A 46,349-nucleotide genomic window follows, 5' to 3' on the forward strand; every position below is an offset into this window, starting at 1 on the left:
TCTGATATAAAGTACCGCTTTCATGTGGCATCTCAAAACTGATACATATTAAATCAGCATTAACTCTTGCCATTCTCTCTCTACTTATGATAATGAACTTTGTTGTATTTGTATCATTGAAATTAATTCCTCTATGTAATATTTCAAGTCCATAAATTTCTGCTGCATTAGCACTTGCTATACACGCTCTTGTCTTGTCATTCTGTTCTGAAATATATCTTGCACTAATTGCTGTATTAGCAAGATTTACTTTTCCAAAACCATGTTCCTCAATAAATTTATTACTTTGCATAAAAGCCTGTGGATGAGAATATACCTCATGAATATCCTCTATTCTTGAACCTTTTAAACCACAAAGACAATGCTCTATTTTTACATCGAATGTATCAACAATATAATTAGAGAATTCAACCAGCAAGTCATACACATCTGTTACAATTCCTGCAGATGAATTTTCCATTGGTAAAACTGCGTAATCAGCCTTGCCGTCTCTTACATACTTCATTGCCTCTCTAAAAGATGTTACATTTAAGTATTCAGCCTTATCTCCAAAGTATTCTGTAGCTGCCTGCTGGCTGTAGGCGCCCGGAATTCCCTGATATACGACTTTTGCACCATCCATTGGGATTTTATCAACAATATCAAATCCAATGTCGTTATTTACCCCTTCTTCTGTTAGAAGCTTATACTGCATCTTTCTGCTCATTGCCATTATCTGTTCAAACAATTCTTCCACACCATGAGCATAAAAATCACTTGAGGCTTTGTTTTTTAATGTTTTAATTTTGTCTAATTCTCTTTGTCTGTCAAGAACAGCCTTACCTGTTCTTAATTTGTATTCAGCAACGTCTTTACAGACTTCCATTCGTCTTTCAAATAAGCTTACAATCTCGCTATCAATTGAATCAATTTCTTTTCTACTTTCCTGTAAATCTTTCATGTATACGTTAAAGACCTTTCTTTCGTTGTTTAATTATCTGTCTCCTCTGAAATTTTTGGGCAGCCACCACAACCACTGCAACCGCCACAGCCACTATTAGGACTTAAGTCCTCTAACAACTGAGTTACTGTTTTATTTAAAATAGGATGTGTCCAATATGGTGCAATTTGTTTTAATGGTTCTAACACAAAAATTCTCTTGTGCATTTCCACATGTGGTATCTTTAATTCTGGTAAATCCACTATCTGGTTTTCGTAAAAAACAATGTCTATATCCAATGTTCTTGGGCCCCAGTGTATTTCCCTGGTCCTACCTTCAAAAGCTTCTATTTGGTTGACTTTTTTCAGTAATTCTTCAGGTGAATACAATGTTTCTATTTCAATACAGCCATTTAGGAAATTGTCCTGTTCAACAGGTCCATAAGGCTCAGTTTCTATATAATTTGATACTACATTAACTCTGCAGTTATCATCGTCATACAAACTGTCCACTGCACAATTTAGGTGTTCTTCCTTGTCGCCCATATTAGAGCCGATTGATAAAATTGCCTTGCTCCATTTTCTGTTGATGGAAATTGCAACATTTCCAAAAGGCAACGGTATAGGTGCCTGTGGTTTGTATATTGTAAAATCCACTTCTCTGATTTTCGGAAATGTTTTTAACAATTCTGTTGTACACTGCCATGCCGCAGCTTCTATTAAATCAAATCTGTTTTTTGTTAGAAATTTATTTATAAAGTCGCAAACCTCAGCATAATTAACAGTTTCATTTAAATCATCAGTATTGCCTGCAACACTTATGTCTGTATATAAGTTAGCATCAATATAAAATTTCTGACCATTTATTTTTTCATGTTCCTCACAGCCATGGTATGCAAATACTTCTAACTGCTTAATTTTAATACAATTTTTCATTTCTTATCGCCTTTGCCATCATTAATGCCTGATAGTTTTCTTTTACATCATGGACCCTGAAAATACTACAGCCTCTCTCATATCCCATAACAGTTGTTGCAACAGTTCCAGCCATTCTGTCATTCTTATCTACGTCCAGTGTAAGTCCGATAACTGACTTTCTGGATGTTCCAAGAAGCACAGGATAACCAAGTTCTTTTAGCCTGTCCACATGTTTAATAATCGATAAATTCTGTGCATAATCTTTTCCAAAACCAACGCCCGGATCTAATACAATCTGTGAATCCTTTACTCCTGCTTTGTGTGCAATGTCAATTGATTCCTTCATTTCCTTTAAAACATCTTCCACGTAGCTTTCATAGTTAGTATTATCCTTATTATGCATAACACATGCAGCAACTCCTGATTTTGCTACTAAATCAGCCATATCCTGCTTGTCCCACTTAAATCCCCACACATCATTAACCATGTCAATTCCGGCTTCAACTCCGGCTTTTGCCACATTAGTTTTGTATGTATCAAGGGATACGCATACATCAAATCTTTCTTTTATCGCATTAATAACCGGCACAACCCTTTCTATTTCTTCTTCATCACTAATTAAAGTATAGCCCGGTCTTGTTGACTCACCGCCAACATCAATAATTCTTGCACCGTCCTTGATCATTTCTTCAGTGTGCTTTAAAGCTGCGTCCATGTTGTTCCACTTACCACCGTCAGAAAATGAGTCAGGTGTTACATTTAAAATTCCCATAATAATAGGATCATTATCTAAGTCAAAATTATATTTTCCAATTTGCATTTATTTTTCCTTTACTCTCTATTAATTATTTTTGTTAAAAAAGAATATCACTTACGATACATTACACAAAAATGCGTGCCTATTAAGCAACTGTTTTTATCTTCTGCCATATGATCCATGATAAGAAGTCTAATTACTTCTCCATTAAATGAAGAATGTCTCTTCTTAAACTGCTGTCTTCTTCAAAAGCGCCTTTTGCTGAAAAAGTAATTGTTTTACTACCTGGTTTCTTAATTCCTCTTGCTGACATACACATATGCTCAGCCTCAACCATAACCAATACCCCCTTTGCATTTAAGCATTCTTCAATAGCATCGGCTATCTGATTTGTCATTTGTTCCTGAATCTGCAATCGTCTTGCAAAAACTTCCACTGTTCTTGCAAGCTTGCTTATTCCAACAACTTTTCCATTTGGAATATAAGCAATGTTTGCTTTACCATAAAAAGGCATCAAATGATGTTCGCAAGTTGAGTAAAATGTAATATCTTTTTCAATAACTACATTTCCATTATCACATGTAAAAGTCTTTGACAGATGCTCCATTGGATCTTTGTCCATACCTGCACATAACTCTTCATACATACGTGCAACTCTGTTTGGAGTATCCACTAAACCCTCTCTACTTGGATCTTCACCGATACCTTCTAATAATAATTTGATTCCCTGTTCTATTTTGTTTTTATCAAACATCAGTCAATCTCTCCTTCCGGCTTTAACTGCTTGATTAATATCATTTAGATGTGATAAAGAGCCAAAAGCTAATATCATATCTGATTTTTTACTGTTTACTAAATCAATTGCCTTCTCTACAGCCTGATCTATACTTTCTACATACTGAACATTTGGGTTGTATTTAGAAATTGTATTAGCCAACTTCTTTCCATCTAATGCTCTGGCATTATTTGGTGTAACAGTTAAAATATTTTCTCCTTTGTTTGCAATAAGACCTGCTTCCTTCTCAAAGTCTTTATCGGCCAACACTCCCATTATAAAGGTAATTCGTTTATTTGTAAAATACAAATCAATACATTTTACCAATTCCTCTATAGCTCCGGGATTATGTGCGCCATCAATTACAAATAATGGTTCCTTTGAAATTATTTCAAATCTTCCCTTCCAGACTGCATTTTCAATGCCATTTTTTATATATTTTTCTGTATTGTAACCCTTTTTTTCAAGAATTAATGCAACCTCAATTGCTGTTGCCACATTTTTTCCCTGATAAGTTCCAAGCATTTTTAGATTAGCTTTATATTCTTTTCCATTAGAGGCTCTGTAAGTTACAATATTTTCTCCATTACCCAAATCCAGCTGTGCTTCTTTAGCCATAACTATATGGGAATTCTTTTTTTCAGCTTCCTCCCTTATTACATCGCATATTTCTTTTTGCTGTTTTGCTACTACAACAGGGCAGTTTGCTTTTATTATGCCCGATTTTACCCTTGCTATTTCTTCAATTGTGTCACCTAAAAAAACTGTGTGGTCCAAGGAAATATTGGCAATAATACTACAAAGAACCTTATGGAAAACATTTGTGGCATCTGTTGCACCACCCATACCACATTCAACTAACACAATATCACAATTCTTTCTTTTGAAATATTCAAAAGCCAAAGCCGTTTCAATTTCAAAAGGTGTTGGATGAAATCCATAAGTTTTAGCAATGTAATCACATTTTTCCTTAATATGAGTGATTATTTCTCCTAAACTGTTTGGCTCTATGTTTTGGTTATTAATCTGAATAATCTCATCTTCTTCAAAAACTGCCGGAGAACTGTACCTACCTACTTTGTAGCCTGCCTCCATGAGAATACAGTTTAAAAAAGCCATTGTGGAACCTTTTCCATTTGTACCTGCTATGTGAACAACTTTCAGACTTTTTTCAGGATTACCCATTTCTTTTAAAAGTGTTGTGATGCTTTTCAGACCTAAGACACTGCCGTATTTATTTACTTCTTTTAAATATTGTTTTGCTTCGTTATAGTTCATTGTGTTTTCCTCGTTGTGCTTTTATGCTATATTGCCCTTCATGTTTTTTTATTACGAAATTGCTACGTGCTTTGCACTCCCGCAATTTCACCACATAATTCGCATATCGCACAACTTCGTTGTGCTTTTATGCTATTTTGCCCTTCATATTTTTTATTACGAAATTGCTACGTGCTTTGCACTCCCGCAATTTCACCACATAATTCGCATATCGCACAACTTCGCTGTGCTTTTATGCTCATTATGCGGGCGTGTCCTCAAAACATAAGCGTACTTTTGTGCAAGCACAAGTACGCTTATGTTTTGGTACACTGTAATAAAAAACGTACTTTATGGGAAGTATTAGTCTACCATAAAATACGTTTTTTGTTTATTTATAATTATTATTTTATGAATCTTGCTGATACATAACCTTCGATACCATTCCAGATTACATGGCACCAACCTTTGTCAGTGCTTAAGACTTCTAATTCGTCTCCCTTATTAACAATGTCTAAAACCTTTGAGCTTTCTTTTGGTTTTCTTCTTATGTTGACATCGTCCCTTGCATGTTTGATTTCGCCTGAAAGTCGTGTTGTTTCCTCTTCAGTTTGTTCCTCTGTAGGCGCCTGTGTTTCTTCTTTTGTTGTCTCTGGAACAGTTTTCTCAGTTGTTGTAGCTACAGTAGTTTCTGGTGTTGTCTGCTGAGCAACCTTCTGTGTTGTTGTTACAGCTTCTGTTGTCTCTGCTGTTGTTGCTCCTAATATTGATGTTTCCTTAGGAGCTGTTGTCTTCACTTCACTATCTTTCTTGGCTGAAACTGAAGCTACAACAATAATTAATACTACAATAACAACAATTGCTGCTGCTAAAATTCCTAATGTTATTTTTCTTTTCTTAATCTGCTGTTCTTTCTTTAACTCAGCATTTCTTTTTCTTGCTTCTATTCTCTGTCTAGTTTCATCTTCGTATGACATTTTTCCACCTTCTTAATGTATTTTCTTTTTGTTATGATTTTCAAATAACAATGTATTTCTAACATTATTATCTTAAAAATGCATTATCTTACAAATTCAAAAAACCACAAATTAATGTAAGTTTTCTTCTTCCTCAATAATTTCATCATATTCACCGTCTTCAACTAGCTGATCAAAAGCCTGTGATGCTAACATGAATTCAGCTTCTGTTTCAATATTGTCAAGTCCAGGTTCTCCGTCCTCGTCTTCAAAGTATCTGTATAAGAACACTTCTCCTTCTTCGTTTTCAGGTCCTTCAGTTGGAAGTAATGCAATGTAATCTCTTCCTTCTGCTTCAAATATACTTACAACAAGGCAATCAACCTCACTGTCATCTTCTAATGTTAAAGTTACAAATAAATCTTCATCTTCTTCTAATTGATTATTTCCCATATCATTTACCAAGTCTTTCAACAATACTCATACATTTCCCGTATGAATTTGAAAGACACAAACATAATATTTTTACTATGCCTGTATTTTCCTTTCTTATTTATTTTCACAATCTTACTATGCATTTGTAATAAACGCATTTTTTGTTATTTTAACTTTATCAAAAGTGTATTAAAATTGCAATATTATGCACCTTAATTTAATGTATTATCTACATAATTTTCAAAAAATATACATATTCTATGCCATTACTTCCTTCATAAAAATTGACGGTTCCACATAGCAGCCAAGATTTTCGCTTACACAATATATATTTAAATATTTTTTTGCCCTTGTTATTGCCACATAGAAAAGTCTTCTTTCCTCTGCGAAATCTCTTTCTCTTACTGCTTTAGATGTTGGTATTATGCCCTGATTAGCATCTAAAATAAAAACGCTGTCAAACTCAAGTCCCTTTGAGCCATGCATTGTAATAATATGAATCGGCTTTCTTACCTGCTTTTCTTTTGACTTTGTATTAGCACTGTTTTCTTCACTTTCCTGTAAAATCCAGCTTTCCAAAGTGTCATATTTTAAACTGTTTGTTTTTATTTCTTCAATTTCTTTTTCAAAAACAGAATAGTCTATCTTTCTCTCTCTTGATAGCTCTTTCAGGTAATTCTCATATCCTATACCTTTTAGAATATACATTAAAGCTGCCATGGGCTTTAATCTTAACAACATCTGCAAATCAAATTCCAGCTTTTCTATTTTTTTCACAATTTCACTGCTATGACTGTAAACATTTTTCAAACTATTAAAATCAATTCCATAATCACTTATCATTCCGTTACTAATAAGTCTGGCTGGTTTGTTTAATATATAAATTAGACTTTCATTATTTCGTATTTCAACTTTATTCAAATTAATGGCTGCCTTTATGTAATTGTAAATGTCCACTCCCACCTGAGTTTTGAAAACAGATTTCTTAGCGACTTTGCTTTCAGATATAATTTCCTGTTCTTCTAAAAATCTTTGGATAATATCAATCTGGCTGTTGTTTCTCACAAGTATTGCAATGTCATCTATCCCTCTACTTTGCAACTCTGTAATCTTAACTGCCGTATACTGCAATTGCTCCATTTGATTTCTGAAAATTCTAACATCAGTATCTTTACTTTTGTTATTATTCTTGTTCTTGGTATTGTTATTGTTCCTTTTCCTTGGGATTGAGCAACCATCTTTTATGTTCTCATTTTTATTATTGTTACCTTTCGGTGACATGATATTTTTTTCAAAACGTGAACTGTTGTTTTTAATTAGGTTCTTAGACATTTGGATAATTTCATCTGTAGACCTATAGTTTATATTTAATATAATTTTTCTACATGCCTGATAGTCCTTTTCAAATCTAAACATTAACTCAGGACACGCCCCGCGAAATCCATAAATGCTCTGGTCATCATCACCTACTATAAACAAATTGTTTTCAGGCGCCACAAGCATTTTTATGATTTCATACTGTATCTTGTTAATATCCTGAAATTCATCTATTAAAACATATTCAAAAACCTGCTGCCATTTTTGTAAAAGCACCGGTTCCTCTTTAAACAACGTATAACAGTCCAACAGCATATCATCAAAATCAATTTTATTCTGACTCTTCAATTCTTTTGCATATTCATCGAATATAAGCTTAAATTCCCTGTTTTTACAGCTTTTTGGTGCATAATCACTCAATGGAATCATATTTCCCTTAACATTGCTTATTTCGCCAATAATGTTTTGAATAAATTCATTAAGGGAAGTTGTATTTATTCTGTTTCTGATAATAATTTCACGCAAAATCTGACTTTTCTGATTTTCCGTTAAAATATTACGCCCACTGTAATTCTTGGATAATTTTAAAATTCTAAAATAGATTCCATGAAAAGTTCCAAAGGACACAGGATAACTGCTTTTTACCCAATGTTCTCCTTCCATTATCTGAAAAAATTTTCTCTGCATATGAACTGCGGCAGCTTTTGTAAAAGTTACTACTAATATTTTTTCAGGTGAAACGTCTTTTCTAATTAACTCTTTTATTCTGTGTGTTATAACTGTAGTTTTACCTGAGCCAGGTCCTGCAAGAACCATGGCTGCTCCTTTAAAATGATTAACAGCTTCTCTTTGTGCGTTATTAAATTCCATAAACACCTTTCCAATATGTCCCTTTATATATTATCACATATTGGATGTGTTTTAAATAGTGTTTTCAGTCCACGTATAGTAAAATTTAATTAAACCTACTCTTGAATTGGTATCTGTTTTTTTATTTATATTTGAAATATGTCTGTATAAAGCAGCTCTTGAAATATATAACCCGGCTGCAATATTCTGAACACTATCGTCAGAATTAAGTAAAGCTTCTAACACTTCCTTTTCTCTTTTGGTTAAAGAAAAATTCTCCGAAAACATTTGTAATTTGTCAGTTTCGTTTGTGCTGTTAGTTTCTTTTTCACTGTTTGTTAGATTGTCCCAGTTATTTTCTATTATTTCAGCTCTGTTGATTTGTATATTTTTCATTGTGTACAAAAATATTAATACACTAATTGCCACAAACAAAACTAACGATAATACGGTAATCAGTAAAACATTTTCTGTTGAATATAGTTTCAAAGACCAACTCCCCATTAGCACAGCCATCAAATTATTTACTGCTCTTCCCATACCTGCCCAAAGGCGTGTATTTTCCATTTTAAGAGATATTTTCACAAATGCTGTTGTAAAAAACACAGCAAAGAATCCAGCTGACAAATAGAAAACAACCAGGCCTGTTAAAAACGCCCCGCCGGATACAATTGTCAAAATACATATTGTTGACAAAAGAGTTATGCAATACATTATTATGTACATGAATCTGCCTTTTTTTATGTCGAAAAGTATACCAGCTGCAATTCCACTTACGGCTAAAAATAATCTCGGATATTGACCTACATCAAAAGTACCATCTGCATGGAATAAAGTCACAACATTATCAAGGGTTGTAAAAACATTTGCCATTAATACAACAATTGCAATTAAAAGAATTACCATTACATAATTGTTTTTTAAACCACCCTTTTCTTTGACTGCATTATCACATCTGTCATCACTATTACTTTTCCCTGAAATCTTTTGCACTATTATGATTGCTGCAACCCACAATACAACTATCAAAACACTTTCCAGATTATTTGATTTTATTAAATTATTGCTTACAAACTGTATCAAAAGTCCAAAACCGTAAGCAAAGCCTATTGTTTTTCCTAAATATTTGCTGTTACCGTAATTAATTGCCGTAAAATAAAAAACCGTGCTTCCAAAAGCTCCAAGTATAATAAAAAGAAGGCAGCCACACACTAATATAACATTATAAGAATCACTGTGTGAAAATTTCCAAACACAAAAGCAACCTAATACAATCGCTAAACTAACCGCCATATTTTTAGTGTTTTTAATACCTGTTTTATTATCTAATATTTTCTTTATTATTGGATACAAAACAAATCCCACTACGCTTGCACCTAAAACATAACTTTGTGCTATTACAACTTTACTTGGATTTGCCACTTTAGCAATCATGTTATCAAAAAGGTATTCACTTCCTAAAAACAAAAAATTAAAAAGCGATATTAATATTATGATTTCAATCCAATTTTTATTTATATTTTTCTTAGTAACTGTATTTTCCATATTTTAACCTGAACCTTTCAAAAGGATTTCTTATTACACAAAAAATCCGACTGACAAACAGCCGGACTTTTTATAATCATCCTTGAATTATTTTGATAATTATTCTGATAATAATTCAATACCTTTTTTAATTCTTTCTAATGACTCTTCTTTTCCAATTACTTCCATAATTTCGAAAGCTCCTGCCGGTGTCATCTGCTTACCTGATACTGCAGTACGAAGTGGCCATAAAGCCTGACCATTTTTAATTTCTTTTTTCTTAATGTATTCAAATACAGTGTCGTGTAATCCCTGTACTGAATAATCATCTGTTTCCTCTAATATTGGAAGTAATTCCTTTAAAATTTCTAAAGAGTTTTCAGAATTAGTCTTCATTTTCTTGTGTGTATACATTTCAGGACTATATTCAGGAAGTTCCTGGAAGAAGTCGATCATGTCTCCAATTTCAGGGAATGTTTCAATTCTTGTTTTGACCATATCCATTATTGTTTCAAGGTTCAAATCTTTCTTGATAACTTCCTTAACGTACGGTCTTGCCATTTCATAGAACTTCTCATTGTCCATAGCCTTAATGTATTCACCATTCATCCATTTTAACTTTGTAATATCGAAAACTGAAGGGCTCTTATTAACCTTGTGATAATCAAAATTCTTAATTAATTCATCAAGTGAAAATATTTCCTGATTGTCTTCCGGACTCCAACCTAAAAGTGCAATGTAGTTTACAATTGCTTCAGGTAAAAATCCCTGTTCAACTAAATCTTCGTATGATGAATGACCTGAACGTTTGCTTAATTTCTTATGATTTTCATCTGTAATAAGTGGCAAATGTACATATTTAGGTGCTTCCCAGCCAAATGCTTCATAAAGTCTCTGGTACTTTGGTGAAGATGAAATATATTCATTACCTCTTACTACATGAGTGATTTCCTGTAAATGATCATCTATAACATTTGCAAAATTGTATGTTGGATAGCCATCTGACTTAATTAAAATCATGTCATCCAACTCTTTGTTTTCTACTGTAATTTTTCCATACAATTCATCAACAAAAGTTGTTGTTCCTTCTGTTGGCATGTTCATTCTGATAACATAAGGTTTTCCAGCATCTAAATTAGCCTGTATTTCTTCTTGTGAAAGATGTAAACAATGCTTGTCGTACATTGTAATTTCTTTTCCGTCTTCCCCTACAGAAGTTTTAAGTGTAGCCAATCTGTCCTTATCACAGAAACAGTAATATGCATCTCCTGACTCAATTAATTTCTTTGCATATTTAAGATATAAACCTGAAGCCTGACGTTCACTCTGAATATAAGGTCCATATCCCTTGTCCTTGTCAGGACCTTCGTCATGTACAAGTCCTGTTGCTTCAAGTGTTCTGTATATAATATCCACAGCACCTTCCACATAACGTTCTCTATCTGTATCTTCTATTCTTAAAATAAAATCGCCACCTGCATGTTTTGCAATTAAAAATTCGTATAAAGCTGTCCTTAAATTTCCTACATGCATTCTACCTGTTGGACTAGGTGCAAATCTTGTTCTTACTTTTGACATTTTATTTCTCCTCTTTAACAATTATTGACATAAATCTAATTTATTATAATGCTTTTTTTGCCTATAAGCAAGTACATCAACTTATGGATTTTATAATAATCCATAACGCAATATTTTTTATGTAATAGAAAATCCTAAAAGATTTTCCTGTTACGAAAAAAGACTTTCCTTAACCGAATCACCTATTTATTGTCAGGTTTTAAAACCTAACTTTTTAGGAATAATTCAAGTTCCGTGAAAGTCTTTTTCTAAATATACTTAATATTTTTTATGCTTTATTTTAAATTTTTGAAATATTCAACAGCTTCATCTAATGACTTCTTGAATGAATCATCTGATGAATTATCGAATAAGAATAAATTCTTAATTCCTTCAGGAACTGTAAAGTTCTGTCTGCTAATATATTCATCCCAATGTTCAATCTTCCATGTATCTCTGTCAGAGTTACGTTTAATCATTCTTTCCTTACAAACTTCCTTGTCGCAATGAACCCAAACAACAACTAATTCAGCTCCAATCTTTAAAAGTTCGTTTCTAAGATTTTCCATATAACCGGGTGTTCTAACTTCTCTTGTGAATGGAGAATTAATGAATACCGTATCATTGTATTCTAAAGCTTCTCTTGCGATTTCCATGATTGCATCATATTCATAATTTCTGATGTTTGCTTCAAAGAAATCTGAGCTTCTATTGTATTCTTCATTTGCCACAACAAAAATCTGCTTTGATAAAACAATAAGTGAATCTTTATCAAGGTAAACACAGTTAGGCATAGCCTTTGCTAACTTCTTTGTTACAAATGTTTTTCCACATGCTGGTGGTGATGTTACTAAAATCATTTTCTTCATAATATATCTACCTCTTCTATATAAAAATATTAAATCGTTTCAAATAAACCCGAATTTCCCGTAATTATATCACTTTTTAATTCCTTTAGTCAATAAGATTGACCGTATTTTTTTGTTTTTTCGACTACTTTTTTAATTACAGTGTTCCAAGGTCCAACTCACCTGTGCTTGCACAAAGGTGAGCTGGACTTTGGAACACGCCCAAATATGAGCATAAAAGGGAAGCGTCAGCTTTCCGATATGCGAATATTTGTATGGATTGCGGGAGTGCTCGGCACGGAGCAATCCATGTAATTAAAAATACATTTCTCAAGGTCCACACCTGTGCTTGCACAAAGGTGAGCTGGACTTTGGAACACGCCCAAATATGAGCATAAAAGGGAAGCGTCAGCTTTCCGATATGCGAATATTTGTATGGATTGTGGGAGTGCTCTGCACGGAGCAATCCTTGTAATTAAAAATACATTTCTCAAGGTCCTCACCTGTGCTTGCACAAAGGTGAGTTGGACTTTGGAACACGCCCAAATATGAGCATAAAAGGGAAGCGTCAGCTTTCCGATATGCGAATATTTGTATGGATTGTGGGAGTGCTCTGCACGGAGCAATCCTTGTAATTAAAAATACATTTCTCAAGGTCCTCACCTGTGCTTGCACAAAGGTGAGTTGGACTTTGGAACACGCCCAAATATGAGCATAAAAGGAAAGCGTCAGCTTTCCGATATGCGAATATTTGTATGGATTGTGGGAGTGCTCTGCACGGAGCAATCCATGTAATTATTTGTTGAGTTTTATCTCTACGGGGTTATTTATTTTAAGTTCTTTTTCTGTTACCACACAGTCATACGCCATTATTTTAACTCCTTTACTTTCTGCCTTTACCAGTACTTCTGCAAAAGCCTTGTGAGTCTCTTTGTTAGGTGTAAAATATTTTACATTTTCCATTTGCACAACAAACATAATATAAGCGTCAAAGCCCTCTTCCTTGGCTTTGATTAAATGTTCTATATGCTTTACCGCTCTTTTGCTTGGTGCATCAGGAAATAAAACCACACCATCTTTTTCAAGGGTAACACCTTTTACTTCCATCCACGCTTTTTTATTATCTCCCTCAATATAAAAATCAAACCTTGATTCTCCATATTTTTTCTCAGGAGCAACAAGTTTTGTATTTTTATATAAGCCATTTTTATTTAGCCATTCCTGTACTACTTTGTTTGGTGCTTGGGAATCCATATTTATTATTCTTTCATTTTTCCTGACTACAACCAAATCATATTTTGTTTTTCGATTGGGATTGTCTGATTCCTCCAAATATACAGTTGCACCATTAACTAAAAGTTCTTTGCAACGTCCTGTATTTTTCACATGAACAACCTGGGGATTATTATCCATTCCTTCTACATCAACATACGCTATAAACCTGTTGGGTCTTTCCCTAAAAATTCCTTTTACAATCTTTTTATATTCCATAATACTTTCTTCTCTATAATTCAATCTTTTATCTTAATTCTTTTCTACTCTTTACACTTCAATCCTTTATCTTTCTTTTCTGTTCTTTGTAATTCAATCTCTTATATTAATTCGTTTCTGCTGTCTATAATTTATTGTCTGCCAAAACTAATATTAACACTTTTCATTATTAATTAACAGCTGTTTTCCTGCACATACTTTTTAATGCATAATTAATGATTGTAGAATTTTGATTATTAACCAAAGGATTAGTTCTTTTTATATTATGGAATTATTATTTCTAATTGTTCAGATATGATTTTATTTTGTATGTTTTGTCTATTAGATAAGCATTTAGAAAAATTGCTTCTCAAATCAGGAATGGCGTTTCAGAATTCTCCGAAACGCCACAAAATTGAAAGGGTTTAGATTATTATGTTACCTAAAAATCTAATACACTTATAGTTTAAAAATTAAAAACATTTTTAACTATAAATTTTATCTTCCTCTGAATTATCTTCTCCTGATACTTTAATGTTTGCATCGTCCATTTTTACCTTAGGAATTGCAATTGGTGGCAAACCTGAATTTACAAAAAATGTAATTACCATCGATCTTACATGTGGGAATATTTCATCGTATGCCTTCTTATGAATTTCCCTTTTGTCTGATAACTGATCACAGTCAAAAAATGCTACTGCACTTATTTTAAAATTAAAATCCATTGGCTGATTCTTATCCATCATATCAATAGTTAATGTAGCTGCACACTTCTTATCGTCCCTTGTATATTTAACATTAAAAGATGCTCTCTGGCTAATATCCAAAGAAACAGCTCCTTCTATCTTATTTGTTAAATCAAGTTCTTCTACTTTAATTCCATTAAAAACTAAATCTCCCATTTAATGCCTCCTTAATCTTTTCCTGTAATTATATCATTCTTTAATTATTAATAAAAGTGAAATGCAGACCGTTTTAATCTACATTCCTCTTTTATAAACTATATCCTGCTATGGGATATTATTTTTTTACTTTAACACTTTTAACTTTGCTCCATGCTCCATAGTATTTTTTCTTTCCAACTACTTTGTAAGCTCTAACCTGAACGAAGTATTTTTTGTTTTTAAGTTTCTTAATTACATAAGAATTCTTCTTAGCAACTTTAATCTTTGCTTTTTTAAGTTTGCCTTTGCTTAAAGCATAACGAACCTGGTAGCCCTTTACACCTTTAATCTTCTTCCATGACAACTTAATCTTCTTACCCTTAACATTCTTAGCCTTAGGTGAAACCTTTGCCACTTTAATCTTTGTTGTTGTTGGCTTCTCAGTTGGTCTGTTAGGGTTATCCTTAGCTGCAATTGTTTTAACAACTGTACCTTCACAATTTTCACCAATTCCTGTAATTGTAATTGTGATATTACCTGTTGCATCTGTAGCTACTGTATATTTATAATCCTTATCTTTTGTTAATGCACGTCCATTATCAGGTACCTGAACTAATACATTTAACTGCTTGTTAGCATCAAATGATGTCTTAATAGTTGTGTTAGCAAGTTTTCTCTTAGTAATAACGAATGTCTTTTCAATTGTTCCTGTATAGTTTCCAATACCCTTTATTGTCATTGTCACAGTACCAGGATTCATATTATCTGAATAAACAATTTCGTAATCCTTCATTGCTGATAAGTAAACATCACCCTGACTCATCTTAATCTGAGGCTGGATTTCTGCCACCTTATATTCATAGCTTTCTGCTAAGTTTGATAAGTCTTTCTTTACAATGTCATCTTCAATATTTGCCTGTGCAATAGTGAATTCTCCTTCAAGCTTGCCTTCATATAATCCTATACCATTAACGATAACTTTTGCAGTTCCCGCATTTACATTATCTTCAAATACAAGCTCATAATCTGTTCCTTCAACAAGTTGCTTGTCATCAGCGATAACTGAAACAGGTACTTTCTGTTCATTACCATTGTATATTACTGCAATATCAGCAATAGCAAGACTTGCCTTTGTAATGTCTTTTCCTACAACTGTAACTTCTTCTGCTACACCCTCTGATGATTTTTCACCACGTTTTGCAACAACTTTTAATTCTCTTGTTAAATAATTATAATCTTCAGGAGATTCATAAACTGTTTCAAATTCTTCTCCACTCTTTGGAGAAATGTATGTAGCATATGCTTCATGTTTTTCATTTGTAAAATCAATGTTGTTATAAACTGTACAATCGTCATAAGTTGTTACAGTTGCACCTTCTGAAGCATAACCGTTCAAGCTTGTTCTTGCTGTGTCATCTGCCTTTGCTATGTTTCTGTTGCTCATTCCATCAAACGCCATTAAACTAAATGTCATTGATAAACTAAGAGCTATACTCAAAGCTTTTTGTGCGTTTTTTCTCATAAAATCCTCCTTTTTATATTTTCTTTGTTAAGTTTAACCATGGTATTATTTTATCATATTTAATGTTTGACAACCATATATCCGATTCAAGAAACCATTTTTATTTTCATCCAAAAAAATAAGAAAAAGCCTATAAATAAAGGCTTTTTCTTATTGAATTGTTTTTATTTCATTTCAACATAGTCAATAATTAGCTTTGCTGCATTCTCTAATGAGATATTTGCTGTGCTTATGCACAAATCATAAGCTCTTGAATCACCCCATTTATTCTCACAGTAGAAGTTATGATATGTTTTTCTTACTTTGTCTCTTTTCTTCATCTTGGATAAAGCAGCTTTCTTATCAATGCCGTCTCTTTCCATAACTCTCTTAGCCTTACTTTCTGTATCTCCTAAAATAAATACTTTTGTAAGATTTGGATTATCTGCGAGAATTTCATCTGCACATCTGCCTACAACAACAAATGATTCATTTTCCTCATTTGCTCTCTTTCTAAGCATATTGAATTCCTTAATGGCAACATCCTGTTCTATTGACGTTGTTACACCACCTAATGGAATTGGCATAAAAGTAAGGTTAATAGGTTTTTCGTCGTACTTCTCAACTACTTCTCTACTGTACGCTCCTTCCTTTGCCACTTCATCTAATAATTGCTTGTGATATAAAGGTATATTGTAATGTTCTGCTACCATTTCTGCTACCTTTAAACCTCCGCTACCAAACTCTCTTCCTATAGCAATTACTATCTGCTTCATAGTACATCCCTCCAGTCTTTAAGATTAAAAATAATCCGTACTTAATTTTATGCTAATTATACCACATTTTTCATTTTTTTTAAACGAAAAAGAGGTTCAAATTCCATTAAACTTTATAATGTTTAACTTATATTTGAACCTCTAAAACTTCATTTTTTGCTTTTTCAAACTAGTATTAATTTACTATTTAAAACTAACATTGATTTTCTTTTCAAACTAACATTAATTTACTTTTCGAACAAACATTAATTTTCTTTTTAAAACAAACATTAATTTGCTGTTTTAATTATTTGTCTAAGAATTTGTAACTTCCCTTTACAATAGCCTTGTCAAAAACAACAAACATTGCCGGTAAAATACAAATTACACAAAGCATACTAATTACGGCACCTCTTGCCATAAGCAAGCAAAGTGAACTAATCATGTCAATACTTGAGTAAGCACCTACACCAAATGTTGCCCCAAAGAATGTACAAGCACTAACAATAATTGACTTCATTGTTGCTGTTAATGCGTCTTTTGCAGCAAGATGTTTTTCCTTGCCACTGCTACGCTCTAACTTATATCTGTTAGTCATTAAGATTGCGTAGTCAACTGTAGCACCTAACTGGATTGTTCCAATTACAACTGAAGCAATAAACGGTAATGTTGCTCCTGTATAGAATGGAATACCCATGTTGATGAAGATTGCGAGTTCAATTACTGCTACCAAAATTATAGGAAGTGTAATTGACTTAAATACAATTGCGATAATTGCAAAAATTGCAAATATTGAAACAAAACTTACTATTGCAAAGTCTTTGTTTGTTATCTTAATTAAGTCTCTTGTACATGCAGCTTCACCTACAAGCATTCCTGACTTGTCGTATTTCTTAATAATCTTTTCGATTTGATTACACTGTGCATTGGCTTCATCTGAACCTGTCTTATACTCAGACATAAAGATTAACATTTCATGTTTTTCACTCTTTAATGCACTTGTTAAATCTTCCGGTATAAATGAATCAGGAACTGAGCCGTCTAAGAAACTTTCAAGTCCCATTGCAACTTTTACACCTTTTACATCATTAACATCTGACAATAAATCTTTAACATCTTTCGTCTTTGTATCTGAACTTATTAAAATCATATTAGCCGAGCCTAAATCATAAGCATCTGCCACTTTATTCTGAGCTGTAACACTCTTTAAGCTTTCCGGCAAACTTAATGTTAAATCATAATATACATTTGTATTTGCCTGACCGTAAGCTGCAGGACCAATTAATAATAAGAACAATACAATAAATATTCTATAATGCTTTGTAATCCACGCAGGAATCTTTTTAAAATCAGGTAATAACTGTTTGTGCTTTGTTTTCTGAATGGCTTTGTTAAATACCAAAATGAAAGCCGGTAAAACAGTTACACATGAGATAACACCTAAAATTACACCTTTTGCCATTACAATACCAAGGTCAAGTCCCAATGTAAAACTCATAAAGCATAAAGCAATGAAACCTGCCACTGTTGTTATTGAACTACTTACAACAGAAGATATTGTAGCTGCAATAGCATTCGCCATAGCCGATTTACTGTCACCGTCATGTTTCTCCAGCTCTTCCTCAAAACTGTGCCACAGGAATATTGAATAGTCCATTGTAACACCAAGCTGAAGTACCGCCGCTAACGCCTTTGTAAGATAGGATATTTCTCCCACCACAAAGTTGCTGCCTAAGTTATATATAATAGCCATTCCAATACTTAACATAAAGAAAATTGAAATTAAGTATGAATCCATTAACAATGACAAAACAACAATTGAAACTAATGCTGCTATACAAACGTATATGAACATTTCCTGTTCAACTAACACTTTTGTATCTGTAACAATGGCTGAAATACCGCTAATATAACACTGTTTTTGTGTAAGATTTCTAAGTTGTGTTATTGCATCCATTGTTCCCTCACCGGAACTTGTGTCATCAAAAATAACCATCATAATTGTTGATGTACCTTTGTTAAAGGCTTTGTACACATCATCCGGTAGCATTGATTTTGGTACACCTGCTTTTTCAAAAGAGTCATACCATAAAACTTTACTTACATGGTCAACTTTTTTCATTTTGTCAATAAGCTTTGTGACATCTTTATCATCCATCTTATCAACCATAACAATACTAAATGCACCTGAATGGAATTCATCCATCATTATGTCCTGACCTGTCATTGTGTCAATTCCGTCCGGCAAATAGTATAATAAGTCGTAATTTACTTTTGTATTCATATAGCCAATGCCTGCTGGAATTAGTAGTAAAATACTAATTAGTAATATGACATATCTGGCTTTTACAACAAACTGTCCAAACTTCTTCATAACTTATTAGCTCCTTTACTTATCCGACTTGATTTCGGCTGTCTTAAATATGAATTTAACGTTACCTGACATATCACTCTTAATTCCTGAGAATGACTTGTATTCTTTTCCGTTATTTAATATATCTTCAATACTATTAACTGCATCCTTTGTATCATCGCCAAAGATTTCAGTAATCTTGCTTATACCTTCGTCATTTAATTTGACAACACCATCTTTTAATGTTTTTGTTCCATTAAATAATGTTACAACACCACTGCTTAATGAACCTGTACCATTTGCTAATGTTTTAGCACCATCACTAATCTGTCCTGCACCTGAATTAACAGTTGCAATACCATCTTTAACCTGTGAGCTTGCATCGCCTAACTTACTGTTCATCTTATCTGTTCCCTGGCTAAGTGACTTCATACCTAAGTTAAGAGTTTTTGCACCACTATTTAACTGGTTTGTTCCTGATGCTAATGTACTTGTTCCATCATATAAACTTTTTGTGCCTGCTGCTAAAGTACCGGCACCTGTATTTAACTTACTAATACCTGTGTATAATGTATTAATTCCTGTATTTAACGCTGATGCACCATCTGTTAAATCTCCCATGCCATCAACAAGAGCCTTAATGCTTGATGCCTGTGAAGTAATCTGAGTTTCAAATGTTGATTTAACCTGCTCTAATGTTTTAATTCCATAATATGCTTCTAATAACTGATAATAAGCTGTTGCATTTAAACCTGCGCCTGTTAAAACAGTAGTCATGTCTGCGCCCTGAGCAATGGCACCGTTAATCTTTTCAATAGTTGCGTTTAATGCTTTTTCAGAAGCAATTGCACCGCCTGTAGCTGCGCTTACTTTTTTAACAACACCATCAATTTGAGTCTGGATAGAACTTGGTGTTGACTGTAATGTACCAACTAACTGTTTTATGCCTGCTTCTGCTGTTTTTGTTCCTGTTGCTAAAGCCTTTGAGCCATTCTTTAAGCCCTGGCTCTTAACATTACCCTTGCTGTCCTTAACATCTTCAAAACCTGCTTTTGCACTGCTTAAACCTTTTGCAAGTTCCTGTGCACCTGAGTTAACCTTCTTAGCGCCGCTGTTTAATGTCTGGGCACCCGAATTCAACTGGTTAGATGCTGACTTAACACTCTTTGTTCCTTTGTATAATTTCTTAGCACCTTTGTTTGCACTCTTAACACCTGAAACAAGAGCACTGTCAAACTTCTTATAACTTGTTAATAATGTAGTTGTTCCTAAATATAAATCAGATGTATATTTAGCAATATCCTTTGCACCCTTATCAATCTTATCTGCACCTGAATTTAATTCGCTGGCACCTGATACTAAATCTCCAGCACCTTTTACTAACTGATTTGTACCGTCCTTTAACTCATCCATCTTATCTTCAATGTCTGAGAAATCTAAGCTCTTGTCTAAATCTAAATCAGCAATTTCAGATGTTGCCATTGTAAGTGACATGTTTAAGCTAAAGTCTTTTACATCAGCTTCAACTGTAAATGATTCAGGAATATCAATATCCTTTAAATAATCTTCAGCCTTGCTGACTGTTGATATAAGATTGTCCTTAAAGCCCGGTGCTCCATAACCGATTACAATGTTTGAACCATCATATTCAACTACTTTACCGTTATCAACTTTTACATTTGTGAAATTATCATCTAAAACCATACCTGTTAAAGTAATAAATGGAATGAATTTTCCCTCAGATGATGTTTCATTAACATAGTCATAAACAATTTTTACTTTTCCGCTTTTTCCTGCCAAATCATCTGGTGATATTTCTTCATCATCTAAATAATATTTAACATTTACTTTAATAGGTGTAGACTCTGTTGTTGTACCCTGATATGTAATGTCTTTTCCTTTATTCTCCCAAACAATATTGCCATTCTCATCTGTAGTATATTTTTCATCACCACTTAAATTTGTAATATTATCGAGATTTGATACATCACTAATGCTATCCTTATCAGAAACTTTCAAAGTATCACTTACTGTTGTCTTAGTAACTTCACCAGATGGATCCATTTCCACGAAAACTGTTTCTTTCTTTTCAGTATTGGCTGTGTCACCAATCTTACTGCTTAATAATGTTTGCAAATCTGACTGTTTAATTGTGTCAGAAGCTTCTGTTTGTTTTTTTTCTGTTTTCTTTGACTGTGTGTTTGTAGTTCCACATCCTGACAAACACCAGGTTGACATTGTCATAACCAACGCCAAACTTATTCCTTTTTGAACATACTTTCTCATTTCAACATACACTCCTTTTCTTTTCTATTGTACAGTATACATTTATATGTAAAAAAATCATTATACATTCTTATACACCAATGTATTTTTATGACATCTGTATAAAATTGTATAAGTCATTTACTTTCTGTATAATAAACAGATATTAGATTTCATTTGTACCTATTTATTGTAAAAATATAACTCTGTATATTTTCAAATAGACTAAAATCAATTTCCTGTTAAATTATTTTTTTAATTCTTTGTATTTCTTTTATACATGTAAATCTCATGTCCTAACTCTTCAGTCTGCAATGTCATTTTCTGCAACAAAATTGCCAGGTCATCTTCGTTTTCTTTCATGCCCTTTAATGCCCAGTCAACAATTACTCCTGTTAAGCCATAAGCGAAAAATCTTGCATATATATCCTGTTCTTTATCATCTAAATGCTGATATAAATCAAGTTCTGCTATTGCCTTCACAAACAACTCTGCGAAAATTTTATTACTATATTCAGCGAAGAAATTGTTGGATGACTTAATTGTGTTCATAAAAAACGCTTTCTGCTGTTTCATATATTTGAACAATCCAATTAATTTTTCAACCCAGTTTTCAAAAGTTAAATCCTGTGTTAATGGAATAAATAAATCCTGATTATATATCCAACTAAGCAATTCATACTTGTCATTAAAATGATAATAAAATGTCTGTCTATTAACACCACAATGGTCTGTAATGTCAGCAACAGTTATTTTATCTAAAATCTTTGTGGCCCCCAACTCTTTTAAGCTTTGCGCCAAAGCTTTTTTTGTAATGTTTGAATTTGCCATAACTTCCTCCTTATACTAATGTATCTAAATATTACATTAGCATCTTTTTTATACTTATGTATAATTTTCTTATGTTTGTAATATAACTCTACTTTTTACTAAATGCAACCATTCTTTCTGTTTTTTGTACACTTGTCTGAAATTGTATAATTGCGTATTGTTTTTTGCGTAATAAGAAGTTCTGAAGGAAGTTCTTATTACACAAAAAAAGAAGCTGTAGCAATGCTACAACTTCTTTTTCTTAACTTAACAATATTCTATCATTATCAAATGCCTTCTGTTTCTTGGCTGAATACATCTTAATCAAATCATCCATTGTCATATTGTCTCTTTCTTCTCCTGAAAGATCCAATATAATCTCACCGCTGTCTAACATAATTGTTCTGTTACCTGTGGTTAATGACTGATTCAAATTATGTGTAATCATCATTGTGGTAATGTTATTCTCTGCTACAATTTCTTTTGTTATTTCCATTACTCTCTCTGCTGTTGCAGGATCAAGAGCTGCTGTATGCTCATCAAGCAATAACAGCTTTGGAATTGATAAAGTACACATTAACAATGTAACTACCTGTCGCTGACCTCCTGAAAGTAAGCCGATTTTGGTTTTCATTCGGTCTTCAATTCCCATATTGTATCTTGCAAGATTCTCCCTAAAGAAAGCTGTCTGTTTCTTAGTTATAGCTCTCTTAAAAGGTGAATTTTTCTTTCCTGCTCTTGTATATGCCAACGCAAGATTTTCTTCGATTGTCATATTAGGAGCTGTTCCTTTCATTGGATCCTGAAAAACTCTGCCGATTAGTTTAGCTCTTGCATGTTCACTCTTAAAAGTAATATCTTCTCCATCTAATAAAATATTCCCTTTATCCACCATAAAGGTACCACATATTGCATTAAACAAGGTTGATTTACCTGCACCATTGGAGCCAACTACTGTTACAAAATCACCATCTTTTAGGTTTAATGACATATGGTTAATTGCTGTATGTTCATTAACTGTACCTTTGGCAAAGGTTTTTGATATGTTATTTATTTCTAACATTACATTGCCCCCTTTCTGATTTTTCTTGCAGCCATTCTTTCCTTAATTGCAGGTACTGCCAATGTAATAGCTACTATTAATGCACATGTGAATTTCATAAGGTTTGAACTCATGTCGCCAAACAACTGCTGTCTGATAACGAATGCAACTATTATTTTATATAGAACAGAACCGATTACTGCTGAAACAATTCCTGTTGCCACACTTCTTTTTCCAAAAATAACTTCACCAATAATTACTGCAGCAAGACCATAAATCAAAGTTCCGTTTTGTAAACTAATATCAGCATAGCTAATGCTTTGTGACTGCAGTGCACCTGATAAACCAATAAGACCGTTTGCCATCATCAAACCAACAATCTTTGTTCTGTCTACATTAATTGATGATGCTCTTACCATATCAGGATTGTCGCCTGTTGCTCTAATGCAAAGTCCTAAATGAGTTTTAAAAAACCAAATCACTAATAGAATTACAACTAAAGCAATAATAAAACTAACACCAGCCTTTACCATAGAAGTTTCAAACATACCTCTAATACCTAAGGTTTCTTTTACTTTTTCAAAAATTGTTACTTTACCATAACTTAAGTTTGTAGTCTGACCTTTATCTGTCAAAGAATAGCAAACCAAATTAATGGAATACAAACCACTCATTGTAATAATACCTGCCAAAACAGGATGTACATTAAGTTTAGTCTGCAAAGCTCCTGTAATTAATCCTGCTATCATTCCCGCCACCATTCCAGCAAAAACTGCAAGAATGGGATGACCGTTAAGAGAAACTAAAACAGAAATTACAGCTCCAAATCCAAAACTTCCTTCTGTTGTTAAATCAGGTATATCTAATATTCTTAAAGAAATATATATACCCATTGCCAATAAACCGTAAATTAATGCCTCTGGCACATTTGATAAATAATATTGTAATTCTACCATTTCTTTTTCACTTTCAATTATTATTGTAATATTTTAATTCTCAGTTTTTCATTACTCTATTATTTTCATTTTTGTAGCAAACTTTTTGCTTTGTACTTTTCAAATGTTTTTTCATGTTATCTAATTTATACTTTTAAACTTACTTAGCTGTATCAAGTTCTTTTACTTCATACTTTGTTTTTATATCTTTCTTTGTAAGTCCTAAAGCTTTCATTGTGTCTTTATTTACTGAACAGTAGTCAATACCTACAACCTGTGCCGGTATATCTTCTACCTTCTTACCATTCTTTAAATATTCAACTGCCATATCTGCTGTTTTCTTACCGATTCCCTTGTCGTCAATTGCAAGTGTTGCAAAACAACCTGACTGAACTGTTGTTGCTGATGCACAATATGTTGGAACTTTTTTGTCCTTGCAGATTTCTGTAAGTTTTGAAACACCATCCTGAATAATTGAATCATTTGGAACAAATACTGCATCTACTTTTTCAGCTATTAAAGCGTTTGTTGCGTTTTCTACATCTGCTGCTGTAGGAGCTGTTTTTTCAACATATTCAACACCGATTTTCTTTAAGTATTCTTCAACCTGTTTAATTGTGTTTGTAGCGTTGTCTTCGTTTCCACTATAAATAAGACCGTATTTCTTTGCAGGTGTTGTTGCCTGTGCAAAATCAATTATTTCTGAAACAGGAATTGCATTTGATGTTCCTGTAGCATTCATGTCAGGCTTATCCATGTCTGTTAAAACCTTTGCTGCAAGTGGTGCTGATACTGCACAGAAAAATGCAGGTGTGTCTGATTCTGTACTTACAAATGTCTGTGTTGGAGGTGTTGCAATTGTAAACACTGCCGTGTATGAACCGTCAGCCATGTTACTTGCTATAGTTGATAAAGTTGTTGCATCACCTGATGCACACTGGTAATCAAAAGTTGTGTTGTCTTCTGTGTAGCCTTTTGCTTTTAATTCTTCAAGAATTCCTTCTTTCATATCCATAAAAGCGCCATTTTCTACCATTGTGATAATTCCAATTTTTTTCTTGTCATTGTCATTATTTCCACCCTTTTTGCTGTTTCCACATGCTGTGAATACTGATGTAGCTAATGCTACTGTTAAAACTAAACCTAAAACTTTCTTAAATCCTCTCATAATCTTTCTCCTTTTAAAAGTTATTTCAGTTTAGATAACCCTTCAGAGTATATAGAAATTAAATTACTTTTATAACTTCTATAATCTATTTTTCTTTATACGAAAAAAAGTCCTTGATAGTATTATTCTACTATCAAGGACGGATAATCTAAAAATCTTCCGCGGTGCCACCTTGATTCATATCAAACGATATGCTCTCAACGAGTACAAACATACTCTGTGCAACTAACGTATGCCTTCACGTCATGAAATACTGGCTTCTAAAAAAGTTTTGTTCCATGCCCTCTGCGGTCCATTTATGTGAGCTGCGTTCTGTGGGTTCTCAGCTACTCCCTACTCTCTGTAAGTGCACGATTCACTTTTACCTCCGCATCAACGGTTTCAATGGTCATCTTCAACTGTTAGTAAAAATTATACGTCAACCATTTCTGTCAGTCAACCCTAAATTTCTATTTTGTAGTCTTTTGTTTCCATACCCAATCCTCTATATGCTGTCAATTTCTTCCCATAACTCTTCCTCTGTAAGTACACAACCATTTTCTAAATCATCAATTGCTTCATCAAGTTTAGAAAGTAATACATTCATCCCATCATTAATCCATTATAAACTTTTCTACTACCTTTGCTATACCATCATCGTTGTTTGATGCTGTAATATAATCAGCATTTTCTTTCACTGCATCTACAGCATTTTCCATTGCAACACCAACTGCTGCATATTTAATCATTGACAAATCATTAAATCCATCACCACAGGCAATTGTATTTTCATGAGGTATGTTTAATTTGTCAATTAAAACTTTAATTGATGCAGCTTTGTCAATTCCCTTTGGTACAATTTCAATAAAGTAATCTGTAGAACGATACACTGAAAGAACATCTCCGAATTTTTCGGCAAGCCTTTTTTCGTGATACTCTGAAATTTCAGGATCTGCAGTGTAAAGGCATTTGTTTGGATTGTAGTCCACATACTTTACTACATCTGTTAAAAATGCCGGTATTCTGTTGATTTTTACAGTTTCAAGCATTACATACGGATCTACTCGTGTAGCCACAAGTCCCTGCTTGTTGTCATAAGTAATCAGCCCCAGATTGTTTTGTCTTGCATATCTTATTAAATCAGGAAGATATTTTCTATCCAGAGTATTCTCAAAAACTGTCTCCTTTGTTTTCCAGTCGATAATTTTTCCACCATTAAATGACATAACATATCCACCATATTTTTCAAGTTCCAGCTCTTTTGCAATAAATCCCATGCCAGGCGTTGGTCTGCCAGACGCAAGAGCCACAATATGACCTCTTTTTTGAATGTCCATAAGGGCTTCTTTTGTTTTAGGTGTAATTTTCTTTTCATCATTTGTTAATGTTCCATCTAAATCCAAAAATATTATTTTCTTGTCCATTAATCTTATCCTTTACAATTTTATTTATTTAATTCTTCTAATTCTTCTAATTTTTCCATTGATGTTATTAACATTTCCTTTGTAATAACGTATGGGTTATGCTGGATATCTTTCATTATTACCGCATTTTCTGCTAATTGTTCTATGCTGTCTTTTGTAAATTCCAAATCTTTAAGACATGTTGGAAGTCCTACTGACTTGTTAAATTTATATACTGTTTCAAAATCTTCCATATTGTTGTCTACAAGTAAAAGATTTAAAACACCATAACTTACAACTTCCCCATGAAGATGATTTTTTTCAATATGAGGATGCGCTGTCAAAGAATAAAATATAGCATGTGCCAATCCTGAATTGTAATGAACTGTGTGCTCTGCCGTAAGATAAATTGAAGCAACAGCAGTTGATACGATAATCGCCAATACAACCTGCTCGTATTCATAAGAATTTTGTTTTCTGTCATTTGAATCCATGGCAGCTTTTCCATATTTCATTATAGGCTCGTAACACATTCGGCTTGCATTTACACCCATTTGGAAATAATGCTGTAATTCCTCTCCTTTTGAAGACATTTCAGCTTCAAAATATTTTGCATAAGTGTCGCCCATACCAGCCCATAAATATCTTGATGGTGAATTTACTGTAATTTCTGTATCAATAAAAGCATGAACCGGTGGTGCCGGATAAAAGAAAGGCTCCTTAAATCTTCCATCAGGATAATACATTATGGACACACTTGTACAAGCTGAACAGTTTGATGCTATTGTTGGAAAAGAAAATACCGGTTTGTCTATTTTTACCCCCAAGCATTTTCCTGTATCTGTTGATTTGCCACCACCAATTGCAAAAATCATGTCGGCTTCTTTTACAAGCGGATTTTCCATTAAGGCTTCGACATTTTCATAAGTTGCCTCTCCACCGTACCATAAAAAATCCAGTATTTCTAAATCTGAACCTTCAATTGCTTTTTCTATTTTTTCTCTTGCTGCATTAATTGCCTTATGACCACCAATTGCAACAATCTTTTTTCCATAAGTTCCACATATTTCAGGAATCTTGTTATAAACCTTGTCTCCAATAGAATAACTTGGAAGATGTATGCTGTAATTTTCCATTTTTTCTTCTTTCTGTTTTTAACTTTAAATAGTCTCTGCCATTTTTATGTGCTCTCTTATAATATCACAGGATTTTGCAAACTGCTTATTTTCCTCTTCTGTTAAATGAAGCTCCACTACACTTTCAATGCCATTTCTACCAATGATACATGGCACTCCTGCGTGAACATTTTTCTGACCGTATTCCCCTTCAAGTAAAGTTGATGCAGGAAGTATTCTGTGTTCATTTGTTAAAACAGCCTTTGCCATATCAGCAAGTGCCGCACCTATGCCAAATTCAGTTGAACCTTTTCCGTTAATAATATCCATTCCACGCATATGTGTGCCTTCAACTACTTTTTCTTCAGAAAATTCTTTTACTCTTCCCTTATTTTCTGATACAAATTCTTTATAAGGCTTTCCAAATATTGTCATGTGAGAAAAAGGAACCATTGATGAATCGCCATGTTCTCCCATTGCAAAAGCTAGAACGCTTCTTGGATCTACATTACATAAATCTGCAACGGTTCTTCTTGTTCTGGCTGTGTCTAATGATGTACCTGTGCTAAATACCTGATTTTTAGGCAAATCAAGCCCTTTTCTTACATAATCAGCTATTATGTCGGCAGGATTAGTAATTGTAATTACAATACCATTTATTTTCACTTGCTTTAAGTTTTCCACAACATCCTTAATACATTCAACTGATGCCCCTAATGTATCAAGTCTTGTCTGGCCCGGTAGCCTTGGTACTCCTGCTGCAATTACAATAATATCTGCATCTTCACAATCTTTGTAATCTCCAACTCTTATAACCGGTGCCGACTGTAAAAATGCCACACTGTCAGCTAAATCCATTGCCTGACTTTTTTCTTTTTCCTTATCTCTGTCAATAAAAACTATCTCGTCACATATATTTTGAAAACTCAGTGCTGCTGCACAATGAGTTCCCACGTGACCTGCTCCTATAATAACTATTCTTCTATTTGATAACATGATATCGTCTCCTTTGTGTCTGTTGCTTTTCCAAAAACTATACCCTCAATAACTCCTGCTGATATTGAAAACAGCATAAATTTTATCATTCTAATTACTTCTTTTTTTGTTATTCATTAATTTTCTCCCAGCCATCTTGTTGCCAAGTGAGCCATAACCGAGGCTCCTATAGGGCAAACTTCTTCATTAAACTTTACTTTTGGATGATGAACAGGATAATCACCTCTCTCATCCATAAAACCTGCCGAAATATATAAATACGTGCTTGGTATCTGTTCAGCTATTACTGCAAAATCGTCTGAAGCACTAGCTGTAACATCAGGATACGGTATCATTTCAGGGCCGTTAATTTCTTTAATATACTTGACAAACTCTTCCGTAAGTTTGCTATCGCATGTTATTGTAGGCACTTCATATATCATTTCAATACTTGCACTGCCACCATAAACTTCTGCAGTTTTTTCTGCTACTTCTTTTATTCTGTTAACAATTTTTTCTCTCATTTTGCTATCGTTTGTTCGAAGAGTGCCTTCTAAAACTGCTGTTTCAGGTATAATGTTTGCTGCTGTACCTGCCTGAAATTTTCCAACTGTCAAAGCAACTGCTTTTGAAGGATCACTTTCTCTTGCAACTAACTCCTGTAATGCCAAATGAATGTGTGCCCCAATGTTGATTGGATCTATTCCCACATGAGGATATGCCCCATGAGAACCTTTTCCCTTAGCAGTGATTTTAAAGCCGTCAACTGAATACATCATTGTATCTTTGCTGTTATACATATAAGTTCCAATTGGGATTCTACCAACTACCACATGAGTTGCAAGTGCTACATCCGGTTTTGGATTTTTAAGCAAACCATTTTCTACCATGTCCTTGCTACCTTCAAAAATTTCTTCTGCCGGCTGGAACATAAACTTAACAGTTCCCTTTAGTTCTTTTTCGTTTTCTTTTAACATTCTTGCTGCTGTTAATAACATGGCTGCATGAAAATCATGGCCGCAACAATGTGCCGCATTTTTATTTTTGCTGGCAAAACTTTCGCCACTTTCCTCAGTCATTGGAAGGGCATCCATATCTGCTCTTAGTAAAATAACTTTTCCACCTCTACCTACTGTTGCGGTTACACCATGGCCACACTTTTCAGGTTTTAAGCCATACTCTTCTAACTTCTTCATTATATATTCAACTGTGTTTGGAAGTTCCAAACCTACTTCTGCATTTTCGTGTATATAACGTCTGTTAGCTACTGTGTCATCGTTTAATTCTACTGCTCTTTTATAATAATCCATATACAACCTCGCAATATATTTATTTAATTTTTACTACTTAATTTGTTCAATTTTCATTAATTTATTTATAAAATCATCGTGTCTAAAGTTCTTATTCTAACTGTCCTCTAATATGAATGAACTTAACCTTAGCACACACGAAATAATTTTCGCGAAACAAATATTAATACCTATAACGATTTTATATTATTTATTTTAAAAATCAAGTACACATTCATTTATATGGTACTTATAATATTTTTAAAAAAATCAAGGCAGACATAAACGGTTTCCCGTCTATGCCTGCCTATATATTTTCAATCAATTGTTATGTTAATTACTGAAGTGCCTTAAATGCTTCATCTAAGTCTTCAATAATATCATCAATGTTTTCTGTACCAATTGATAATCTGATTGTGTTTGGATTAATGTTCTGTTCTGCTAATTCTTCAGCTGTGCACTGGCTATGTGTTGTTGTTGCAGGATGAATTACTAATGACTTAACATCTGCAACGTTAGCAAGTAATGAGAATAACTGAAGATTATCAATAAACTTATGAGCTTCTTCCTGACCACCCTTGATATCGAAAGTAAAGATACTTGCCCCACCATTTGGGAAATATTTTTCATATAACCCATGATCTGGGTGATCTGGTAATGATGGATGATTTACTTTTTCAACTAATGGATGATTTGATAAATATTCAACAACCTTTTTAGTGTTTTCGTTATGTCTTTCAATTCTAAGAGATAATGTTTCTGTACCCTGAAGTAATAAGAACGCATTAAATGGTGAAATTGTTGCACCTGTATCTCTAAGTAAAATTGCTCTAATGTATGTTGCAAAAGCTGCAGGACCTGCTGCTTCTGTAAATCTTACGCCATGGTAACTTGGGTTTGGTTCTGAAATTCCAGGATATCTTCCGCTTGCAGCCCAATCAAATGTACCACCGTCAACGATTACACCACCAAGTGATGTTCCATGACCACCGATGAACTTAGTTGCTGAATGAACAACAATGTCTGCTCCATGTTCGATTGGTCGAATAAGGTATGGTGTACCAAATGTGTTATCAACTACTACAGGAAGTCCATGCTTATGTGCAATTTCAGCGATAGCATCAAGATCAGGAATATCACTGTTAGGGTTTCCTAATGTTTCAAGGTAGATAGCCTTTGTATTTTCCTGAATTGCTCCTTCAACTTCTTCTAAGTTATGAGCATCTACAAATGTAGCTGTGATACCATAGTTTGGTAATGTATGTGCTAAAAGGTTTGATGTACCACCATAAATTGTCTTCTGGGCAACAATATGTTCGCCTGCTCCTGCTAAAGCCTGAATTGTGTATGAAATTGCTGCTGCACCTGATGCAACTGCAAGACCCGCCACACCACCTTCAAGTTTTGCGATTCTGTCTTCGAATACACCCTGTGTTGAGTTTGTTAATCTACCATAAATGTTACCTGCATCAGCTAATCCAAATCTTGCTGCTGCATGTGCTGAGTTCTTAAATACATAAGATGTTGTCTGGTAAATTGGTACTGCTCTTGAATCTGTTGCTGGATCCGGCTGTTCCTGTCCTACGTGTAACTGTAATGTTTCAAATTTATAATTTCTTTCGCTCATTTTTAAATCTCCTATTTGTTTTTTCTTGTTTATTATACTTAATATAATTTCTTATTCAATTATATTTTGCTCTTTATTTTGCACTATATTTTTGCTAAAATCAGTGCTTTTATCTAGCTTTACATTAACTGTCATTATAAAGCCATGTTTTCTTTCGTTATTCTATCTTTGTTTTATTTTTTTATATTTCTATTTAATTTCTACTGGAATAAAGCCGTGCTGTAGTATCTGTCTCCTGAGTCAGGAAGTAATGCTACAATAGTTTTTCCTTTGTTTTCAGATCTCTTTGCAAGTTCCTTTGCTGCAAATAATGCTGCACCTGATGAAATACCAACTAAAACACCTTCTGTTTTCGCAATTGCCTTACCTGTTTCAAAAGAATCTTCATTTGATACAGGAATAATTTCATCATAGATTTCAGTATTAAGTACATCAGGAACAAATCCTGCACCAATACCCTGAATCTTATGTGCTCCAGCTTTGCCTTCTGAAAGAACAGGACTGTCTTTGGGTTCTACTGCAACAATTTTTACGTTAGGGTTCTTTGATTTCAAATATTCACCTACACCTGTAACAGTACCACCTGTACCAACGCCTGCAACAAAAATGTCAACCTTACCATCTGTGTCTTCCCAAATTTCAGGTCCTGTTGTTAATCTATGAACCTTAGGATTTGAAGGATTTACAAACTGTCCAAGAATTACTGAACCAGGAGTTGCTTCCTTTAACTCTTCAGCCTTAGCAATTGCGCCCTTCATTCCCTTTGCTCCGTCTGTTAAAACAATTTCAGCACCGTATGCTTTAATAATGTTTCTTCTTTCAATACTCATTGTTTCAGGAATTGTAATTACTACTTTGTATCCCTTTGATGCGGCAACTGCTGCAATACCAATACCTGTGTTTCCTGATGTTGGCTCAATTAAAGTTGCTCCTGGTTTAATCTGTCCGCTCTCTTCTAAATCTTCAATCATCTGAAGAGCAACTCTGTCCTTAACACTTCCTGCAGGATTTAAATATTCAAGCTTTGCTAAAATGCTTGCGTCCTTAACTCCTACGCTTTCCTGATATTTATTTAATTTAAGTAGTGGTGTCTTACCAACTAACTCTGATGCACTTTCGTAAACTTTTGCCATTTTTGTTTCCTCCAATTTTTTTTATAAAACTTTAATTCAATAATTTGATATTTCCTTTAGCTTTCTTTTGGCTTACATTTAATTGGCTCATCGGTAATCTCAAATCATTACTTCTTATTATATATTAACTGCACATTCGTGCCTTTGCATTTCCTATGTAACTTCTGACACAACAGTATGTTTTTCTCATTTTGTAATTATACGCTGTCTTTGTCTTGTTCATTACCTTACTCCTTTTTAATTCCTTGTTATAAGAAATGTTTTATTTCCTATATGTTTAGTAGGTTTTGTTTACAATAGGAATGATACAACTTATTTCCTACAATGTCAATAGGAAATATTAGCTTTTTTAAAAAAATATTTATTGTATATATATTTAGTATGTTTTAAGATGTTTTTTATATTTTCTATTTTACTATATTGTATCATATGTTAAAACACCAATTATTTTGTAAAAAAGCAACTTCTACTTAAAACTGTTCTTCTTACTAAACTTTATGTTTTTGTAAAAAATAGTTTAAATAGAAATTGCTTTTTTGTTCATATATTATATTTTGGGTGTTAGCCTTAATCTTAATTGATAAATTTATACCTGGCTGTTCATTGATTTCACTATGGCACCGCCACCTAAAACAACATCGCCGTTATATAAAACAACTGACTGACCTTTTGTAATGGCTCTGATTGGTTCATCAAATGTAACTTTTACGTCACCATTTTCTAAAACTTCTGCTGTTCCTTCTGTTAATGGCTGATGGTATCTTGTTCGACCACTGATTCTTATAGGCTCTGTTGGAGTTTCACCTGAAATCCAGTTAAAATCAGATGCAATTAACTGATTAGCAAACAAGTCTTTATTTCTACCAACTACAACTTCATTTGTTTCCGGTCTGATTTCTAATACATAATGTTTTCCATCACGATTAACATTAATTCCTTTTCTCTGACCTACTGTATATCTGTAATAACCATTGTGATGGCCAATTACTTTTCCATTAATATCAAGGAAATTACCTCTGCCAACTTTTTCATGAGTATATTCTTCTATAAACTTCATGTGATTACCGTCAGGAATAAAACAAATATCCTGACTATCGTGTTTGTTGGCGTTAATTAGTTCATGCTCTTCTGCAATCTTTCTGATTTCGTCTTTTGTATATTCCCCTAAAGGAAACATTGTTCTGCTTAATTCTTCCTGAGTCATGTAATAAAGAACATAACTTTGGTCTTTTGAGTCATCTATACCTTTAAGAAGTTCGTACTTACCTGTCTCTTCGTTAAATCTGATTCTTGCATAATGACCTGTTACGATAACGTCACAGCCTAACTCTTTGGCTCTTCTGTCTAACTCGTCAAATTTCAAATATCTGTTACAGTCAATACATGGATTAGGTGTCATACCGCATTTATAGCAATTAACAAACTTATCCATTACCTTTTCTCTAAACTGTGCCTTGAAATTGAAAACATAATATGGAAATCCTTCTTGAAAAGCAATACTTCTTGCATCTTCAATATCACTTAATGAACAACATGTTTTTTCATTAGAAATATTAATATCCTCGTTGTCGTAAAGCTTCATTGTAACGCCTATTGGATCATATCCTTTTTCTTTCATAAAAACTGCTGCAACGCTGCTGTCAACACCGCCACTCATAGCTATTAATGCTTTCATATTTTCCTCCTAAATTTTCTATAGGATTTTGATAATAACATAAGGCTGAAAATACATTTCAGCCTTATACTCATTATTTTAATTTAATTTTAATTTATCCCATTTCAATCATTTTGTCGATACATTTCTTCGCTTTAATTCTTGTATCTTCATCCATTTCAATTACATCACCACTAACACCCTTACAACAGTTTAAAACATCTGTTAAAGTTGTTGCCTTCATATTGTGGCATACACAATCTTTTGACAATGGATGGAAAATCTTATCTGTACATTCCATCTGTAAATGAGTTACGATAGAATTCTCTGTACCAATAATAAATTCCTTATGATCACTTTTTCTTGCATAATTCATAATTCCTGTTGTTGAGCCAACATAATCAGCAAGTTCAACAATTTCAGGTTTACACTCAGGATGAACTAACAACTGTGCGTTAGGCCATTTTTCTTTTGCCTTCTTCACATCTTCCTTACTCATTCTTGCATGAGTTGGACAACCACCTGAAAGTAACTTGAATTCTTTATCAGGAATCTGCTGTGAAACCCAATCACCTAAATTACAATCCGGTATAAATAAAATCTTGTCACTTTCAATCTTATTACAAATTGTAACTGCTGAAGATGATGTTACGCAAACATCGCATATTGTCTTCAACTCACTTGTTGTATTAATGTAAGCTACAACTGTGTAATCCGGATAACTTTTCTTAACCTGTTCGATTAAGTCCTTGTCCATCATTTCTGCCATTGGGCAACCTGCATCAGCATTTGACAAAATAACTTTCTTATCAGGTGATAAAATTTTAACTGTTTCAGCCATGAATCTAACGCCACACATAATAACTGTTTTTGCATCAGTTTTTGCCGCTTCAACAGAAAGTCCAAAACTGTCACCTGTAAAATCTGCCACTTCTAAAATTTCAGGATTCTGATAACAATGGGCTAATATACAAATATCTTTTTCTTTTTTTAACTTAATAATTTCATCTTGAATTTCTTTAATACTCACTTTTCTCTTCCAATCCTTTTTTGTTTTTTAATCTTATGAATTATAAGCTTGTAAAATCAGTCAATCTTCATACTTCAAAACATAGCCAGTGGCATCCTGCACATCACGCCCAATGGGTGTCAGGCATAAATGTGTATCAACCGTATATATTATGCCAGCCTCTGTCTTGACAATCGACTCTTTATTTAATCACACAACAACCTAGAATGCAAGAGAATTAATAAAATTATTTTACTTCTCCAGCTTCTTTTTTCTTCTGATAATCTTCAATAGCTGCCTTAATAGCTTCTTCAGCTAATACTGAACAGTGAAGTTTGTGTGCTGGCAAACCATCTAATGCTTCAGCTACAGCCTTGTTTGTAAGTTCAAGTGCCTGACTTAATGGTTTTCCCTTAATTAATTCTGTTGCCATTGAGCTACTTGCAATAGCTGAACCACATCCAAATGTCTGAAATTTTACATCTGAAATAATATCATTATCTACTTTTATAAATATTTTCATTATATCGCCACATTTAGCGTTTCCTACTTCTCCAACACCGTCTGCGTCGTCGATTGTTCCTACATTTCTAGGATTCATGAAATGATCCATTACTTTCTCACTATATAACATATTAAATCTCCTTTCAATACAAAATTGCTTTTGCATCTAATCACAATATATATTAATGTACTTTATTTGTTGTTCTTTTCTTCCATCATTCTTGACCATACCGGTGAAATACTTCTTAAGTAAGCAACTACTTCTTTTGTTTTTTCAACAATGTAGTCGATTTCTTCTTCTGTATTTTCAGCAGTAATTGTAAGTCTAAGTGAACCATGAGCAATCTCATGAGGTCTTCCTATTGCAAGTAATACATGGCTTGGATCAAGTGAGCCTGATGTACATGCAGAACCTGATGAAGCTGCAATGCCTCTTGCATCTAATAATAATAGAAGAGATTCACCTTCAATACCTTCAAAAATGTAATTTACATTACCTGGAAGTCTCTTCTCATGATCACCATTTAACATTGAATATTCAATTTCTGATAAACCTTTGATCAATCTGTCTCTTAAAGCTGTTTCCTTCTTTGCATTTTCTTCCATATTAGCACAAGCTTCCTGTAAAGCTACTGCCATTCCAACGATTCCAGGAAGATTTTCTGTACCGGCTCTCTTACCTCTTTCCTGAGCGCCACCTTCTATTACATTAGTAAGTGGAACAGTTTTTCTCGCAAATAAAACACCTACACCCTTTGGTCCATGGAATTTGTGACCTGAAATTGAGAGCATGTCTATGTTTAATTCATTTACATCAATCTTAACATGACCTGCTGCCTGAACTGCATCTGTATGGAAAACAACACCATGTTTCTTACAAACTGCACCGATTTCCTTAATTGGCTGTAATGTTCCGATTTCATTGTTGGCAAACATAATTGTAACCAATGCTGTATCTTCTCTAATTGCATTTTCAACATCTTCTACATTAACAACACCGTTTTCAGGCACATCTAATAACGTAATTTCAAATCCTTCTTTTTCTAATTTATTTAAAGTATGAAGAACTGCATGATGTTCAATTTTTGTAGAAATAATATGTTTCTTATTTCTTAATGCACCAAGTTTAGCAGCTGAAATAATTGCCTGATTGTCAGCTTCGCTTCCCCCTGATGTGAAATATATTTCTTTAAAGTCCGCACCAATGCACTTAGCTATATCAACTCTCGCCTGTTCCAAAACTTCCTTAGCCTTCTGTCCAACGCTATGTAAGCTGGATGGATTTCCGTAAGCTTCTTCATTTGTTTTAATCATCGCATCAAGTGCTGATTTACTAATTTTAGTTGTTGCTGCATTATCTGCGTATATATACATAATTCTTTCCTCCTTATTAATTCCTATTAATTTACTAGGAATTATATAACCTTATTCAAAATTTGTAAATACCTTTTCAAAACTTTTTCCTTTGTTTCTTATAGGAATAACCTTTTCTCTATATATTCTACACATTTTTTAATTTTTTACAATTCTTTTCCCAATGTTATATATAAGGTTAATAGGATTTTTTTAATCTTTATTTTTGACATTTTTCTGTAAAATATTCTTAGTGACAAATTATAGTGAAAAATGCCCTAATCTACCCTTGTTTATATATTTATTATAGGTTTGTATAAGGTAAGTTTACTTTGAGCATACCGAAATATCCTCCTAAAATAAGTAAATAATTATTAGGAAATTACTGGAATATGGCATTATTATTACATGAATAACCTTGACAAATTACAAATTTTACGGCATAATTGACATTCGTGAGACAAATGTAATAAATTTGTAACAAATTTGGAGGTTGTTTTGAAAAAGAGATTTTTAAGTTTAGCACTTTTACTTTTTACATCATGTGCAGTAAGCACTATGACTGTTAAAGCGGCTGAACCTACACAGCAGACAACAGTTCAGCAGACAGCATCCACTACTCAAGTAACAGCCACACAAACAGTAAAAGTAAACAAAAATGTAAAAGCATACAAATTACTTAAGATAAAGAGAAAAAAATTGAAGAATTACACAATAACATCAAGCAACCCAAGAGTTGCCACTGTTTCAGCAACAGGTGTTATAAGAGGTGTTAAAAAAGGTTCTTCTGTAGTTACATTGATTTCAAATGCAAATCAGAAAACATACGCTACTATTAATATTAAAGTAAAAAATAATTACACAAAGAAACAGTTAAGATTAATGTCTGCTATTATTTATAGCGAAGCCGGTGCTGAATGTTTCGCCGGAAAAAAGGCTGTTGGTATTGTTATTATGAACCGTGTAAAATCTAAAAGTTATCCAAACTCATTAAATGGTGTTGTTTATCAGCCTTATCAGTTCGGTCCTGTTAGAAATGGTTCATTAAAAAGATCATTAGCATTGTACGATAACAAATCTTTAAATAAAAGTTGTATCACAGCAGCAAAGAGAACTCTTAACGGTGATAAGAATGTAAGATATAAGAAACAGACTATTGATATGTCAAGCTACTTATTCTTTAGTGGATATGTAAGTGGTGCAAGATTATCAATTCAAAGTCATCAATTTAAATAAGCAAAAAAAACATCCAATGGATGTTTTTTTTGTTGCTTATTTTTAGTTTTTTATTCTTAATGTGTCTGATTCTTCTTTTAAGAAATTTTCTTTTCAATTACATCTTCTAAAGTTACACTATCAAGATAATCATTTATAACTGAATCTAATTTCTGCCAAAGGGGAAGTGTTACACACTGCTCTGCTCTTTCGCATGTTTCACCTTCTTCTAAACAGGTAACCGGTGCCAGTGAACCTTCAGCTAATTTGATAATATCACCAACTTTATATTCAGCCGGTGTTTTTGCTAATTTGTATCCACCTGACTTTCCTCTTAAACTATTAACCATACCTCCTTTATGAAGTAGCGAAACTATCATTTCCAAATATTTCATGGAAATCTGCTGTCTTTCTGCCACATCCTTTAAGGAAATATATTTTTCATCTGCATTTTGTGCTAAATCAATCATAACTCTCAATGCATATCTTCCTTTTGTTGAAATCTTCATTTTTCTGCCCTCTTTATATGTTATATATTTTAATGTTTTCTTTTTATATTTATTTTATTAAATATAATGCCTATTTTTCTGCATAATATTTATACCAGCGTCCTTAGTTTTCGAATCTACACTTCTCTTTGCAGTTTCAGGATTATCTCATTTTTTGAATCATTTAATTACTTCTTACTATATATTCTTGCTTCAATAATCTTATTTCCTACATAGTATGTAAACAAGCCTATTATTAAACCAAGCAATGCTCCACCTAACACATCGGTTGGAAAATGCACATATAAATATAGTCTTGAAAATGCTATGATAACTGTAAGTGGTATAACAACTATACCCCATTTTTTCTTATATAAAGTAAGAATTGTTGCCGCAATCACTGAAGCCTGTGTGTGACCTGATGGGAACGAATAATCCTTTGGTATGCTAATAAGCATCTGCCAATCCTTATTAATCCAACATGGTCTTGATCTGGCTACTACATTCTTTAGGATGCCATTTCCTATTATAAGCCCCAGTAACATTCCTATTAAAACTAAAAAGCCTGCTTTACGATGTTTTTTAGTCAATGTTAGGCATACTGCAATTATAATCCAGACAATGCCACCATTTCCAAGTACCGTTATCTTTGGCATCAGCCAGTCCATAAAACTTCCACCAAATATCTTTTGTATACCGTCTAATATGGTCCAATCAATTGCCATAAGCCGACCTCACTTCTCTTTTTTTACAACACTACTATTAAAACACAATCCCCTGCTTTTGTCTATTTTCATTTATATTTTTTCTATTATTTTTATAGGATTTTAGTTTTTGTTTAAATTCAAATCAGAATGTTTAATATTTGCAATTATATTTAATGTATATCATTATGTTAATTTCTGTGTATGTTTTGTATTTGTTTTTTGGTATGATTTATTAGTAAAAATAGTGGTTGTAAATTTTTTTAATTTTTTTTGATTTTTTTGTTGACAAAAGTTAATTCATACTGTATTATATATCTTGCGTGTGACACACAAGACATCACACAGTAATCAATGCGCGAGTGGCTCAGTGGTGGAGCACCTCCTTGCCAAGGAGGGGGCCGCGGGTTCGATCCCCGTCTCGCGCTTCTTTTTTGCCCTTATTTAAAGGGCTTTTCTTGTATTTAAAACCGTTTGCGTTGCATTTTGCGTTGCATAAAATCAAATAAGAAATTTAGGAGCACCATTTATTGATGCTCCTTTTTTAATTTATTTACAAATTTTTGTATTTGCATTGTACACCCAACATTCATATCCCATAATATGATAAAACTTACCCTGAACCTTATCCACTGCAAGTCTCTGACCTTTTTTGAATTTGCCCAGGCTCTTAGTTCTTGCTAAGGCTTTTGGAGCTTTCCTCTTGTGACATTTCTTTGTAGTCTTGATGTACTTGATTGGCTTTTTAATCAAGAATAAATACTTAACGTACTGCTCCCATTTAGCACGAGTTGTTTTTTCGCACTCTTTGGAATCGTTATATGGGTCATAAATATAAATGTGGTCTTTTGTGACTTCACGGACAAATACATAATGACCTGATGTAGTCCATATAGATTTACCCATACAAGCTATTCCAACATATTTGTCTGATTTAATCTTCTTTAAGAAATCTGTTACAACGGCATTGTTTTTCTTTCCATATAAAGAAGTGTAATTAAGCTGTGTTGAATCTGTATATCCATAATGTTTTAATCCTTTTACCATTCCACTGTAGTATGTTCCACTGCCATGACATGAACATCCATTATCTTCCATCCATTTTGCTGTTTTTGCTGGTGTAATAGATGGGACTAAATCATATACTGCATCTGCTATAGATGTTGGGCCACAACCTTGTGCTGAAATTGTTCCCCCGGAATAATAATTCTTGTTCCACTTAGTATCTTTCTGCTTAAAATTCTTATATCCCATAATTTACACCTCACTTTCCATCACTTCAATTCCATATTCTTCTGCACATGTATGCTCAATCTTACATCCTCTGTATTTATCCCAATCTTTACAGAAATATGCAATATCTGCATCTGCCAAAAGTTCCAAGCTCTTTCCTAAAAACCACAATGGCTTTGCATTATGTGGTGCATTTTCAAAAAAGCTGTCAATGATTTCTACCTCTTCATTATGCTTTTCCCTTATTGCTTTAATTGCTTTTTCTCTTTCTGACTTAATCTGCTCATCTGTTTTATCTCTCATTGGCTGACTTATAAATACTTTCATTCTAATTATCCCTCACTTTCTTCATCATCCATATGTATCTTTTCTTCTGTCTGACTTTTTATATTCTTAACTAATGGCATCAGAAAAGATGGTATTTCAACTCCAATATCTACTATGTTTTCTAAAATACTTATCAGTTCATTACATGTAATCCATATTGCCACTATGCAGCTTACCAAAAAAGTAAACGGAAGAGTTATTCCTGCTGTCTGTGATGCATACAAAATCAGTTGGTCTATTACTGCACCTACAACTACCAACAGCCACATTGACACTTTCTTTGCAATTCCCCTAAAGCTCTTGTATGAACTTATGGTTCCATCTTCTCTGTACTTTGCAGCCATTAAGCCTGTTCCATAGTCAATAATGTTACAAAGCACCATTAATAATGTAGGAATGTATAATATTCCTAATATGGAAGACAACATGCTTCCTATTGCTGTTACGATTTCTTTAATGTGTTTCATATTTGTACTCCTTTTCTTTATTTTGTTGTAAAAAAATAAGACCTTATGTTTACGGTCCTAAATGCACTTACTTATAAATTTTCTCTTAATAAAAATTACAATTTTTCTGTAATTTCCTTAACCATTCCATCATTTGAAGGGATTACGTTTTCTATAATTTCGTCAAAATCTACATCTAATGCTGTGAAATAACTTGGAACTAATAAATTATCATATGTATCGTCATAAGTTTTTCCACCATCAGTAGTTTTTCTCAAAACTGACTGAACTCGACTATAAAAACAGATTTTAACTTCGTCTAACATACCCTCAAATACAGTATAAGTATCTTCTGTATACTGATATGTATCTGTATCATTAGGATAGATATACTGAACAGGATATGTCTTTTTGAATACTCTTTTTTTCATCTTAAATTACCTCTTAATTTTAAAATTATGCCACTAAAAAAGTCACATCAAAACTTAAATGTGTATTAATGGGAACAGTTTTGCCACCGCTATAGCTGGCGATTACAACTTTTCCACTTGTATTAACAATCATTAACCAATATTTGCCTGAACCAACATCGCCACAAATATGAAACACTGGATATGAAGGTCTATATCCTGATGGTAATGCAAATATCTTATAAAATGTAGATGTAGCTAATGGGTCTACTACTGCACTATTCACGATAACTCCATGTAAGTCAACAACCTTTCCTACACGTCTATATTTACAACGCTGTCCACTTGCACAGGCTATATTAGAGCCAAAATCTGTAATGTTTTGCCATCCAGTATCATAAGTCTGTCCATTTAATTTCGAAATGCTAACATCTGCATCACCTAAACTTAAGGTTCCTAAACCTGCTGTTATTCTCACATCATAATCAGATGTGCTTGTTGCACTTGCATGAAAATCAATATATTTTCCGACTTCCATTACTCCATCTGCACCAATACTTGGAATTGTTGAAAACACCTGATTAGTTCCGCTGCTTACAGGAAAACCACCCAGCTTCTTTGCATTATTTGCATCTCCGCCCGCTGAATCAGAACCAGCATATTTAGAAATAACAGTATCTGTTAATGCTAAAGTAGCCCAATCACTCCATCCACCGCTGTTGTATCTTTTATACATTTTATTCAAGGCAACATCAGGAATCCAAATCTGAAATACAGTTCCTTCTCCACTTACATACAAAGTTCCCCAGTTAGTTGTAGGGCAGTTCGTACAAGCTGTTGTCTTAATATGATAAATACCTGTATTTGTTAATGTGTTCCAATCAGTAGCTGTAGTTATTACATACTGCCTGATGTACATACTTTTAAGTAAGCCCTGAATTATTCCTAATCCGGTTGAATCTAAAACTTCCATTGTTTCTTTAGCCATAATGCACCTCTTTTCCTACTGTTCAAACAATGCTCTAATTTTATCGGCTGAAATGGAAACTATGGTTACACCTTCTAAAGATTCAACTCTACCTTGTAACGCTTCAATATTATCTGTATTTGTTTTTACCTGCCCATTTGCGAGTTCTTTAACTGCGTTCTTGGCATTTGTTTCAGCAGTATCAGCCTTTGTTTTAGCATCTGTAGCAGCCGCACTAATGGCTTCCTGTTTAGCAGTAGCGATAGCAGCTGTGAAATCTACACTGGCAACCTTAGAATTAATATATTCTACGATTGTTTTTGATTCGCTACCTTCAGGTAATGAACCTACTAATTTAACTAAATTAGCAATATCAGTCTTATTTGTTTGAATAGTCTGATTCATTGCCGACGCATCATTTTCATGTGTTGAAATCCAGGTTGCTATTTCTTTTAAAGTATCATAAGCTTCTGGTGCTTCAGCTATAATTTTAGCTACGGCATCTGCCACCTGTTTAGCAACAGAGCCTTCAGTCTGTGCGTTTCCATTTAATGTTGCTATTGCAGTAGTATTGGCTTCCACATCAGACTTTATTTTTGAATCATCATAAGTGACTGACTTTATCTTGGCTTCTAATTCTGCTTTCACTGACTTAATAAGAGCTCTTACGGAATCTTCCGTATTTTCGTCACCATTTAACTTATCTAAAGCATCGTTAATATTTTTAAGTTCAGTCTTTTTTAATTCATCAATTTTTGTCTGTGCTGTACCTACTGTTTCTTTCTGCTCAAGTAATGCCAGTATCTCTGAATGATAAATTGACAAACCAAGGGCATCTAATACTTCCTTTATTTCTGACATTTATTCTCCTCCTTCCTGTCTGAATAAGTTTTTTATGTAATCTTTTGAAATAACTTCCACTGTTTCTCCTACCTTGACATACTCATTTGAAGACGTATTCCACACAGATATGTTTCTTTCTGCCATATTCACATACAACTCATTATCTTTACCTTTAGACGGTAAAACATAACTCTTAACAAGATTGCACTGTTCCTTTCCTGTAACCTGCACCCACTGATTATCATAAAACCATAGAATTCCTGTTTTTTTCACAAAGCAAAAACAGGTTGAATCTGTTTCATAATCTTCTCTTTCTTCATCTGTTTCAAGAATGTTTATTTTGTTATAGAATGTTCTTTTCCCATTTAAGTCAAGAACAATTCTCCCCTTATCTTTTACAAAAATAAGTTGTCCGTCAGTTATGGATATATCCTGTAGTTTTTTCTGTTCTGCTGCAACTATTGATAACTTATGTTTTTTCATCCATATTTCACTCCTTATACTTCTGTAATGAAAACTGCTGCGCTGTCCTTAACTTCCTGAATTATTTCCTGCTTATCCTCTTCGGTAATGACATAATCCTGACCGTTAAATTTTCCACTGTCCGCATCTTTCCTTATTGATTCCGCTATCTCCTTTGTTTCCTGCATTATTCCTTCCACCTGTTGTCTGAAACTTTCTTCTTCCGGTTCAGGAACTATATCGCCCGGTCTTGCGCGGGGAATAATAGGGATAGTTATTTTCTTTTTAGTTGTTTGCGAATCTTCATTTATATATTGAACATACGCTGTAATTTCCAATCCTTCTGCAATTAAAAAGTCAGGTATGATAACCTGACTTTCCTGAATTATTCTGTTTGAAGTTTTTTCTGAATTACTATTTGAAAACTGTACTTCTGCTCCATCTGGAACATTAATGAATTTTAAAATTTGACCGGTATCATGTTGAAACACCGCTGGTGTTGTGACTTTGATATTGCTGCCAAATTCAATAGAAATAATATTTTCTTCTTTTGATGTACTATTCACTGATTATACACCTCCTAACCTTTCTTTGAGTTTAGCCACTTCATTTTTTACTTCATTAATTTTGTCACGCATATTTTGTCTTTCAATGTGAAGTTGCTCTATATCATATTCTAATTCTTTGCCTATTAAGCTGTTTTCGTAAGATTTAATAATTTTATAATCTGATTCACTTAATATTCTTTCTAAATCAGCCAATTCTTCATTCTTCTGCATTAATTCTTTTTCTACATTCTCATGTTCTTCGATCATTTTTAATTCTTCTTCTGTAGCTTCTCGCTCTAAACCATCTTCAATAATAATCATACTTACTCCTTCTTTGCAGTATATTCGTCCTTTAAGGATGTAACTCCTGACATTGTCTTTTCAAATACAACCGAGTCAATCTGTTCTCTAACTGTAACAGGATTTCCATCAGAATCTGATGACCACTTATCTACACCAAATGTAACCATATCTCCCGGTTCTAAAAAAGGAAGTCCCAGCGAATTTAATTTGAATGGTCTGTAGACTAACGAGCCATACTTTTCAGGAGCATCAATAAACTGGTACAACTGTTCAGCAGACATCCATTTCTTAAAAAGTGGATTCAATGTAAAAGATACTTTATTTGAATTAGAACTTCCGTAAAGCACATTGCTACCATCTTCATCTGTAATATAGCGACCTGTTAAATTAAACTTATCGTCTTCAAGTTCAATATTTTCTATCTCATATATAAAAGATAAATTGATTTTTCCGTTTGGATGATATAACAAATTCTTTGGTTTCCAAAAGTTCTTTAGCACATTGCCTGATAAATCCCATTCCTTCGAAAAAACTTCTCTTGCAGTATATAATGTAGCCTTAAATGTTTTCCAAAATTTCTCATTAACTTTTGAAACAACAATTGAATAAGAATTTGTAATATATTCATTTAGATATATAGTTTGACTTTGCTTTATGTTAATGCCACCTAAACTAATACTTACACCTAACTCTTCTGCTAAATCATTATCAAACTCAAACACAATCTTCCAATCATTGTTTAGTTGTCTGGGTGGTAGGTATTTATGACCTCCTCCAACATTCATAAATTCCAAAACTTCTGCTCCATAATATGGATATGATGATTCTTCATCTATAAAGTGTAGATTACTCAAATCTCTTTGGCACTCATAATACCTTGTTTCATTGTATTCGTTTATGAATTTAACTACATCTCCAGCTTTGTATTCTGTTCCGCTTTCCTTAGAATATTCGCCCTTATAATTTGAATCTTCTACTGCCGATTTTTTAAATATTTCTATATATTTAATTTTTTCATCAACAGGGTCTAAATATCCATCTACTAAATTGCCATTACAAATCCACTGT

At 33.3% G+C, this 46,349-nt stretch carries 44 protein-coding genes and 1 tRNA gene (1 of these 45 only partly in view); 2 read left to right on the top strand and 43 right to left on the bottom strand.

What is annotated here, in order from left to right; translation table 11 throughout:
- The 31 genes from ACZM4J_RS01360 to nifS all read right to left on the bottom strand — a co-directional run.
- Positions 1 to 940, bottom strand: the 5' portion of a protein-coding gene (locus ACZM4J_RS01360; protein WP_022165449.1) for a bifunctional chorismate mutase/prephenate dehydratase. It extends 188 nt beyond the left edge of the window; 940 of the gene's 1,128 nt are visible here — the first part of the coding sequence; its start codon is at positions 938 to 940; its stop codon lies beyond the left edge, outside the window.
- Between the two features lie 29 nt (positions 941 to 969).
- Positions 970 to 1,854: a 2-amino-4-hydroxy-6-hydroxymethyldihydropteridine diphosphokinase gene (gene folK, locus ACZM4J_RS01365; RefSeq protein ID WP_022165448.1), complete on the bottom strand. Its 885-nt coding sequence runs from the start codon at positions 1,852 to 1,854 to the stop codon at positions 970 to 972.
- Entirely contained in the window at positions 1,838 to 2,656 is an 819-nt protein-coding gene (gene folP / locus ACZM4J_RS01370; protein WP_489485475.1) for a dihydropteroate synthase, read from the bottom strand. The genes folK and folP overlap by 17 nt, the downstream gene beginning before the upstream one ends.
- Positions 2,657 to 2,789: 133 nt before the next feature.
- The gene (folE, locus tag ACZM4J_RS01375) at positions 2,790 to 3,347 is read right to left on the bottom strand and encodes a GTP cyclohydrolase I FolE (protein WP_022165446.1); all 558 of its coding nucleotides are present in this window, start codon (positions 3,345 to 3,347) and stop codon (positions 2,790 to 2,792) included.
- Between the two features lie 3 nt (positions 3,348 to 3,350).
- On the bottom strand, positions 3,351 to 4,646 hold the full coding sequence (locus ACZM4J_RS01380) for a bifunctional folylpolyglutamate synthase/dihydrofolate synthase (RefSeq protein ID WP_489485477.1): 1,296 nt from the start codon (positions 4,644 to 4,646) through the stop codon (positions 3,351 to 3,353).
- 383 nt (positions 4,647 to 5,029) lie between these two features.
- Positions 5,030 to 5,602: an SH3 domain-containing protein gene (locus ACZM4J_RS01385; RefSeq protein ID WP_022165445.1), complete on the bottom strand. Its 573-nt coding sequence runs from the start codon at positions 5,600 to 5,602 to the stop codon at positions 5,030 to 5,032.
- 111 nt (positions 5,603 to 5,713) lie between these two features.
- Positions 5,714 to 6,034 (bottom strand): DUF1292 domain-containing protein, encoded by a 321-nt coding sequence (locus ACZM4J_RS01390; protein ID WP_022165444.1) that lies wholly within the window; start codon positions 6,032 to 6,034, stop codon positions 5,714 to 5,716.
- 240 nt (positions 6,035 to 6,274) lie between these two features.
- Positions 6,275 to 8,203, bottom strand: coding sequence for an ATP-dependent helicase (locus tag ACZM4J_RS01395; protein ID WP_489485479.1), 1,929 nt, complete (start codon positions 8,201 to 8,203; stop codon positions 6,275 to 6,277).
- A gap of 51 nt (positions 8,204 to 8,254) precedes the next feature.
- Positions 8,255 to 9,727 (bottom strand): LuxR C-terminal-related transcriptional regulator, encoded by a 1,473-nt coding sequence (locus ACZM4J_RS01400; RefSeq protein ID WP_489485481.1) that lies wholly within the window; start codon positions 9,725 to 9,727, stop codon positions 8,255 to 8,257.
- A 99-nt stretch (positions 9,728 to 9,826) separates the two neighbouring features.
- Positions 9,827 to 11,284, bottom strand: a complete 1,458-nt coding sequence (gene gltX / locus ACZM4J_RS01405; RefSeq protein ID WP_302689915.1) for a glutamate--tRNA ligase — start codon at positions 11,282 to 11,284, stop codon at positions 9,827 to 9,829.
- 275 nt (positions 11,285 to 11,559) lie between these two features.
- On the bottom strand, positions 11,560 to 12,132 hold the full coding sequence (locus ACZM4J_RS01410) for a P-loop nucleotide/nucleoside kinase family protein (RefSeq protein WP_022165440.1): 573 nt from the start codon (positions 12,130 to 12,132) through the stop codon (positions 11,560 to 11,562).
- Between the two features lie 774 nt (positions 12,133 to 12,906).
- Positions 12,907 to 13,602 carry a DNA/RNA nuclease SfsA gene (sfsA, locus tag ACZM4J_RS01415; RefSeq protein ID WP_022165439.1) on the bottom strand — a complete coding sequence of 232 codons (696 nt, stop codon included), beginning with the start codon at positions 13,600 to 13,602 and terminating at the stop codon, positions 12,907 to 12,909.
- Positions 13,603 to 14,066: 464 nt separating this feature from the next.
- Positions 14,067 to 14,483, bottom strand: a complete 417-nt coding sequence (locus ACZM4J_RS01420) for a hypothetical protein (RefSeq protein WP_022165438.1) — start codon at positions 14,481 to 14,483, stop codon at positions 14,067 to 14,069.
- Between the two features lie 118 nt (positions 14,484 to 14,601).
- The gene (locus tag ACZM4J_RS01425) at positions 14,602 to 15,987 is read right to left on the bottom strand and encodes a fibronectin type III domain-containing protein (protein ID WP_412623058.1); all 1,386 of its coding nucleotides are present in this window, start codon (positions 15,985 to 15,987) and stop codon (positions 14,602 to 14,604) included.
- Between the two features lie 164 nt (positions 15,988 to 16,151).
- The gene (locus tag ACZM4J_RS01430; RefSeq protein ID WP_022165391.1) at positions 16,152 to 16,742 is read right to left on the bottom strand and encodes a cytidylate kinase-like family protein; all 591 of its coding nucleotides are present in this window, start codon (positions 16,740 to 16,742) and stop codon (positions 16,152 to 16,154) included.
- 286 nt (positions 16,743 to 17,028) lie between these two features.
- Positions 17,029 to 19,095: an efflux RND transporter permease subunit gene (locus tag ACZM4J_RS01435; protein ID WP_022165390.1), complete on the bottom strand. Its 2,067-nt coding sequence runs from the start codon at positions 19,093 to 19,095 to the stop codon at positions 17,029 to 17,031.
- Positions 19,096 to 19,110: 15 nt separating this feature from the next.
- Positions 19,111 to 21,360: a methyl-accepting chemotaxis protein gene (locus ACZM4J_RS01440; protein WP_022165389.1), complete on the bottom strand. Its 2,250-nt coding sequence runs from the start codon at positions 21,358 to 21,360 to the stop codon at positions 19,111 to 19,113.
- 234 nt (positions 21,361 to 21,594) lie between these two features.
- Positions 21,595 to 22,170, bottom strand: a complete 576-nt coding sequence (locus ACZM4J_RS01445; protein WP_022165388.1) for a TetR/AcrR family transcriptional regulator C-terminal domain-containing protein — start codon at positions 22,168 to 22,170, stop codon at positions 21,595 to 21,597.
- A 241-nt stretch (positions 22,171 to 22,411) separates the two neighbouring features.
- Positions 22,412 to 23,212 carry an ABC transporter ATP-binding protein gene (locus ACZM4J_RS01450; protein ID WP_022165387.1) on the bottom strand — a complete coding sequence of 267 codons (801 nt, stop codon included), beginning with the start codon at positions 23,210 to 23,212 and terminating at the stop codon, positions 22,412 to 22,414.
- Complete coding sequence (locus tag ACZM4J_RS01455) at positions 23,212 to 24,147, bottom strand: ABC transporter permease (RefSeq protein ID WP_022165386.1); 936 nt, start codon at positions 24,145 to 24,147, stop codon at positions 23,212 to 23,214. The genes ACZM4J_RS01450 and ACZM4J_RS01455 overlap by 1 nt, the downstream gene beginning before the upstream one ends.
- A gap of 139 nt (positions 24,148 to 24,286) precedes the next feature.
- The gene (locus ACZM4J_RS01460) at positions 24,287 to 25,294 is read right to left on the bottom strand and encodes an ABC transporter substrate-binding protein (protein WP_022165385.1); all 1,008 of its coding nucleotides are present in this window, start codon (positions 25,292 to 25,294) and stop codon (positions 24,287 to 24,289) included.
- A 593-nt stretch (positions 25,295 to 25,887) separates the two neighbouring features.
- Positions 25,888 to 26,697, bottom strand: a complete 810-nt coding sequence (locus ACZM4J_RS01465) for a Cof-type HAD-IIB family hydrolase (RefSeq protein WP_022165383.1) — start codon at positions 26,695 to 26,697, stop codon at positions 25,888 to 25,890.
- A gap of 20 nt (positions 26,698 to 26,717) precedes the next feature.
- Positions 26,718 to 27,812 carry an iron-containing alcohol dehydrogenase family protein gene (locus tag ACZM4J_RS01470; protein ID WP_489485483.1) on the bottom strand — a complete coding sequence of 365 codons (1,095 nt, stop codon included), beginning with the start codon at positions 27,810 to 27,812 and terminating at the stop codon, positions 26,718 to 26,720.
- 24 nt (positions 27,813 to 27,836) lie between these two features.
- The gene (locus tag ACZM4J_RS01475) at positions 27,837 to 28,787 is read right to left on the bottom strand and encodes an L-lactate dehydrogenase (protein ID WP_022165381.1); all 951 of its coding nucleotides are present in this window, start codon (positions 28,785 to 28,787) and stop codon (positions 27,837 to 27,839) included.
- A 116-nt stretch (positions 28,788 to 28,903) separates the two neighbouring features.
- The gene (locus ACZM4J_RS01480) at positions 28,904 to 30,076 is read right to left on the bottom strand and encodes a M20 family metallopeptidase (RefSeq protein ID WP_117998815.1); all 1,173 of its coding nucleotides are present in this window, start codon (positions 30,074 to 30,076) and stop codon (positions 28,904 to 28,906) included.
- Between the two features lie 316 nt (positions 30,077 to 30,392).
- Complete coding sequence (locus tag ACZM4J_RS01485; RefSeq protein ID WP_302689904.1) at positions 30,393 to 31,682, bottom strand: O-acetylhomoserine aminocarboxypropyltransferase/cysteine synthase family protein; 1,290 nt, start codon at positions 31,680 to 31,682, stop codon at positions 30,393 to 30,395.
- A 200-nt stretch (positions 31,683 to 31,882) separates the two neighbouring features.
- Positions 31,883 to 32,815 (bottom strand): cysteine synthase A, encoded by a 933-nt coding sequence (gene cysK, locus ACZM4J_RS01490; protein ID WP_022164646.1) that lies wholly within the window; start codon positions 32,813 to 32,815, stop codon positions 31,883 to 31,885.
- 586 nt (positions 32,816 to 33,401) lie between these two features.
- On the bottom strand, positions 33,402 to 34,490 hold the full coding sequence (gene mnmA / locus ACZM4J_RS01495; protein WP_428244816.1) for a tRNA 2-thiouridine(34) synthase MnmA: 1,089 nt from the start codon (positions 34,488 to 34,490) through the stop codon (positions 33,402 to 33,404).
- Between the two features lie 94 nt (positions 34,491 to 34,584).
- Entirely contained in the window at positions 34,585 to 35,499 is a 915-nt protein-coding gene (gene nadA, locus ACZM4J_RS01500) for a quinolinate synthase NadA (RefSeq protein WP_022164754.1), read from the bottom strand.
- A 226-nt stretch (positions 35,500 to 35,725) separates the two neighbouring features.
- On the bottom strand, positions 35,726 to 36,112 hold the full coding sequence (gene nifU / locus ACZM4J_RS01505) for a Fe-S cluster assembly scaffold protein NifU (RefSeq protein WP_022164753.1): 387 nt from the start codon (positions 36,110 to 36,112) through the stop codon (positions 35,726 to 35,728).
- 62 nt (positions 36,113 to 36,174) lie between these two features.
- Complete coding sequence (gene nifS, locus ACZM4J_RS01510; protein ID WP_022164752.1) at positions 36,175 to 37,356, bottom strand: cysteine desulfurase NifS; 1,182 nt, start codon at positions 37,354 to 37,356, stop codon at positions 36,175 to 36,177.
- Positions 37,357 to 37,833: 477 nt separating this feature from the next.
- Between nifS and ACZM4J_RS01515 the strand changes: the two genes are divergently transcribed.
- Positions 37,834 to 38,571, top strand: coding sequence for a cell wall hydrolase (locus ACZM4J_RS01515; RefSeq protein ID WP_022164751.1), 738 nt, complete (start codon positions 37,834 to 37,836; stop codon positions 38,569 to 38,571).
- Positions 38,572 to 38,648: 77 nt separating this feature from the next.
- Here the strand turns inward: ACZM4J_RS01515 and ACZM4J_RS01520 are convergent, their stop codons facing one another.
- Together ACZM4J_RS01520 and ACZM4J_RS01525 are read right to left on the bottom strand one after the other, a co-directional pair.
- Positions 38,649 to 39,059: an RrF2 family transcriptional regulator gene (locus tag ACZM4J_RS01520; protein WP_022164750.1), complete on the bottom strand. Its 411-nt coding sequence runs from the start codon at positions 39,057 to 39,059 to the stop codon at positions 38,649 to 38,651.
- Between the two features lie 167 nt (positions 39,060 to 39,226).
- On the bottom strand, positions 39,227 to 39,763 hold the full coding sequence (locus ACZM4J_RS01525; protein ID WP_022164749.1) for a phosphatase PAP2 family protein: 537 nt from the start codon (positions 39,761 to 39,763) through the stop codon (positions 39,227 to 39,229).
- A gap of 335 nt (positions 39,764 to 40,098) precedes the next feature.
- On the opposite strand from ACZM4J_RS01525, the gene ACZM4J_RS01530 reads away from it, so the two are divergent.
- A tRNA-Gly gene (locus tag ACZM4J_RS01530) sits at positions 40,099 to 40,170 on the top strand.
- A gap of 121 nt (positions 40,171 to 40,291) precedes the next feature.
- On the opposite strand, the gene ACZM4J_RS01535 is transcribed toward ACZM4J_RS01530, so the two are convergent.
- From ACZM4J_RS01535 to ACZM4J_RS01580, 10 genes are all read right to left on the bottom strand, one after another.
- Complete coding sequence (locus ACZM4J_RS01535; protein ID WP_489485485.1) at positions 40,292 to 40,996, bottom strand: C39 family peptidase; 705 nt, start codon at positions 40,994 to 40,996, stop codon at positions 40,292 to 40,294.
- 3 nt (positions 40,997 to 40,999) lie between these two features.
- Positions 41,000 to 41,302, bottom strand: coding sequence for a hypothetical protein (locus ACZM4J_RS01540; RefSeq protein WP_290988374.1), 303 nt, complete (start codon positions 41,300 to 41,302; stop codon positions 41,000 to 41,002).
- 5 nt (positions 41,303 to 41,307) lie between these two features.
- Positions 41,308 to 41,769 (bottom strand): phage holin family protein, encoded by a 462-nt coding sequence (locus ACZM4J_RS01545; protein WP_299055372.1) that lies wholly within the window; start codon positions 41,767 to 41,769, stop codon positions 41,308 to 41,310.
- A gap of 95 nt (positions 41,770 to 41,864) precedes the next feature.
- The gene (locus ACZM4J_RS01550) at positions 41,865 to 42,179 is read right to left on the bottom strand and encodes a hypothetical protein (protein WP_489485487.1); all 315 of its coding nucleotides are present in this window, start codon (positions 42,177 to 42,179) and stop codon (positions 41,865 to 41,867) included.
- A 25-nt stretch (positions 42,180 to 42,204) separates the two neighbouring features.
- Positions 42,205 to 43,146 (bottom strand): pyocin knob domain-containing protein, encoded by a 942-nt coding sequence (locus ACZM4J_RS01555; protein WP_489485489.1) that lies wholly within the window; start codon positions 43,144 to 43,146, stop codon positions 42,205 to 42,207.
- A gap of 15 nt (positions 43,147 to 43,161) precedes the next feature.
- The gene (locus ACZM4J_RS01560; RefSeq protein ID WP_489485490.1) at positions 43,162 to 43,986 is read right to left on the bottom strand and encodes a hypothetical protein; all 825 of its coding nucleotides are present in this window, start codon (positions 43,984 to 43,986) and stop codon (positions 43,162 to 43,164) included.
- Positions 43,987 to 44,451, bottom strand: a complete 465-nt coding sequence (locus ACZM4J_RS01565) for a hypothetical protein (RefSeq protein ID WP_489485492.1) — start codon at positions 44,449 to 44,451, stop codon at positions 43,987 to 43,989.
- Positions 44,452 to 44,465: 14 nt separating this feature from the next.
- Positions 44,466 to 44,996, bottom strand: coding sequence for a hypothetical protein (locus ACZM4J_RS01570; RefSeq protein WP_489485493.1), 531 nt, complete (start codon positions 44,994 to 44,996; stop codon positions 44,466 to 44,468).
- A 3-nt stretch (positions 44,997 to 44,999) separates the two neighbouring features.
- Positions 45,000 to 45,299 (bottom strand): hypothetical protein, encoded by a 300-nt coding sequence (locus ACZM4J_RS01575; RefSeq protein ID WP_489485495.1) that lies wholly within the window; start codon positions 45,297 to 45,299, stop codon positions 45,000 to 45,002.
- Between the two features lie 2 nt (positions 45,300 to 45,301).
- Positions 45,302 to 46,349, bottom strand: a 1,048-nt coding sequence (locus tag ACZM4J_RS01580; RefSeq protein WP_489485497.1) for a hypothetical protein, incomplete at its 5' end; no start/stop codon positions are given.

The organism is Eubacterium sp., assembly GCF_057858645.1.

Bases quoted from the DNA above. Each gene is read 5' to 3' on its own strand.
- sfsA (WP_022165439.1), bottom strand. From the start codon at position 13,602: ATGGAATATAAAAAGATTGTAAAAGGAATTTTTAGGGAAAGACCCAAC.
- nifS (WP_022164752.1), bottom strand. From the start codon at position 37,356: ATGTATATATACGCAGATAATGCAGCAACAACTAAAATTAGTAAATCA.
- ACZM4J_RS01475 (WP_022165381.1), bottom strand. From the start codon at position 28,787: ATGTTATCAAATAGAAGAATAGTTATTATAGGAGCAGGTCACGTGGGA.
- nifU (WP_022164753.1), bottom strand. From the start codon at position 36,112: ATGTTATATAGTGAGAAAGTAATGGATCATTTCATGAATCCTAGAAAT.
- ACZM4J_RS01550 (WP_489485487.1), bottom strand. From the start codon at position 42,179: ATGAAAAAAAGAGTATTCAAAAAGACATATCCTGTTCAGTATATCTAT.
- ACZM4J_RS01450 (WP_022165387.1), bottom strand. From the start codon at position 23,212: ATGTTAGAAATAAATAACATATCAAAAACCTTTGCCAAAGGTACAGTT.
- ACZM4J_RS01395 (WP_489485479.1), bottom strand. From the start codon at position 8,203: ATGGAATTTAATAACGCACAAAGAGAAGCTGTTAATCATTTTAAAGGA.
- ACZM4J_RS01380 (WP_489485477.1), bottom strand. From the start codon at position 4,646: ATGAACTATAACGAAGCAAAACAATATTTAAAAGAAGTAAATAAATAC.
- mnmA (WP_428244816.1), bottom strand. From the start codon at position 34,490: ATGAAAGCATTAATAGCTATGAGTGGCGGTGTTGACAGCAGCGTTGCA.
- ACZM4J_RS01540 (WP_290988374.1), bottom strand. From the start codon at position 41,302: ATGAAAGTATTTATAAGTCAGCCAATGAGAGATAAAACAGATGAGCAG.
- ACZM4J_RS01545 (WP_299055372.1), bottom strand. From the start codon at position 41,769: ATGAAACACATTAAAGAAATCGTAACAGCAATAGGAAGCATGTTGTCT.
- ACZM4J_RS01535 (WP_489485485.1), bottom strand. From the start codon at position 40,996: ATGGGATATAAGAATTTTAAGCAGAAAGATACTAAGTGGAACAAGAAT.
- ACZM4J_RS01555 (WP_489485489.1), bottom strand. From the start codon at position 43,146: ATGGCTAAAGAAACAATGGAAGTTTTAGATTCAACCGGATTAGGAATA.
- ACZM4J_RS01560 (WP_489485490.1), bottom strand. From the start codon at position 43,986: ATGTCAGAAATAAAGGAAGTATTAGATGCCCTTGGTTTGTCAATTTAT.
- ACZM4J_RS01465 (WP_022165383.1), bottom strand. From the start codon at position 26,697: ATGGACAAGAAAATAATATTTTTGGATTTAGATGGAACATTAACAAAT.
- ACZM4J_RS01390 (WP_022165444.1), bottom strand. From the start codon at position 6,034: ATGGGAAATAATCAATTAGAAGAAGATGAAGATTTATTTGTAACTTTA.
- ACZM4J_RS01520 (WP_022164750.1), bottom strand. From the start codon at position 39,059: ATGAAGATTTCAACAAAAGGAAGATATGCATTGAGAGTTATGATTGAT.
- ACZM4J_RS01435 (WP_022165390.1), bottom strand. From the start codon at position 19,095: ATGAAGAAGTTTGGACAGTTTGTTGTAAAAGCCAGATATGTCATATTA.
- ACZM4J_RS01575 (WP_489485495.1), bottom strand. From the start codon at position 45,299: ATGATTATTATTGAAGATGGTTTAGAGCGAGAAGCTACAGAAGAAGAA.
- ACZM4J_RS01455 (WP_022165386.1), bottom strand. From the start codon at position 24,147: ATGGTAGAATTACAATATTATTTATCAAATGTGCCAGAGGCATTAATT.
- folP (WP_489485475.1), bottom strand. From the start codon at position 2,656: ATGCAAATTGGAAAATATAATTTTGACTTAGATAATGATCCTATTATT.
- ACZM4J_RS01445 (WP_022165388.1), bottom strand. From the start codon at position 22,170: ATGGCAAATTCAAACATTACAAAAAAAGCTTTGGCGCAAAGCTTAAAA.
- cysK (WP_022164646.1), bottom strand. From the start codon at position 32,815: ATGGCAAAAGTTTACGAAAGTGCATCAGAGTTAGTTGGTAAGACACCA.
- ACZM4J_RS01400 (WP_489485481.1), bottom strand. From the start codon at position 9,727: ATGGAAAATACAGTTACTAAGAAAAATATAAATAAAAATTGGATTGAA.
- ACZM4J_RS01425 (WP_412623058.1), bottom strand. From the start codon at position 15,987: ATGAGAAAAAACGCACAAAAAGCTTTGAGTATAGCTCTTAGTTTATCA.
- ACZM4J_RS01480 (WP_117998815.1), bottom strand. From the start codon at position 30,076: ATGGATTATTATAAAAGAGCAGTAGAATTAAACGATGACACAGTAGCT.
- ACZM4J_RS01385 (WP_022165445.1), bottom strand. From the start codon at position 5,602: ATGTCATACGAAGATGAAACTAGACAGAGAATAGAAGCAAGAAAAAGA.
- gltX (WP_302689915.1), bottom strand. From the start codon at position 11,284: ATGTCAAAAGTAAGAACAAGATTTGCACCTAGTCCAACAGGTAGAATG.
- ACZM4J_RS01565 (WP_489485492.1), bottom strand. From the start codon at position 44,451: ATGAAAAAACATAAGTTATCAATAGTTGCAGCAGAACAGAAAAAACTA.
- ACZM4J_RS01410 (WP_022165440.1), bottom strand. From the start codon at position 12,132: ATGAAGAAAATGATTTTAGTAACATCACCACCAGCATGTGGAAAAACA.
- ACZM4J_RS01420 (WP_022165438.1), bottom strand. From the start codon at position 14,483: ATGGGAGATTTAGTTTTTAATGGAATTAAAGTAGAAGAACTTGATTTA.
- ACZM4J_RS01470 (WP_489485483.1), bottom strand. From the start codon at position 27,812: ATGGAAAATTACAGCATACATCTTCCAAGTTATTCTATTGGAGACAAG.
- folE (WP_022165446.1), bottom strand. From the start codon at position 3,347: ATGTTTGATAAAAACAAAATAGAACAGGGAATCAAATTATTATTAGAA.
- folK (WP_022165448.1), bottom strand. From the start codon at position 1,854: ATGAAAAATTGTATTAAAATTAAGCAGTTAGAAGTATTTGCATACCAT.
- ACZM4J_RS01430 (WP_022165391.1), bottom strand. From the start codon at position 16,742: ATGAAGCAGATAGTAATTGCTATAGGAAGAGAGTTTGGTAGCGGAGGT.
- ACZM4J_RS01460 (WP_022165385.1), bottom strand. From the start codon at position 25,294: ATGAGAGGATTTAAGAAAGTTTTAGGTTTAGTTTTAACAGTAGCATTA.
- ACZM4J_RS01485 (WP_302689904.1), bottom strand. From the start codon at position 31,682: ATGAGCGAAAGAAATTATAAATTTGAAACATTACAGTTACACGTAGGA.
- ACZM4J_RS01525 (WP_022164749.1), bottom strand. From the start codon at position 39,763: ATGGCAATTGATTGGACCATATTAGACGGTATACAAAAGATATTTGGT.
- ACZM4J_RS01440 (WP_022165389.1), bottom strand. From the start codon at position 21,360: ATGAGAAAGTATGTTCAAAAAGGAATAAGTTTGGCGTTGGTTATGACA.